Source organism: Sulfitobacter sp. 1A10359, from assembly GCF_043558145.1.
In the GTDB taxonomy this organism is placed as follows: Bacteria; Pseudomonadota; Alphaproteobacteria; order Rhodobacterales; family Rhodobacteraceae; genus Sulfitobacter; species Sulfitobacter faviae.
Map to the genome: position 1 here is coordinate 107,956 of NZ_JBIFGB010000004.1, position 56,005 is coordinate 163,960.

General features: G+C 62.9%; 55 protein-coding genes and 1 pseudogene (2 of these 56 running past the window's edge). 18 read left to right on the top strand and 38 right to left on the bottom strand.

Annotation, left to right across the window (positions count from 1 at the left end; translation table 11 throughout):
* The 5 genes in view from fliF to ACGYK2_RS11800 are tightly spaced (at most 22 nt apart) and all read left to right on the top strand, a layout consistent with a single transcriptional unit that may run on beyond the window.
* On the top strand, positions 1-1,635 hold the 3' portion of the coding sequence (gene fliF / locus ACGYK2_RS11780; RefSeq protein WP_271689289.1) for a flagellar basal-body MS-ring/collar protein FliF. The gene continues 69 nt to the left of window position 1, outside the view; only the last 1,635 of its 1,704 coding nucleotides appear in the window; its start codon lies beyond the left edge, outside the window; its stop codon occupies positions 1,633-1,635.
* Positions 1,632-2,294 (top strand): FliH/SctL family protein, encoded by a 663-nt coding sequence (locus tag ACGYK2_RS11785; RefSeq protein ID WP_271689288.1) that lies wholly within the window; start codon positions 1,632-1,634, stop codon positions 2,292-2,294. The genes fliF and ACGYK2_RS11785 overlap by 4 nt, the downstream gene beginning before the upstream one ends.
* Entirely contained in the window at positions 2,281-2,730 is a 450-nt protein-coding gene (locus ACGYK2_RS11790) for a FliM/FliN family flagellar motor switch protein (protein ID WP_271689287.1), read from the top strand. The genes ACGYK2_RS11785 and ACGYK2_RS11790 overlap by 14 nt, the downstream gene beginning before the upstream one ends.
* On the top strand, positions 2,717-3,553 hold the full coding sequence (gene fliP / locus ACGYK2_RS11795; protein ID WP_271689286.1) for a flagellar type III secretion system pore protein FliP: 837 nt from the start codon (positions 2,717-2,719) through the stop codon (positions 3,551-3,553). The genes ACGYK2_RS11790 and fliP overlap by 14 nt, the downstream gene beginning before the upstream one ends.
* A 22-nt stretch (positions 3,554-3,575) precedes the next feature.
* On the top strand, positions 3,576-4,625 hold the full coding sequence (locus ACGYK2_RS11800) for a flagellar motor switch protein FliG (RefSeq protein ID WP_271689285.1): 1,050 nt from the start codon (positions 3,576-3,578) through the stop codon (positions 4,623-4,625).
* Between the two features lie 6 nt (positions 4,626-4,631).
* On the opposite strand, the gene ACGYK2_RS11805 is transcribed toward ACGYK2_RS11800, so the two are convergent.
* From ACGYK2_RS11805 to ACGYK2_RS11855, 11 genes are all read right to left on the bottom strand, one after another.
* Positions 4,632-5,465, bottom strand: a complete 834-nt coding sequence (locus ACGYK2_RS11805; protein ID WP_271689284.1) for a DUF1217 domain-containing protein — start codon at positions 5,463-5,465, stop codon at positions 4,632-4,634.
* Positions 5,462-5,887, bottom strand: a complete 426-nt coding sequence (locus tag ACGYK2_RS11810; RefSeq protein ID WP_209217505.1) for a flagellar biosynthesis repressor FlbT — start codon at positions 5,885-5,887, stop codon at positions 5,462-5,464. Before ACGYK2_RS11810 ends, ACGYK2_RS11805 begins: the two co-directional genes overlap by 4 nt.
* A gap of 1 nt (position 5,888) precedes the next feature.
* A complete protein-coding gene (gene flaF / locus ACGYK2_RS11815) occupies positions 5,889-6,293 on the bottom strand; it encodes a flagellar biosynthesis regulator FlaF (RefSeq protein WP_271689283.1) in 405 nt (134 codons plus the stop codon).
* Positions 6,294-6,398: 105 nt separating this feature from the next.
* Positions 6,399-7,355 carry a flagellin gene (locus ACGYK2_RS11820; protein ID WP_271689282.1) on the bottom strand — a complete coding sequence of 319 codons (957 nt, stop codon included), beginning with the start codon at positions 7,353-7,355 and terminating at the stop codon, positions 6,399-6,401.
* 107 nt (positions 7,356-7,462) lie between these two features.
* A complete protein-coding gene (locus ACGYK2_RS11825; RefSeq protein ID WP_209217508.1) occupies positions 7,463-7,840 on the bottom strand; it encodes a hypothetical protein in 378 nt (125 codons plus the stop codon).
* The gene (locus ACGYK2_RS11830; protein WP_271689281.1) at positions 7,837-8,139 is read right to left on the bottom strand and encodes a rod-binding protein; all 303 of its coding nucleotides are present in this window, start codon (positions 8,137-8,139) and stop codon (positions 7,837-7,839) included. The genes ACGYK2_RS11825 and ACGYK2_RS11830 overlap by 4 nt, the downstream gene beginning before the upstream one ends.
* A 9-nt stretch (positions 8,140-8,148) precedes the next feature.
* Entirely contained in the window at positions 8,149-9,249 is a 1,101-nt protein-coding gene (locus tag ACGYK2_RS11835) for a flagellar basal body P-ring protein FlgI (RefSeq protein ID WP_168612836.1), read from the bottom strand.
* 13 nt (positions 9,250-9,262) lie between these two features.
* Complete coding sequence (locus ACGYK2_RS11840; RefSeq protein WP_276154923.1) at positions 9,263-10,324, bottom strand: flagellin; 1,062 nt, start codon at positions 10,322-10,324, stop codon at positions 9,263-9,265.
* Between the two features lie 7 nt (positions 10,325-10,331).
* The gene (gene flgK / locus ACGYK2_RS11845; RefSeq protein ID WP_271689279.1) at positions 10,332-11,747 is read right to left on the bottom strand and encodes a flagellar hook-associated protein FlgK; all 1,416 of its coding nucleotides are present in this window, start codon (positions 11,745-11,747) and stop codon (positions 10,332-10,334) included.
* A gap of 12 nt (positions 11,748-11,759) precedes the next feature.
* Positions 11,760-13,028, bottom strand: a complete 1,269-nt coding sequence (locus ACGYK2_RS11850) for a flagellar hook protein FlgE (protein WP_271689278.1) — start codon at positions 13,026-13,028, stop codon at positions 11,760-11,762.
* A gap of 98 nt (positions 13,029-13,126) precedes the next feature.
* Positions 13,127-14,851 (bottom strand): hypothetical protein, encoded by a 1,725-nt coding sequence (locus ACGYK2_RS11855; protein WP_394374299.1) that lies wholly within the window; start codon positions 14,849-14,851, stop codon positions 13,127-13,129.
* 134 nt (positions 14,852-14,985) lie between these two features.
* Between ACGYK2_RS11855 and flgF the strand changes: the two genes are divergently transcribed.
* From flgF to ACGYK2_RS11880, 5 genes are all read left to right on the top strand, one after another.
* The gene (gene flgF, locus ACGYK2_RS11860; RefSeq protein WP_271689276.1) at positions 14,986-15,729 is read left to right on the top strand and encodes a flagellar basal-body rod protein FlgF; all 744 of its coding nucleotides are present in this window, start codon (positions 14,986-14,988) and stop codon (positions 15,727-15,729) included.
* 32 nt (positions 15,730-15,761) lie between these two features.
* Entirely contained in the window at positions 15,762-16,547 is a 786-nt protein-coding gene (gene flgG / locus ACGYK2_RS11865; RefSeq protein WP_271689275.1) for a flagellar basal-body rod protein FlgG, read from the top strand.
* On the top strand, positions 16,547-17,206 hold the full coding sequence (gene flgA / locus ACGYK2_RS11870; protein WP_271689274.1) for a flagellar basal body P-ring formation chaperone FlgA: 660 nt from the start codon (positions 16,547-16,549) through the stop codon (positions 17,204-17,206). The genes flgG and flgA overlap by 1 nt, the downstream gene beginning before the upstream one ends.
* Positions 17,203-17,973 carry a flagellar basal body L-ring protein FlgH gene (locus tag ACGYK2_RS11875; RefSeq protein ID WP_271689273.1) on the top strand — a complete coding sequence of 257 codons (771 nt, stop codon included), beginning with the start codon at positions 17,203-17,205 and terminating at the stop codon, positions 17,971-17,973. Before flgA ends, ACGYK2_RS11875 begins: the two co-directional genes overlap by 4 nt.
* 80 nt (positions 17,974-18,053) lie before the next feature.
* Positions 18,054-18,632, top strand: a complete 579-nt coding sequence (locus ACGYK2_RS11880) for a hypothetical protein (protein WP_271689272.1) — start codon at positions 18,054-18,056, stop codon at positions 18,630-18,632.
* A 19-nt stretch (positions 18,633-18,651) separates the two neighbouring features.
* On the opposite strand, the gene ACGYK2_RS11885 is transcribed toward ACGYK2_RS11880, so the two are convergent.
* The 6 genes from ACGYK2_RS11885 to ACGYK2_RS11910 form a co-directional block, all read right to left on the bottom strand.
* Positions 18,652-19,320 (bottom strand): flagellar hook assembly protein FlgD, encoded by a 669-nt coding sequence (locus ACGYK2_RS11885; protein ID WP_067262400.1) that lies wholly within the window; start codon positions 19,318-19,320, stop codon positions 18,652-18,654.
* Between the two features lie 11 nt (positions 19,321-19,331).
* Positions 19,332-20,678: a flagellar hook-length control protein FliK gene (locus ACGYK2_RS11890; RefSeq protein ID WP_271689271.1), complete on the bottom strand. Its 1,347-nt coding sequence runs from the start codon at positions 20,676-20,678 to the stop codon at positions 19,332-19,334.
* A gap of 53 nt (positions 20,679-20,731) precedes the next feature.
* Positions 20,732-21,361, bottom strand: coding sequence for a hypothetical protein (locus tag ACGYK2_RS11895; protein WP_271689270.1), 630 nt, complete (start codon positions 21,359-21,361; stop codon positions 20,732-20,734).
* Between the two features lie 276 nt (positions 21,362-21,637).
* A complete protein-coding gene (locus tag ACGYK2_RS11900; protein ID WP_271689269.1) occupies positions 21,638-22,567 on the bottom strand; it encodes a flagellar motor protein MotB in 930 nt (309 codons plus the stop codon).
* A gap of 43 nt (positions 22,568-22,610) precedes the next feature.
* The gene (locus ACGYK2_RS11905) at positions 22,611-23,081 is read right to left on the bottom strand and encodes a MucR family transcriptional regulator (protein ID WP_067262409.1); all 471 of its coding nucleotides are present in this window, start codon (positions 23,079-23,081) and stop codon (positions 22,611-22,613) included.
* Positions 23,082-23,267: 186 nt separating this feature from the next.
* Positions 23,268-24,368, bottom strand: coding sequence for a hypothetical protein (locus ACGYK2_RS11910; protein ID WP_271689268.1), 1,101 nt, complete (start codon positions 24,366-24,368; stop codon positions 23,268-23,270).
* A gap of 93 nt (positions 24,369-24,461) precedes the next feature.
* Between ACGYK2_RS11910 and motA the strand changes: the two genes are divergently transcribed.
* From motA to ACGYK2_RS11930, 4 genes are all read left to right on the top strand, one after another.
* Positions 24,462-25,328 (top strand): flagellar motor stator protein MotA, encoded by an 867-nt coding sequence (gene motA, locus ACGYK2_RS11915; protein WP_067262415.1) that lies wholly within the window; start codon positions 24,462-24,464, stop codon positions 25,326-25,328.
* Positions 25,325-25,582 (top strand): hypothetical protein, encoded by a 258-nt coding sequence (locus tag ACGYK2_RS11920; RefSeq protein ID WP_271689267.1) that lies wholly within the window; start codon positions 25,325-25,327, stop codon positions 25,580-25,582. The genes motA and ACGYK2_RS11920 overlap by 4 nt, the downstream gene beginning before the upstream one ends.
* A complete protein-coding gene (locus tag ACGYK2_RS11925) occupies positions 25,579-26,004 on the top strand; it encodes a hypothetical protein (protein ID WP_271689266.1) in 426 nt (141 codons plus the stop codon). The genes ACGYK2_RS11920 and ACGYK2_RS11925 overlap by 4 nt, the downstream gene beginning before the upstream one ends.
* Before the next feature lie 184 nt (positions 26,005-26,188).
* Positions 26,189-26,527 carry a peptidoglycan-binding protein gene (locus ACGYK2_RS11930; RefSeq protein ID WP_271689265.1) on the top strand — a complete coding sequence of 113 codons (339 nt, stop codon included), beginning with the start codon at positions 26,189-26,191 and terminating at the stop codon, positions 26,525-26,527.
* Between the two features lie 30 nt (positions 26,528-26,557).
* On the opposite strand, the gene ACGYK2_RS11935 is transcribed toward ACGYK2_RS11930, so the two are convergent.
* The 3 genes from ACGYK2_RS11935 to ACGYK2_RS11945 all read right to left on the bottom strand — a co-directional run bounded on the left by ACGYK2_RS11935 (position 26,558) and on the right by ACGYK2_RS11945 (position 29,469).
* On the bottom strand, positions 26,558-27,475 hold the full coding sequence (locus tag ACGYK2_RS11935) for an MYG1 family protein (protein ID WP_271689264.1): 918 nt from the start codon (positions 27,473-27,475) through the stop codon (positions 26,558-26,560).
* A gap of 90 nt (positions 27,476-27,565) precedes the next feature.
* A complete protein-coding gene (locus tag ACGYK2_RS11940) occupies positions 27,566-28,648 on the bottom strand; it encodes an alpha/beta hydrolase (protein WP_271689263.1) in 1,083 nt (360 codons plus the stop codon).
* A 104-nt stretch (positions 28,649-28,752) separates the two neighbouring features.
* A complete protein-coding gene (locus tag ACGYK2_RS11945) occupies positions 28,753-29,469 on the bottom strand; it encodes a GntR family transcriptional regulator (RefSeq protein WP_271689262.1) in 717 nt (238 codons plus the stop codon).
* Between the two features lie 124 nt (positions 29,470-29,593).
* Between ACGYK2_RS11945 and ACGYK2_RS11950 the strand changes: the two are divergent.
* The 3 genes and pseudogenes from ACGYK2_RS11950 to ACGYK2_RS11960 all read left to right on the top strand — a co-directional run bounded on the left by ACGYK2_RS11950 (position 29,594) and on the right by ACGYK2_RS11960 (position 32,926).
* A pseudogene (locus tag ACGYK2_RS11950) lies at positions 29,594-30,855 on the top strand (glutamine synthetase family protein).
* Complete coding sequence (locus ACGYK2_RS11955) at positions 30,855-32,159, top strand: FAD-binding oxidoreductase (RefSeq protein WP_271689261.1); 1,305 nt, start codon at positions 30,855-30,857, stop codon at positions 32,157-32,159. The pseudogene ACGYK2_RS11950 and the gene ACGYK2_RS11955 overlap by 1 nt, the downstream one beginning before the upstream one ends.
* Before the next feature lie 71 nt (positions 32,160-32,230).
* Entirely contained in the window at positions 32,231-32,926 is a 696-nt protein-coding gene (locus tag ACGYK2_RS11960) for a haloacid dehalogenase type II (RefSeq protein ID WP_271689260.1), read from the top strand.
* Between the two features lie 3 nt (positions 32,927-32,929).
* Here ACGYK2_RS11960 and ACGYK2_RS11965 read toward each other — a convergent pair whose 3' ends face one another.
* The 11 genes from ACGYK2_RS11965 to ACGYK2_RS12015 all read right to left on the bottom strand — a co-directional run bounded on the left by ACGYK2_RS11965 (position 32,930) and on the right by ACGYK2_RS12015 (position 47,367).
* The gene (locus ACGYK2_RS11965) at positions 32,930-33,664 is read right to left on the bottom strand and encodes an ABC transporter permease (protein ID WP_271689259.1); all 735 of its coding nucleotides are present in this window, start codon (positions 33,662-33,664) and stop codon (positions 32,930-32,932) included.
* Positions 33,661-34,596 (bottom strand): ABC transporter ATP-binding protein, encoded by a 936-nt coding sequence (locus ACGYK2_RS11970; RefSeq protein WP_271689258.1) that lies wholly within the window; start codon positions 34,594-34,596, stop codon positions 33,661-33,663. The genes ACGYK2_RS11965 and ACGYK2_RS11970 overlap by 4 nt, the downstream gene beginning before the upstream one ends.
* Positions 34,593-35,678: an ABC transporter permease gene (locus ACGYK2_RS11975; RefSeq protein ID WP_271689257.1), complete on the bottom strand. Its 1,086-nt coding sequence runs from the start codon at positions 35,676-35,678 to the stop codon at positions 34,593-34,595. Before ACGYK2_RS11975 ends, ACGYK2_RS11970 begins: the two co-directional genes overlap by 4 nt.
* Positions 35,679-35,776: 98 nt before the next feature.
* Positions 35,777-36,691 (bottom strand): ABC transporter substrate-binding protein, encoded by a 915-nt coding sequence (locus tag ACGYK2_RS11980; protein ID WP_271689256.1) that lies wholly within the window; start codon positions 36,689-36,691, stop codon positions 35,777-35,779.
* Positions 36,692-36,878: 187 nt separating this feature from the next.
* The gene (locus ACGYK2_RS11985; protein ID WP_271689255.1) at positions 36,879-39,929 is read right to left on the bottom strand and encodes an efflux RND transporter permease subunit; all 3,051 of its coding nucleotides are present in this window, start codon (positions 39,927-39,929) and stop codon (positions 36,879-36,881) included.
* A 4-nt stretch (positions 39,930-39,933) separates the two neighbouring features.
* Positions 39,934-41,013, bottom strand: a complete 1,080-nt coding sequence (locus ACGYK2_RS11990; protein WP_271689254.1) for an efflux RND transporter periplasmic adaptor subunit — start codon at positions 41,011-41,013, stop codon at positions 39,934-39,936.
* 2 nt (positions 41,014-41,015) lie between these two features.
* Complete coding sequence (locus tag ACGYK2_RS11995; RefSeq protein WP_271689253.1) at positions 41,016-41,606, bottom strand: TetR/AcrR family transcriptional regulator; 591 nt, start codon at positions 41,604-41,606, stop codon at positions 41,016-41,018.
* 120 nt (positions 41,607-41,726) lie between these two features.
* Positions 41,727-42,638, bottom strand: coding sequence for an AEC family transporter (locus ACGYK2_RS12000; RefSeq protein WP_271689252.1), 912 nt, complete (start codon positions 42,636-42,638; stop codon positions 41,727-41,729).
* 120 nt (positions 42,639-42,758) lie between these two features.
* Positions 42,759-45,002, bottom strand: a complete 2,244-nt coding sequence (locus ACGYK2_RS12005; RefSeq protein WP_271689251.1) for a TRAP transporter permease — start codon at positions 45,000-45,002, stop codon at positions 42,759-42,761.
* Positions 45,003-45,113: 111 nt separating this feature from the next.
* Positions 45,114-46,094, bottom strand: coding sequence for a TAXI family TRAP transporter solute-binding subunit (locus tag ACGYK2_RS12010; RefSeq protein WP_271689250.1), 981 nt, complete (start codon positions 46,092-46,094; stop codon positions 45,114-45,116).
* 286 nt (positions 46,095-46,380) lie between these two features.
* The gene (locus ACGYK2_RS12015; RefSeq protein ID WP_271689249.1) at positions 46,381-47,367 is read right to left on the bottom strand and encodes a zinc-dependent alcohol dehydrogenase family protein; all 987 of its coding nucleotides are present in this window, start codon (positions 47,365-47,367) and stop codon (positions 46,381-46,383) included.
* Between the two features lie 157 nt (positions 47,368-47,524).
* Here ACGYK2_RS12015 and ACGYK2_RS12020 point away from each other — a divergent pair, with 157 nt between their 5' ends.
* Entirely contained in the window at positions 47,525-48,430 is a 906-nt protein-coding gene (locus tag ACGYK2_RS12020) for a LysR family transcriptional regulator (protein ID WP_271689248.1), read from the top strand.
* A 16-nt stretch (positions 48,431-48,446) separates the two neighbouring features.
* On the opposite strand, the gene ACGYK2_RS12025 is transcribed toward ACGYK2_RS12020, so the two are convergent.
* From ACGYK2_RS12025 to ACGYK2_RS12055, 7 genes are all read right to left on the bottom strand, one after another.
* Complete coding sequence (locus ACGYK2_RS12025; protein WP_271689247.1) at positions 48,447-49,142, bottom strand: hypothetical protein; 696 nt, start codon at positions 49,140-49,142, stop codon at positions 48,447-48,449.
* 65 nt (positions 49,143-49,207) lie between these two features.
* The gene (locus ACGYK2_RS12030; RefSeq protein ID WP_394374300.1) at positions 49,208-49,567 is read right to left on the bottom strand and encodes a response regulator; all 360 of its coding nucleotides are present in this window, start codon (positions 49,565-49,567) and stop codon (positions 49,208-49,210) included.
* A complete protein-coding gene (locus ACGYK2_RS12035) occupies positions 49,564-51,567 on the bottom strand; it encodes an ATP-binding protein (RefSeq protein WP_394374301.1) in 2,004 nt (667 codons plus the stop codon). Before ACGYK2_RS12035 ends, ACGYK2_RS12030 begins: the two co-directional genes overlap by 4 nt.
* Positions 51,554-52,519 carry a PleD family two-component system response regulator gene (locus ACGYK2_RS12040; protein WP_271689243.1) on the bottom strand — a complete coding sequence of 322 codons (966 nt, stop codon included), beginning with the start codon at positions 52,517-52,519 and terminating at the stop codon, positions 51,554-51,556. The genes ACGYK2_RS12035 and ACGYK2_RS12040 overlap by 14 nt, the downstream gene beginning before the upstream one ends.
* A gap of 4 nt (positions 52,520-52,523) precedes the next feature.
* The gene (locus tag ACGYK2_RS12045; protein ID WP_271689242.1) at positions 52,524-53,939 is read right to left on the bottom strand and encodes a hypothetical protein; all 1,416 of its coding nucleotides are present in this window, start codon (positions 53,937-53,939) and stop codon (positions 52,524-52,526) included.
* Positions 53,936-55,828, bottom strand: a complete 1,893-nt coding sequence (locus tag ACGYK2_RS12050; protein ID WP_271689241.1) for a glycosyltransferase family 2 protein — start codon at positions 55,826-55,828, stop codon at positions 53,936-53,938. Before ACGYK2_RS12050 ends, ACGYK2_RS12045 begins: the two co-directional genes overlap by 4 nt.
* Before the next feature lie 6 nt (positions 55,829-55,834).
* Positions 55,835-56,005, bottom strand: the 3' portion of a protein-coding gene (locus ACGYK2_RS12055; RefSeq protein WP_271689240.1) for a cellulose biosynthesis cyclic di-GMP-binding regulatory protein BcsB. It continues 1,773 nt past the right edge of the window; the window shows 171 of its 1,944 coding nt (coding positions 1,774-1,944); its start codon lies off the right edge, out of view — the gene reads right to left on this strand; the stop codon is at positions 55,835-55,837.

Sequence of the window (56,005 nt, forward strand, 5' to 3'; positions counted from 1 at the left end):
CTGGCGATCACCGCGGCCATCTTCATCGGCGCGCGGACCATCCTCGCCCCCACCTATGTCCCGGTCTACAGCCAGTTGAGCCCCGGCACCGCCTCGCAGATGATGCAGACGCTGGAACAGGCGGGGCTGACGGTCGATCTGTCGCGCAACGGCGATACCATCTCGGTCGCCGAGACCGACATCGCCCGCGCCCGCATGGCGCTGGCCGATGCGGGGCTGCCCGGCGAAGGCGTCCCGGGGTGGGAGATTTTCGACAATATGTCCGGCATGGGGATGAACTCCTTCATGCAAAAGGTGAACCGCCTGCGCGCGCTGGAAGGTGAGCTGGCCCGGTCGATCCAGACGATCAGCGGCATCAAGGCCGCGCGGGTGCATCTGGTGCTGCCCGAACGCGCCGCCTTTTCGCGCAGCCGGGCCGAGGCCAGCGGTTCGGTCATCGTGCGGTCGCAGGCCAATACCAGCATGACCCGCCGTCAGGCGCAGGCGATCCAAGCGCTAGTGGCCTCCGCCGTGGCGGACTTGGAAGCGCAGAACGTGACCGTCCTGTCGGCCTCCGGCGAGACGATCCTGGCCAAGGACGAAGGCGGCAGCTCAGACTTCTCGCTGCAAGGGCAGCGCAGCATGATCGAAGAGCAACTGGCACAAAAGGTTGAATCGATCCTCAACGCCCGGGTTGGGCCGGGCAATGCCCGCGTGCGGGTCAGCGTCGATCTGACGACCGAACGCGAAGTCCGCGTCTCGCGCAGCTTCGATCCCGCCCAGCAGGTCGCCCGGTCGATTGAGACCCGCGTGCGCAACTCCAATGAAACCGATCCGGCGGCGGCCACGGTGGATGTGGCCAACAACATCCCCGATGAGCTGCGCGACGATGCGGGCGGCGGCGCGGGCCAATCCACCCGCTCTGAGAATGACGAGATCATCAACTACGAGATCGGCTCGGTTCAGAGCGAATTGGTGCGCGAGCCGGGCGATATTGAGCGTATCTCGGTCGCGGTGCTGGTCAACGGCAGCTATGGCACCCTGCCCGATGGCTCCGAAGGCTATATCGAGCGCAGCCCCGAGGAGATGGCGCGCCTGACACAGCTGGTCAGCACGGCCATCGGCTTTGATCAGGCCCGGGGCGATCAGGTGCAGGTCGACAGTCTGCAATTCCTCGATTTCGATTCCGAGTTCAGCAACCCCGCCAGCCGTGGCTTGGGTGCGGTGCTCGCGGACAACGCCATGACCATCCTGCGCTCGCTCTTTGCCTTGGCGCTGGTGGCAATCATCATGGTGCTGGGCGCCCGCCCGTTGCGCATGGTGCTGGATGCCACCCTGCCACAGCCCGCACTGGCTGGTGCCGGGGCCGACGCGGCGCTGCTGGACGGCCCCGAGGAAGACAACGCGCCCAAGGCGCTGACCGGCGGCACCCAGAAAGAGACGCCGCAAAACCGCCTGCCCACCCCGGCGGGGGCACAGACCGGTGCGGTGCTTGGCCCGATGGATGAAATGCCCCGCGACATGGTGCATCTCGCCTCGGTCGAGGGGGCGGTTCAGCACAGCCAATTGCGCGCCGTGGCCGAACTGGCTGAGGACAACACCGATGACGCCCTGCGCGTTCTGGGCGAATGGCTGTCGGAAGGGGATGATCTGTGATCACGAGCCTCAAGCTTCAGAACTTCGACGAAGACGGCAAGAGCAAGCCGCAAGACCCGGCGCTGCCCACCCCCGAAGAGATCGAAGCGAAGATCAAGAAGGCCCATAAACAGGGCCATATCGAAGGCTATCTGGCCGGGGCCGATGCGGGCCGCGCCGAGATGCATCAGACCATGCAGGCCGAACATGCCGCTATGGCCGAAAAGCTCGCGCAGGAACTGGCGCGGTTGGCACAGGCGATGCAGGCCCATCAAGAAGCGCTGATGGCGCAGATCGTGGGCTTTACCCTACAAACCTGCGAGATCGTCCTGCCTGAGGTGATCGAACGCCTCTCGACCGCGCGGGTGAAAAAGACCGTGACCCAATCGCTGAAAATGGCCATCGGGTCGAGCCATATCAAAGTGCGCCTGTCGCCCGCCACGCTGGATCAGATCGGCCCCGAGCTGCGGCAACGGGCGGTCTATTACAAATGCGACAGCGTGCTGGACCTGCGGGCCGATCCCGAACTGCCCGATGGCGATGCGCGCATGGAATGGGACCACGGCAACCTTGATTACGGGTTCAAAAAGATTTGCGACCGCCTGCTCGCCGAATTGCGCGACACCCATGCGCGGGCGCTGAAAGCACAAAAGGAGAAGGACGGAAATGGACAAGCCTGACCTGCAATCCCCCCGAGACGACAACAACGCCGCAGACGGCAAAACGCCTGACGCCACGCCAGAGCAACCGCGCGCCGATGCCTTTGGCAACGCCGCCAGCGCGGGCGGCGATGATGCGGGCGTCTTCCCGCAGCTCGACACCGAAGACTCGCGCAACGCGCTGGCCCCCCGCCCCGAGGCGGGCGGCGCGGGCATCAACGCGATGCTGAACGTCGGCCTCGATGTGCAGATCGTGCTGGGCCAGGCCCGTATGCCGATTTCGCGCCTGCTGGAACTCACCCGAGGCTCTATCGTGGAGTTGAACCGCAAGATCGGCGCACCGGTGGACCTTATGGTCTCTGACCGTCTGGTGGCGCGCGGTGATCTCGTGAAGGTCGGTGAAGACCGGCTTGGCGTGTCCCTGACACAGATCGTCAAGGACTATGTCCCTGACTGACCGCCCCTCTCTGCGCAGCCATGCGTCGGGCCGGATGGGCCTTGCCCTGCTGGTGCTTCTCGCCAGCGGCGGCATGGCCGTGGCCCAAGATGGCGGATTTCTCAGCACGCTTTCGGATGTGATTGGCGACACCGCGCCGGGCAGTGATGAGAACGCCAACCTCTCAGGTCGGATCGTCCAGTTCATCGCGCTGGTCACCGTGCTCAGCATCGCGCCGGGGCTTTTGGTGGTGATGACCAGCTTCACCCGCTTTGTCATTGTCCTGTCGATGCTGCGCTCGGCCCTTGGGCTGAACCAGACCCCGCCCAATATCGTGCTGACCTCGCTGGCGCTCTTCATGACCTTCTTCGTCATGCAGCCGGTGTTCGAGGACGCCTATGAGGCCGGGGTCGAGCCGCTGTTGGAAAACGCCATCGCCGAGGAACAGGCGCTGGAGCGGATCGCCGCGCCCTTCAAGACCTTCATGTACGTCAACACGCGGCCCGAAGACTACGCCCTGTTCCTGCGCATCGCGCCCGCGGATGAAGAGGCAGAAGAAAGCCCCCTGCCCGCCTCGGCGGAAGAGGCCACCTTCCGCCATCTCGTTCCGGCCTTCATGATCTCGGAACTGCGCCGCGCCTTTACCATCGGTTTTCTGATCTACCTGCCCTTCGTCGCCATCGACCTTATCGTCGCCTCGGTCTTGATGAGCGCGGGGATGATGATGCTGCCCCCGGTACTCATCTCCTTGCCGTTCAAGGTGATCTTCTTTGTGCTGATCGACGGTTGGTACATGCTGGCGGGATCGCTGATTGAAAGCTATGTGCCGCTTGCCGGTGGCTGACCTGCACTGAAAGGATCTCTTCATGTCGACCAATGCCCTTTCCAAATCCCGCAGAAAGCCCATCACGGTGGAGGATCTGAACGGTCCGACCAAAGCCGCCATCACCTTTCTCTGCCTTGGCGAGCAGACCGGATCGGAACTCATGCAAAAGCTCGGCACCGCCGAGATCGAGCGTATCACCAGCGCCATGAGCCGCCTTGGCCCGATCCCGGCAGAGGTGGTGGAACATGTGCTCAAAGAGTTCACCCAAAAGGTCGTCAGCGGCACCGGTTCGGTCGTGGGGTCGCTGTCGACGGCGGAATCCATGCTGCGCAAATTCATGCCCGATGAGCAGGTGACCAGCATCATGGAGGGGCTCAAGAACAGCGAGCGCGAAAGCGCCATGTGGCGCGGCTTTGGCGCGCTGGATGAGACGGTGATCGCCAATTACCTCAAGGGCGAGCATGACCAGACCGCCGCGGCGATCCTCAACAACGTCGACACCGGCGTGGCCGCCAAGGTGCTGCCGCTGCTGGGCCCTGAACGGATGCAGGACATTGCCGAGCGCATGATCGCGATGGAGGCCGTACCGCTGCATATGATGCAGCAGATCGAAGAGACGCTGAAACAGGATATCCTGTCGAATGCGATGCATACCAATTCGGTCGAGACGCATCAGCGCATGGCGGATCTATTCAACCAGTTGGATGTGCAGGCCTTTGAGGAGCTTTCCGGCGCGCTGGACGCGCGTATTCCGGACGCTTTCCAAGCCATCAAACAGCGCATGTTCGTCTTTGACGACCTGTTCAAACTGCCGATGCAGGACTTGGCGCAGGTGATGCGCGGGCTGGACGGGTCGACCCTGCCGATGGCGATGCGCGGCGCCAAGAAAGAGCAGCGCGATCACCTGATGGAATGCCTGCCGCAACGCTCGCGTCAGATGCTGATGGACGAGATGGCCGCCACCGGCCCAGTCCGGGGCCGGGACGTCCGCGCGGCACAGGCCGCCATGGTGGAATATGCCAAGAGCCTTGCCGATCAAGGCGTGATCGAACTGCCCTCGGCAGCCGATGACGACGAATTCATCGAATAAAGGGGGTCAGCGGTAGACGCTCGACGCGCTATAGCCGCCGGTGATCGTGGGGATGTCGATGGTGGCAGCCGTAAAGCTGCCGCCCTGCCCGATCGAGACAGCCCCCTGCATCAGCGAAAGCACCGTGCTCGACGACGAAGAGACACCTTCGACCGCATCGTAAATCGCCGAGAACCGCGAGACGAGTTTGTCGACCTCCGCCGGGTCTTGCAGCTTTTCGATGTCGAACTTCTGCTCGAAAAGTGCGATCTGACGGTCGAGATCGACTTGGATCGCCTCATCCGGCACACCAAGGGCGCGGCGCATGAATTTGCCGAGGTCTTCGTCCTTCAACACGTCGAGCCATGAGTCGATCTCAGCGGCTTTGGCTTTGAACTCCAAGGCGATCCGCGCGCCTTCGTTGTCCTCTCCGGCCTCGTTCAGCACGAAACGTTCCTTGAAACGGTCGATCATCTCGGCCTGCCAATCGACCTTATCGAGGTTTTCGCTGCTCCCCCCTCCGGGCGTGAAGCCCAAAGTCAGATACATGTCGCGAATTTTGGGGTCGCTGAGGCGGTTCACCAGTGCGGAACTGTCGGTGATATCGCTTTCCAGCGTCTTGCGGATCATCGCCTTGCCAAAGATCTGATCTTCAAGGTCGAAGGCCCGCATGACGAAAGTATAGACTTCCGTATCGGCAATCAGTTCCTGCGGGGAAGAGATGCTGCCGATACGCTCTTCAAAGGCTTCGATCTGCCGGGCGTTCAGGGCGTTGCTGGCGGCAAGGTCGAGTTGTTTGTCGCGCGTTGCGTCAAACAGTTTGACCGCCACCTGCGTGCCCATGCCGCCCAGCGAAATCATGCGTGCGCGGCCTCATGGTTTGCCGCGGGCGGCACCGGGCGCAGCTGCATGAGCTCGGTCTCGTATTTGAGCACCGCGCGCAGCTCGCTCATCGCTTTGTAGAAATCGGCCATGGAGACGAAATTCGCCGCTTCCATGATCCGGGCGCGCATGTCCGCGCCAAAGCAACAGGCCAGATCGGCCAAGCCCTGCTGGATCATCGGCAGGATTTGATCGCGTGTATCGGGACGGATCAGCGCGGTTTGCACAAGGAAATAGACCTTGGAGACCGGCGTGGATTCCGCATCCGGCTTCAACAGATCGGACTCGCGCACGATGTCGGCGCGGTTCTCGACCGTCAGCGCCTGACGGCGGTCGCCGTTGCGGATGACGCAGCCGTTCACGACCACACGTTCGCGGGGGCGAAGAGTGAGTTTCAGCATCTTACACCTCCTGCATCTGCGGCGCGGCCTGCCCGGCCAAACCGGCGGCGATATTGCCGTTGATCTCGACGAGACCCGCCAAGCGGCCTTCGCCGGCCATCAGCGCGGTGCTATGACGGTCCACCCAAAGCGCGATGGAAATGAGCGAGGCTTTCAACCCGTCGGGCATTTTGTTTTCCGGCTCGGACAGGTCAAAGCGCAGGGCCGACCAGAACCGTTGATTTTCGTAGATCGCGTCGCGCAGACCGGAGGCGAGGATGTGCAACCGCTCGCTCTTATCGTCTGTCGCATCAAAGCCCTGACCCTTTTCGGCAAGGTCATGTGTGACGCGGCTGAGGATGCGGCGCTCGATCTGCCGCGGGGTTTCGCTTTCGCGAATTGTTCGTTTGTATGCTGCCAGCCCCATAGGAATTCTTCCTTGTTTTTATCGTTTGCTGCCTGCCAACCGCAAATTCTGAGGCGGTTGGATCGGGGCCAGAGCACTAGGTCCCGGCCCCGAAAACCCTAATCCTTAACGGAACAGGCTCAGGATGTTCTGCGGCGCCTGGTTGGCGATCGACAGGGACTGCGATGCCAGCTGCTGCTGAACCTGAAGCGCCTGAAGACGGGCGGCTTCTTCTTCCATGTTGGCGTCAACCATCGCGCCAACACCGGTGTCGAGGTTGTCGGTCAGCTTGGTCAGGAACTCTTGCTGGTTTTCGATGGATTTCTGACCAACGCCAAGAGTGGTCGAAGCTTCAATAGCTTCCCCCAAAAGGTCTTCGGCCGCGGTCAAAGAGTTCTTGAGATAGTCCTGACCGGCAATTTCGGCTGCTGCAGGAGTGGCGGCACCCGCCACGGCGGCATCATAACCGGTTTTGAAAGCATCCGCGACTGCTTTGAAATCGGTGTAGGTCCGCTTTAGGTCTACACCGCTGACGTCCATTGTTGTTGCTGCTACACCGGTGGCGTTACGGGTAATCCCGGTGACAACACTAAGGGAACGAGCCTGTTCGGTGGTGGTAGCCGCAGCAGAAATCGAGCCGTCACCTGCTACAGTTGTCCCAGTTGCGACGGTATTGCCCGAGCCGATCAGATCATCGCCGTTAAAAGTTGCTTGGCTGATGGAAGCGTCCATCTGCTTAACAATTTCATCAAGCTCATTCTTGACGTCTTCGATGCTGCCGCCGCCTTGAGCGAAGGCAACACGCTCCGAAAACTGGCGCGCGAGGTCCTTAAAGCTATCAGCTCCGACGTTGGCTGTCGCCAAAGAATTTTTGGTCAACGTCAAGCTTTCGTTGATCGATTTGGTCATACCGCTATCGCCCTTCATCGTTTCCGAGATGGCAAAATAAGCGGCGTTGTCGCCAGCGTTCGAAACTTTCAGACCGGTCGAGATACGGTCTTGGGTCTGATTCAGGCTCGAATTGACGCTCCGCAGAGTCGACAGAGCGTTCATTGCGGATGTGTTTGTGTTGATCGAAGACATGTTCTTATTCCAGACTATTCTAGTTCGTTATGTCGTCTTTCTGACAACTGCGGGGCGAACCCGCTTGATTACGTTTTTACGCGAAAAACTGGCAACATTGAGGCAATTCAGAAACTTTTGTCCACGGTTGTCATCAGTGTTGCGCGGTTGTCACGTTTCGCACCGCTTCGGCCGTAAATGCCTGCAATGCTGTGCTTTTCCCGGATTTGGGAAACCTGTGAGATCATCTCAGACGTGGCTTGGCGGGCCAATTGCAGGTGGTGATGATCGCGCGCGATCAGATCTTTCAGATCGCGCAATTTATCTTTGCTGACCGCCTCGGGATCATGGCTGAGTTGCTCTTCCAGCACGGCGGTGAGTCGGGCCTTTTCGCTGGCGAATTCGACCAATTGGTTGAACGCCCCGCCCTCCACCGCGGCGATTTCGCGGCGCAGCAGATTGCCCAAGGCATCCACGGCGGCGAGTGCTTTGCGCGGATCGCTCATCGGTCGGCCCCCGTTTGATAGCGCTGCATGGCGGTTTCAATTGTACGGGCGATTCCGGTGCTGTTCTGCTCGGCGATGCTTTCGCCAATCGCGTTGGACAGAAAGCTGCGCCAAGTCTCTTCGGCATGCCCCCCGCCGAAGCTGCCGACGTCCACGGTCGAGAGCATTTCATCGACCATCTGGCCGAGGAACATCGCCTCGAACTCCTGCGCTTTTTCGGCGGTGACGGCATCGGCCTGCGGTGCTGCCGGTTTGGCCGCCGGGGTCGGCGCGGGGATTGGGAAAGATGCGAATTCCATGGCCTGCCCCTAGATGATCTCAAGGTCGGCATGCAGAGCGCCCGCCGCCTTGATGGCTTGAAGGATTGAAATCGTCTCGGTCGCGCCGACGCCGATGGCGTTCAGCCCGTCGACGAGCCGTTGCAGGCTGACCGACCCGTCGATGACGGCGAATTTCGCGTCTTTCTCTTCGACGCCGACCGAAGAATTCGGCACCACCACGGTGGTCCCGCCGATGGACAAAGATTCGGGCTGGCTCACGTTGAAATCATCGCGGACGGTGACGGTCAGCCCGCCTTGGCTGACCGCGACACGGTCGATGCGAACATTGGCCCCGATGACGATGGTGCCGGAGCGCGCGTCGATCACCACTTTGGCGACTTGATCAGGCTGAACTTGCAGCGGTTCGATCAGGGCCATCGTCTCCATCAACGATCCTTTGCCGTAAGCCGACACGGTGATGGTGCGCGAGTCGATGGCCTTGGCAACCGGGCCCATGGCTTGGTTGATCGCCGCCTCGACCCGCTGTGCGGTGACGAAATCGGCGTTGCGCAGGGCCAGTTTGATGCTGTTCATCTCGCTAAAGTCGAAATCGACCTCACGCTCGACGATGGCGCCATTGTCGATCCGCGCGCCTGTCGGCACCCCTTCGACGATGGAGGCGTTCAGCCCCTGCGCCGCGAAGCCGGCGACGGCGATCGGGCCTTGGGCCACGGCGTAGATCTCGCCATCCGCGGCGGTCAGCGGTGTGACGATCAGCGTGCCGCCGCGCAGCGATGAGGCATCGCCCAGTGAGGACACGACCACGTCGATGGTGCTGCCCGCGCGGGCGAAGGGCGGCAGGGAGGCGGTCACCATGACGGCGGCGGTATTGGCCGTGCGCATCTGATCTTCGGTCAGGTTGCCGATGCCGAGCCGCTCTAGCATGCCTTCGATGGCGCGTTCGGTGAAAGGCGCGTTGCGCAGACTGTCGCCCGTGCCGTTGAGCCCCACGACCAGCCCGTAGCCGACCAATTGGTTCGACCGCACGCCCTCGACGGTGACGATATCCTTGATCCGCACCTGTGCTGCCGCCGGCGCGGCAAGCGCGAAGGTGAGGCCGATCAGCAAGAGTTTAAACAAGGCGTTCATGGGGCGGTTCCGGTTAGAGGTAGTTCAGGAAGGACAGGCGCGAGAGGCGCGCGGTGACGGCAAAGCTGGAGTCGAGTTGGTTCTGCAATTGGGTCAGACGGGTGGCCGCGTCATATTGGTCGACCCCTTCGAGGTTCATCACCTCCCCATCCAGAAACAGCGCCCGGCTTTCTTGCGCCGCGATCGTATCGGCAAGTTGTGCGCGTTTCAGGCCAGTCTGGGTTTCCAGATCGGTCAGCCCTTCCAGCCCCGCCCCGATGGCGCTGCGCGCCTCGGTTAGCCACGCATCGCGGGCGGCCTCATCGGGGATGTCGCTGGGGTTCACCGCGCTCAGCATCGCCAACCCACGGACCAGATCGCGGATTGCCGGATCATTGGCTTGGGCGGTTTGGGTCAGGGTCTGGGTCTCGGAGGTGCGCGAGGTCAGCGGCGGATTGCCCGACGGCGCGCCGTTGTAAAAACTGTTCTCGAAATTGTGGTTGAAGAACACCGAACTGTCGCCGAAGCCTGCCTTGAGATCGTCGATGGCGCGCTGCACATCGGCCACATCGGTCAGAGGACCGCCGATCATGTGATCCACCGCGATGGCCGGGGATTCGCCGGTGCGCGGGTTGATCTCATCCCAAGCTTGCAGCGGGTTGGTGTCGCTGCGGGTGCCCGACATCAGGAAACCGGAACTGTCGCTGACCGCCGCACGCTCCAACACCCGGTCAAGCGCCGTGCGTGCCGCCTGCGACAGGTAGGTCGTCGAAAGCCCGCCCGCGCTGTCGGCGGTGAAGGCTTGCTCAAGCACCTCTTGGCCCACGTCACGCATGGCCCCGAGCGAGGTTTCCACGGCGAGGAAACGGCGGTCCAAAAGCGCATTGGAGGTCAGGAAACCATCGTTGCGGGTGATCTGCATGCGAATGGCGATGGCATCGGCAGAGCGGTGGCCCAGATCGTCATAGGGGTTGGCCTTCAGCCCGGTCGTCACCTCTTTCGACACGTCCGAGATCTCGGCGGCGAGGCGGCTGGTCTGTTCGCGCTGGCGCAGGCTTTGCAAAGCAGTGGAGACGGTGCGGGAAATCTCGGTCATCCTATCCTCACACGCTGGCCAAAAGGGTGTCGAGCATATCGCTCAGGCTGGTGAGCACCTGCGAATTCGCGCCATAGGCCTGTTCGATTTCCAGAAGCTTTTGCAATTCGGTGTCGACGTTCACGCCTTCGATGCTGCTGCGGTTGTCCTCGAAGGTGATGAGCCGCACGCGGGCCGTCTCGGCCTGCCCGTCCGCCCCGACCCGCAGCACATTTTGCTGACTGACCAGATCGGCGGCATAATCCCCCAAACGCGCATTGGTGCTGAGGCCCGTGGCCGCGTCAAAGGCCATGCCCGTCTCAAGCACGTCGACAAAGGCATTCAACTGCGTGGTGTCGCCCGGCTCTCCGGGGAATGTGGCACCGGCACCGTCGCGCAGCCGCCAAAGCGCACCGCCCTTGTCGGGCTGGACGCTGTCATTGAGCGCAAGCCGCCCGGCCAGCCCGTCCAACTGCGCCGGATCGAAAGCGCCGCCTGCATCGGTGAAAAGCCCCGGCTGCCCGGCCCCGAGGGAGGCATCTGCGGCCTCGAAACTCTGCACCAGCCCGCGGGCGAGTTCATCCAATTGCAGCTTCATCTGCGGCAGGTCATTGGCGATCAGCCCGCTCAGCCCCGCAAGGCGGCCACTGTCGGACCCGCGCGCGGTGGGGCTGTTTGGCGTGATGTCGATGTCCCCGGCCATCAGCCGCCCCGTCTCGGGGTTGGCGCTGAGCGGCACGGCGGTTTCGCCATGGACCAATTCCGTGCCGCCGGTGGTGTGCAGCGTCAGCGTTCCATCCGCTTCCCTACGGCTTTGGAAATCCATCTGACTGCCCAAAGCATCAAGGCGGCGGTTCATCTCATCCATCAGCCCGCTGGTGCCGGTGGGATCGGTCCCGGCAAGGGCCAGACGTTCGTTCAACGCAGCGATATCCGAGAGCGCCGCGTTTACCTCGGCCACGCTCGCCACCAGACTATCACCGGCCTGTGCGCGGCTGGCCTCAAGCCCGATGGCGGCCTCGTTGATGCTGTGCACCAAGGTCTCGCTGCGCGACAAAAGGTCGTTCTGCGCGGCGGGGTCGGAGGGGTTGTTGGCCAAAAGGTCGAGCCCCGCCTGAAACTCCGCCAAACGAGCGGCGGGGGAGACTTCATCGCCCGGCTCACCCAGAGTGATCAGATAGCTGCCGAGTATCTCACTGGTGGCAGAGGCCCGGCCCAATTCAGCCGAAGCATTCCGCGACATGCCCGCAAGGCGTTCATCGACCTGCCGCGCGATGCGCAGCTCCACCGTGCCACTTTGACCGTTGGTCGTGACCTGCGCGGCCTCGCGCCGGACGTAGCCTTCGGTTTGCGCATTGGCGATATTGCCCGCAACAAGGTTGGCGCGACCCTCTGTCGTGCTCAGCCCGCTGCGGGCAATGCTAAAGGCAGATGAGATGCTCATTCATGCACCGGGTTAGCGTTTGATGCTTAGCGTTTCACTCAGCATCTCATCGCTGGTGGTGATGATCTTGGCGCTGGAGGAATAGGCCCGCTGTGTCTGGATCAGGTCGGTCAACTCTTCCGCGATATCCACGTTGGAGCCTTCGAGCGCCCCGCTGTTGATGCTGCCGAGACCGTTCAACATCGGGTTGCCGATGCTCACCGCGCCGGAATCCCGGGTCGCCACATAGGCGTTGCCGTCGACCGAGCGCATCTGGTCAGGGTTGGCGACATTGGCAAGCGGCACTTGGAACAGCGCGCGGCGCTGGCCGTTGTCGAAGACGCCGTAAAGGATGCCGCTGTCGCTCATCTCGGCCCGTTCAAGGCTGCCGGTCTCGGTGCCGTCATCCGAAAAGGCCGGGGGTGTGTAATCGCCCGAGAATTGGGTCATCCCCTCAAAGGTGCCGGGCGCGCCGAAGTCGATCTCAAGCGGTTGGGGGGTGCCGCCGTTGTTGATTTGCAGGGTCACCACGCCGGTCGCGGGATCAATCGGCAGGGTGCCGGGCGTGTAGCTCGCCGGGCTACCTGCATTGACGCCGCTGTCGGTGAAATTCACCGTCGCATCGCCGTAGCTGTTGCCTGCCTCATCGCTGATGTTGACAGTCCATTCATTGGCCGTGGCCCCCGGTGTCCAAGACAGGTTCAGCGCATCGCTGCCGCCCAATTGGTTCACATAGCGCAGGGTGGATTCAAAGGCCGTGCCGGTGGTGCCAGCGCCGGTTTCCTGCGCGGGGACATTGCCCGAAACGCCAACGCGGGTGCTGGGCGTGCCTTGGACCTGATAGCTCGCCACATTGACGGTGCTGAGGTCATTGTAGCTGGTGCTGCTGACGCTGCCTGTGGCGCCGCTGGCATCCGTCGGAAAGCCCGAGAGGAAATAGCCCGCCGAGTTGCGCAGGTTGCCGTCCTGATCCGGGGTGAAGGAACCGGCGCGGGTCAGGTAGTAGTTTGATTCGACAGGATCGTTGGGGTTGCGCGAGACGACGAAGAAGCCGTCACCCTGCACCGCAAGATCGGTCGAGCGCCCCGTGCCCATGATATTGCCATTGGCCGAGATATCGGCGCGCACATCCGTCAGCACCCCCGCCTGCGTCGACCCGGTGTTCTGTGTTACGAATTCCGAGAAGGTCCGCCGGTAGCCCACGGTATTGGCGTTGGCGATATTGCTAGAGATATTCTGGACGCGGGAGGAGTTGGCCTGCAACCCGCTGACCCCGATCTGAAGGGCGCTTGTAATGCTCATGACTTGATCCTGCTCGTTCTTGTTATTCTTGACTTATACATGAGAAAGCCGATTCTTCATGACTAAAGCAAGAATAAAATTTGTATTTGATATTTATGTCACTGACTTTCCTTGACGTCCGTGACCTTGGTCACGGCATCTAGGATACGGTCCGCGCTCTCCATGCTCAGCCGCATCACGTCTGACCCCAGCGGCCCTTCTTCGGCAGGGCGCGTGCCCAGCCCCGTGGCGATCTCGGCCCAGCCGGGCAGGTCGGCCAGCGCGGGAAAGGCCGTGGCGGCCCTTGCGACCGTGGCACTGTCGCCCGCCTGATAGGCGGCGAGGGTCAGGCGCGTGGCATCGGCAAAGGCAAATTGCTGGGGGTGCGCCTCCCACATCTCAAGATAGGCGTGCCGCGCAGCGCCCCACTTGCCGGTCTCGTAGAGGGCCACCGCGCGGCTGCGGCGCAGGTCCATGTCTTGGGCGCGCAGGCGCAGGGCGGCGAGCTCATCCGAACGGCCCGCCTGCGCCAAGGCTTCGACCAAAAGCGCTTCGGCCTCGGCGCCCTGATCGTCGGCATAGCCGCTGAGCAGGTCCACTGCCGCATCCGCCTGCCCACCTGCCAAAAGCGCGCGCGCTTCGCCGCGCCGCAAGCGGGCCATAAGACTGGCATCGGGGGCAGTCGCCCCGCCCCGCTCCAAGGTCTGGGCCATTTCGCGCAGGGCGCGATACTCCCGCGCGGCAAGGGCGGTCATCCCGGTATCCAGCAGGCGTTGCGGCACGGCCATAGCATGGCCGACAAAACCCGGATCGAAACGCCAGCGGGCGCTGATACGGGTGTGCCCTTCAAGGAATGGCCCGAGGTCGATCTCCCCCGCCGCCCCCGCGGCATAGAAGGCACCGTAGATCGCCCGCGCCTGTGCGCGTAGCGCGTCGGTCTCTTCTTCAGGGGCGGTGCGCAGCAAATTATGCAGCGCCCACAAGGCGGTATCGGTGTCGCCCTGCTCTGCGGCGGCCTCCGCCAAAAGCTGCGCGCCTTCGCGCCCGAGGGCATCCCCGCTCCACATCCAGCGCGCGGTTTTCAGCAAAGACAGCGCGTCCTGCCCCGGCAGGGTCTCGGTCTCGCGCCCCATCCGGACCAAGGCCAGTCGCGCCCGTTGCGCATAGGCATCGCGGCCCTGTGCGGCTTGGACATAGCCTTCGAAAGCCATCAAAAGATCGCCCGAAACTTCGGAGGCGCGAGCCAGAAGGTAGCGATAGGCGGGGCCATCGCGCAGCTCGGCATGGTCGGGGAATTGCGCGGCCAATGCCTGCGCCACCTCCCAATCCTCGGCCTCCAGCGCCGCTTCGAGCAGGTCGGGCAGGACGGCGGCTTGAATGGCTGGCGACAGGTCGGCGAGGCTTTCCAAGGTGCGCGGCATCAAGCGGGCCGCCTCCTCCACCGCGCCAAGCCGGGCAAAGGCCGCTGCGCGCAGGGCCTGCCCCTGCCCCCAGCCGACGGACCATGACACCGCCTGCCCCAGATCGCCACCCGCGCCCCCGCCGAGCAGAGCGAGCGCGAGGCTCAGGGTCCGGTGCCGCCGCGCCGCGTCGCCGGTGAGGGTTTCGGCGTCGAGCGCTTCCAGAAAGCCAGCCGCCTCGGGGCGCATCATCCAAGCAAGGTGCAATTCCGCCAGCCCCAGCAACACCTCGGTCCGCGCAGGATCCTCCGGCGCAGAGACCTCTGCCAGCTGCGTCATCAATGCTTCGCGCGTGGCGAGAAAGTCCTGCTCCCCCTGCTCGGCCAAGGATAGAGGCGCAAAGACAGCACCCTCCTCCGCCGTCGCGGCCGGGGCCAGGAGCAAAGACAGGCCAAGAACAATGTTGTGCAGATGCTTCATTATATGAATAGATGCACTTTATTCTTGTAAAGATCCATTCTTTATTTCACACTGATCTTCATAATGTCACGCCATCCTTGCCCAAACTGAGGCCCGTTATGACGGAAACCAGCCATATCAGCATGTCGCTGGCGACTTCCCTCCAGCGCCAACTGGACATCACCGCCAACAATATCGCCAACGCCAGCACCGCGGGCTACAAGGGCGAACATGTGGTGTTCGAGGCGCTGTTGCAGGACAACACTGCGCTTGGCGACGATCAGGCGGCTTTTGTCAGCGATACCGGCTCCTACATCGACACCCGCCCCGGCGCGCTGTCGCAGACCGGCAACCCGCTGGACGTGGCGCTGCATGGCGAGGGATGGTTCAGCTATCAAACCGCTGACGGGCAGCAGGCCTTTGGCCGTGATGGCAGCTTTGCGATCGACCCTGAGGGCAATCTGACCCTGCTATCGGGGGCAAAAGTGCTCGACGCGGGCGGTGCGCCGATCCAACTGCCCCCTGCGGGCATGGGCGATATCAACATTTCCGAGGATGGCACCATTTCGGGCAGTGAGACCGGACCGCTGGGGCGGATCGGCGTTTTCAACATCCCTGAAATCCAAAGCTACAAGCGCCTTGGCGGCGGCATGCTCGTCGCCCCCGACGGGGCCGCCAAACCGGGCGTGGCCGAAGCCGTGCAGGTGCGCCAAGGCACGCTGGAGCTTAGCAACGTGAACCCGGTGCGTGAGATGACGCGGCTGATCGACGTGCAGCGCGCCTATGAGCGCACCAACACCATGATGGGCAATGCGGACGACCTGCGCCGCGACTCGCTCAAACGGATCGCGCAGGCGGTCTGACCCGGCATCCGTAGAACGGAAGGAACGAGACAATGAAGGCACTCAGCATCGCCGCGACCGGCATGATGGCGCAGCAGACCAATGTCGATGTGATCTCGAACAACATCGCCAACGCGAACACCACCGGGTTCAAGGCCAGCCGCGCCGCCTTTCAAGACCTGATCTATCAATCCATGCAGCGCGAAGGCGCCGTCACCTCGGAGGCCGGATCGACCCGCCCCGTGGGCATCGACATTGGCATGGGCGTGCAGACAGCCGGCACCGTGCGGCTGAACACCCAAGGCGGCATGGTGGCCACGGAAAACCAGCTTAACGTCGCCATTGACGGGCGCGGCTATTTCTCGGTCACGCTGCCCGATGGCGGCACCGCCTATACCCGCGACGGGTCGTTCCAACTCTCCCCCGAGGGTGAGATCGTCACCATGCAGGGCTACCGCGTCGAGCCGGGCATGGTCGTGCCGGAAAACACCACAGCGGTCGAGATCAACGAACAGGGCGTCGTCATGGCCTATGTTGAGAATGATCCCGTGCCGGTGGAGCTTGGCCAGTTCAACCTGACCACCTTCGTGAACGAGCCGGGGATGCGTCCGGTGGGCAACAACTTCCTGCTGGCGACCGAAGCCTCGGGCGAGGCGCAGGTGGTGAACCCGGGCGACCCGGGCGCGGGGATGATCCGTCAGGGCTATCTTGAGGCGTCCAACGTGAATGCCATCCAGCAGATCACCGATCTGATCTCGGCGCAGCGCGCCTATGAGATGAACTCCAAATCAATCGAGACCGCAGACCAGATGCTCTCGGCTGCGAACCAAATCCGCTAATGCGACGGCTCGCCGCCCTCTTCCTTGGCCTGATGGCGCTGACGGGCCCTGCCCTTTCGGCGCCCATCGGCGTGTTGGTCGAGGAACGCGCGCGGGTGGACTACGCCGACAGCCTGCCGCAAGAGGGCGCCTTCGAGATCACGGTCAAGGACGCCCCCGCCGAAGAGGTACTGACGCTGGCCGAGTTCTGGATGGACCCGCGCAGCGGCAAGTTTCTGGCCAATGCGGTGCTTGAGACGGGCGAGGTGCAGCGCATCGCGGGCTACGCCCTTGTCACCATGCCGGTCCCTGTGCCCATCACCCGCCTGCTGCCCGATGACATCATCATGGAAGACGACCTGACCGTTATGCGCCTGCCCGTGGGCCGGATCGGCGCCTATGTGATGACGGATATGGAAGAGGTCGTCGGCAAACAGGTGCGCCGCGTGCTGACGCCGGGGCGGCCCATTCAGACGCAGTCCATCATTCAGCCGCTGGTCATCAACCGGGGCGAGCGGGTGGAGATCTATTTCAGCGACGGGCTTCTGGCCCTCTCCTCCCCCGGGCGCGCGCTTGATGACGCGCATGAGGGGCAGGAAATCCGTATCGTGAACCTTGTCAGCAACAAAACGGTCACCGGCATCGCCACCGGCGAAGGGACCGTGGAGATCATTCGATGACCACCGCTTTCGCGCGCCCCTCCGCCTTGATGCTCGGCGCCGCCCTTGCCCTGTCCGCCTGCGATACCGCCGATCATTTCGACCGCGATCCGCAGCCCTCCCCGATTGTGGTGGATGGCCAAGCAATCCCCGAGGTCGCCCGCGTGCAGGTGCCGATGCCCGCCGTCGCGATGGAGCCGCCCCGGCGCGGCAGTGCGAAAGCCTCGCTGTTCTCGGCCCGCAGCGAAGCGCTGTTTGCCGACCAGCGCGCCGATGATATTGGTGATATCGTCACCGTCGTGATCTCCATCGACGACCGCGCGCAACTGCGCAACTCGACCGACCGGGAACGTGAGGGTGCAAGCTCCATCGGTTTCCCGACATTCTTTGGCTATGGCGCGAAAATTGCCGCAATTCTGCCCGGAATCAGCGCGGCAGACCTGCCGAGCGGCGATATCGTCGAGGTCGGATCGGCCTCTGAGGCCAGCGGCTCTGGCGCTATTTCCCGCAACGAACAGATCGAACTCAAAGTCGCGGCATTGGTGATCGACAAACTGCCAAACGGCACGCTCGTCGTCGCCGGACGTCAAGAAATACTGGTTAATCAGGAGCTGCGCGAGCTGCGCATGGCCGGGATCGTGCGCCCTGCCGACATCCGCGATGACAACACCATTTCTTACGACAAGATCGCCGAGGCCCGCATCGCCTATGGCGGCAGAGGCACGCTGTCGCGCGCGCAAGAGCGCAGCTACGGCGAAGACGCGATGGATGTGATCCTGCCCTATTAATCCCTGACTTGGTCACAAAGTGAGACCATTGCCGTCGCAATCGACCGTTAAACCTGACGAAAGCTCAGGAAAGGTCGAACATGAAAAAGGCAGCAATCGCATTCGTAGCACTCCCCTTGCTTTGCATGGGTGCAGGCTATGGCGCCGGTCTGGCCCTCGCCCCTGCCCCAGCCGAAGCGGCGGGGACAAAGAGTGATGACAAGACCGCCTATGACGCAAAGGAGACGGCAAAGGACGCCGCCCATGCGCCCGAGAAAGACGCCCATGGCGATAAAGGTGAGAAATCCGCCAAGGGCGATGATCACGCGCCGATGGACAGTTATGAACTGGCCAAGGACCGCACGGTGGTGCGCCTTGGGCAGATGACGATCCCTGTGGAGAAGACCAACAGCGTCTCTTATGTGGTCGCGGATTTCGCGCTCAAGATGGGGTCACTGGAATTGGCCGAACGCTACCGCCGCGTGGAAGACGCGACGCGGATGCGCGATTCGCTCTTGCAGGCGATGAACCTAGCCGCCGAAAGCACCGTGCTGCGCGGCGTGGCGATCGACAGCGAAGCCCTGTCGCGGCTGCTGCGGGATCTGATCAGCAAAGAGCATAAGGGCGTCGATGATGTGATGTTCGTATCGCTCTACAAACAAGATGTGGCGCGGCTCTGACACGCGCCACTGCGCTGGCTTAGAGAACCGAACGCACCACGTTCGACAGCACGGATTCTCCGTTATCCAGTTCCAACTCCGGCCCGTAGGCGGTGAAGTTCACCCGCGTCACCTCGGACCGGGTCAGCGGGGTGACGCCTACATCGTTGCCCTCGGCATCCGTCGCCGTGATCTCAACCCGGAAGGTATCGGGCGGCACCGGCAGGCCCACGGAATCGAGGCGGTTCCACTCCACGTCGATCACCTCCCCTTCGGCGGTGGAGGGGCCGGGCATCTCGCGGATCAGGGTGCCGTCTTCGGAGAAGATCCGAACGGTTACCTCCTCCGCCCCGGCGTTGAGCTGGTAGCTCAGCGGGAATTCATCTTCGGTCATGCGCACTTGGGTCGAGGGCACCAGCACGTCGCGCCCGATCAATTGCAGGTCCGACATTGCACCCACGGTGGAAAGCATGGTCGAGATTTGCTCAAGGCTCGCGTTGGTGGCGATGCTCTGCTCCACTTGGGTCAACTGCGCCAATTGCGAGACAAACTGCGTCGAATCCACCGGGTTCAGCGGGTCTTGATTCGAAATCTGCGCCGTCAGCAGGGTGAGAAAGCTGTTGTAGCTTTCCTGAAGCTCAGCGGATGAGGTCGCCGCCGCCGAAGTGTTGGCGGTGCTCAGGGTGCTGGCTGTGGTCGCGTCGATCATGGTCTCGCCTTTCAGGTGAGGATATCTAGCTGCCCGGCACCAAGGCGCGGGCTGGGGGTCTGGGCCGTGGGCGCGGCGTCACCGCCCTGCGCATCATCGGCCTGTGCTGTGGTCTGGGTGAACGCAGGGCCCTGTTGCTGCCCGCCATTGCGGCCCCGGTCGCCGAAAGTCTGGAAATCGAGGTCCGCATTCTCGGCGCTGATGCCGCGCGATTGCAGCGCGTCCAGCAGTTGCTCACGGTCTTGCCGCAGCATGTTCAGGACCGAGGCGCTTTCGGTGGTCATGGCGATTTGCATGCGCCCCGCCTCACTGCGCACAACCTCGATCTCGATCTCGCCCATACCGTAGGGGGAGAGCGAGAAACGCAGCTTGTTGTCCGCCGTATCAAGGCTGCGGATCTGTTGGCTGACGTGCTGGCGAAGCTGCTCTTCCGGCGCGGCGGCCGGGTTCGGCGCGGGGGCCGGTGTGGGCTGCGGCGGGCTGAGGCGTAACCCCTCGCTTTGCGGTGCCTGCGGCGCGGTCAAAGCGGCGACCTCACGCAGGACGGCCTCCGCGGCAGGTGCATTTGTGCCGGGCTGGGCTACCTTGGCGGCATCGACAGCGGCGCTGAAACGCTCGGCGGCAGCGGTGAGGCGCGGGTCCGCGGCTTCAATGCTCAAGTCCACCTTCGCGGCGGTGGTTGCGCTGGCCTCGGCCTTCGCGGCGAGGGGTGGTTCTGTCGCCCCCACGGTGGCGGCTCTCGGGGCTGGTGCCTCACTAGACATGACCGTTTGAAACCCGCTCTGTTCGGCAGGGCCTTCGGCCTGCAACACCGGCGCGCCCCCTTCGGAGGCCATCACGCGGGCCCCCTGCTGGGCCTGCCCCATGGCCATACGTCCCACAACCGGCAGCGCCGCCGAGGCGATGCTTAATTGGCTCGCAGGGGTGGGCAGGCGCAGGGCACCGGCGATCCTCTCTTCCCAAGCGGCCTCAAGGCTGGGGTCATCCAACTGCGCCACCGCCTCCAGCGCACCGAGGTTTTCGGGCGGCGCTTCGCCCAAGGCTTCGGCAAATGCGGCAAGGGCGGCTTTCGGGGTGATTTGCTGGCTGGTCTCCTCCAACCCGGCGAGGGTGTGATCCATCAGGGCAATCAACCCCTCCGCCGTCTCAAGGTCGATGTCGTCGGGCAGCGGATCGGGGGCGGCTTCCACCTCTGGCGCGGCGGCTTGCAGGTCTTGGCCCTGCGCCTCCGACCCGCCCCCCTGCCCGGCCAACCCCTGCATCAGGGCGGCAAAGCCTTCGGCAGCCCCCTTCTCCGAGGGCTGCCCGAGACCTGCGGCATTCGGCACCGCAGGTGCTGCCTGAAGTTGAGTGATCATCTGACGTCCTCCAACTTGGGATCCACGGCGGGATTCCGAAGGCTCTTGTAGGATCAGGAGATCCGCACGTTCCCGCGCTGATCTTCAAAAGCGCGGCGTGCGCTGCGGGCCTCAACGAGGGCTTTGAGCCGCAGGGTCCAGTGGTTAAGGGTCACGGGCGTCTCTGTCCCGGTCAGCGCACGAAGCGAAATCTGCGCGCCCTCGGCAGGGGCTGCAAAGACCGAATGACTGTCGACCGGACGGCCCCAGTACTGCCCCAAAACCGCGCTCAGCCCCATGCGGAAAGCCGCAGGCTCAAGCCCCAGCTTGAGCAGCTCATCCGCCTCGGCGGCGTGATGGTAGGCCTGCCCCAAAGCGTGCAGAACGCTGTCTTCGTCCATCATCGGGAACAGGCCGCGCCCGATGATCCCGATCAGCACTTCGCCCACCAGCGCACCGGCGGCTTGGGAAATATTGGTGAAATTGTCGCTTTTGCGAATAACTACGAGAGAACCATAAGGCACATCGGCGTCGAGTTCTTCGGCAAGGATATCGCCAAGGCAAATGCCCGGGATCGGTTCGATGCAATCTGGCATTGCCACCGGATGACCGGCCCAATCCTGCATCTCGAAGACCGAAGCTTGAACCGGAATCAGCGCCCGGATCAGCATGTTGAAATGACGGCCATCGGCCGATGAATCCATGTGGCAGGCACCCTTCCAGATGCCACCTATAAGTGAGTTTACCTGCATTTCCGCCTCGTTCAGGACGTTCTGTCCATGGTTTATCCGGGCGATTTTTAAAGGTTTTTTAGGTGCCCGGTGCTCGATTATTACATAAGGTCTAGATCGCAAGACCTTGACCGTCAACAATTTTACAAGACCGTGCCATTTTTTTGGGAATCAGCGGCAGGGATGTCGCACTTTTGCCAAGGCCGGAAATCTCGCACAACCGGGCCGATAGAGCCTTGAAAACAAGGTCTACTCGGCTTGATAGACCAAGCGAATTGAGATGCGACGGTTTTCCGGGGCCAAGGGATCGACCGTGTTGATCGGTTGCGTGTCGGCCACACCCGACACCCGCATAAAGCGCGCCCCGGCAATGCCCGCGGCCATCAGCGTGCGGCGCGTGGCATTGGCGCGGTCTGCCGAAAGCTCCCAATTCGTGTAGCCATTGTTCGCGCCAAAAGCGGCGGCATCGGTATGGCCCACAATCTCGACCGGCTGGTTCTGTTCGGCGATCACATCGCCGATGGCCAGCAGCAGCTCGCGGGTCTTCGGGGTTACCTCGGCGCTGCCCCGCGCAAAGAGCGACCGTTCATCTTGGTCCAAGACCTGAACCGTCAGCGCCCCGTTCGATTTCTCAAGCCGGACATTGCGCGCCAGATCGTTCAAAGCGGTGTCAGAGGTGATCCGCTCGGCGATGTCCTCGGCCATGCGGTCGATCTCGAATTGGCGGCGCTCGGATTCCTCGATCGCGGCCAGCGTGGCGGGATCGGCGGGCGCCACAGGCTCGGGCGCTTCGGCGTATTCCACGACCACTTCCGCCGGTTTGTCGCGCAGGCGGCTGTCGAAGACCATCATCGGATTGTCACGGCCAAAGGTCGGCTTTTGCACATTGCCGGTGTTGTCGACCGCGCCGGTCATCACCCCTGCGGCCATCAGCGGGCGCAGGTCCGCCGCCGCATCCGAGGAAGAACCGCCGTCCGACACTGTGGGGGTAAAGTAATTGGCCAGCCCGCGCAGCTTTTCCTCATCCGAGGCGGCGAGGATCCACAGCAGCAGGAAAAACGCCATCATCGCGGTCATGAAGTCCGCATAGGCCACCTTCCAACCGCCGCCGTGGTGGGCGTGGCCGCCCTCCGCGTCGTAGCGCTTGATGATGATCATCGCGTTCTTCTTGTCAGCCATCACGCGGCCTCCCGATTACGCAAGACCGGGCACGGGGGCCAGATCAGGAAAGCTCTGCGTTGTTGTCCGACTTGTCGCGGCTGTACTTGCCCAGACCTGCGCGTTTGGCGTATTCGGCCTTGCGCTTGGAATAGCTCGGCGCGACCAGCGGCGTGTCGGCAGGCAGGTTGAACATCACGCGGTATTCCGCTTCCGTCAGCCCATGTTCGGCCCCGAGGTGACGTTTCAGCATTTTGAACCCCTTGCCGCAGCACAGGCAAAAAATCGTGTCTTCGGTCATCGGCTGCTCGCCCGGTGCGGCGGTCATGCCCTGCGCCTTGGGCGCGACGGGAGCCACGGCGGCGGCGGGGATATTGGCCAATGCGGTGGCCGGAGCCTCAGCGGGGGTCGCGCGCAGACGCTCGACCAAGGTCAGGATATCGTCGATGGTCACGTCGCTGCGGCTGGCGAACCCCGAAACGATGGTCGCAATCGCGGTATCGCTCAGATTCTGCTTGGGGGGTACATTAGGCATGAAGCAACTTCCTTGTTAAGTTAATCTTGCCTTCTGCAAGGTTCGCGAAGCATTCAAAGAGCGCTTCGCAAGGGACGCAGCAAAGATAAATAATTCTTCGCCGTTTATTCTTATCACGATTCGAATTGTATTTGGAACCCGCGCAAGCATTGGCAAGCACTTTTTCGCCATATCGTGCGGAATGCATCACGGCTCCATCTGCGCGACGGTCTTGAAGATCGCGCTTTTCGGGGCCGGATCGGGAGGCACGTCATTTCCGGTGGTCTGGGCGATGATCGTGCTGAACAGACCGGTCACCCCCAGCCCTGCCACCGCGATCAGCGGCACATGCAGGGACTTCCACAGGCTCTTGCGGGGCGCGGGCGGCTGCGGCGCCAATGCGGCGGGGTCGAGCAACTCAGGCTCGGGCGCCGGGGGCACCTCGATCGGCGCGCCGAACTCGACAAAGATGCCGCGCGGCATGACGGCCACCTTCACTTCGCGCCGCGCGCAGCTGTCGCTAAAGCCTGCGGGGAAAAGCTCAGCCGGAATATCGATCACCATGTCATCCTTGGGCCGCCACTCTGCCGCCAGCGTGTCACGGGGGATATAAACCGATGCGAAATCATCCCGAAAAGCGATGTCACGCACCAAGGTCGGCACCATGGGCAGCGGCTGTTCCGGGTTGGAGGCGATTCGCATCCGCCCCCCGGCGAGCCACATCTCAAGACGGACATAGAAACACTCCCCCGGCTGAACCTCGGCAGAGGGCATATAGCCTTCGGGCGGCCCCGAGCGCAGCTTGCGCCGCTTGCGGTTGCCGATAGGGAAGATCTTGTTGGTGCTGACGCGCTGAAACTGGTCCAATTCGGGCCGCTGGCGCATCAACTCGTCGAAATCCAACCCCTCTTCGCGGGCGAAATTGTAGTTGATCAGATAATCCGCCGCGGTTTCCTCAAGCGTTTTGCTGTCCTGAATGGCCTTCAACAGCGCGTTTTCCTCAGAGAACAGCAGCCTACGGCAGGGATGCCCCTCAATCTCTGGACTGACGGCAAAGCTGCCCACGGGACGGTCGAGGATATCCGCCACCCGGTCGAAAACTGCATGTTCTTCGTCATTGTGAAAGACCACGAACTCGCAAAGACCGGCGGCATCCATGCACAGCAGCAGCCGCATCTCTTCGGGCCAGCCCGGCACGAGCACCGAAAGCTCGGAGGGATCGACGAAATAGGCGAAGGCATCGGGCTCTTGCAGAGCGTCGACATCACCCTTCAACTCTTCTTTGACCGAAAAACCACTATTCATCATAGAAACCCAAGTTCTTTCCCAGATAATACTTGTATAGACCTATTCGCTCAAGGATAAAGTAAGAATAGTTTCTTTTTGGAGGCGTGTGCAGCAATGACACTCTTGCTTGGTCTTGTAATGGTCTTCGGTCTGGTCTTTGGCGGCTTCATGCTGTCGGGGGGCAATATGGACATCGTCCTGCACGCCCTCCCCTACGAGGGCATGATGATCGGCGGCGCCTCTCTGGGGGCCTTCGTGATCGCCAACTCCTTTTCGGTGGTGAAGTCTTCGCTGGCCGGGGTGATGCGGGTGATCAAGGGGCCGCGCTGGAAGGCGGCGGATTACAACGATCTGCTGGCGCTGATGTTCGAACTAGCACGTCTTTATAAGACCAAGGGCATCGTCGCGATGGACGAGCATATCGAAAACCCCGAAGCGAGCCCGATCTTTCAACGCTACCCCAAGCTGATGAAGGACCATTTCCTGACCGACCTCATCGCCGATAGCTTTCGCATGATGTCGATGCAGTTCGACGACCGCTTCCAGATGGAAGACGTGTTGAACCGCAAGATCAAAAAGCACCACCACGAGGCGCTCGTTTCGGCCCGCGCGATCCAGAGCATGGCGGACGGCCTGCCCGCCATCGGCATCGTCGCGGCGGTTCTGGGGGTGATCAAAACCATGTCGTCGATCGACAAGCCGCCAGAGATCCTTGGCGCGATGATCGGCGGCGCATTGGTCGGCACTTTCCTTGGGGTTTTCCTTGCCTATTGTATGGTCCAGCCCATCGCAGGCCGGTTGGAGCAGATCGAGGAAGAAGACGGCGCGATGTATACGGTGATCCGTGATGTCATCGTGGCCATCGTGGCGGGCCATCCGCCCAGCATCTGCATTGAATTGGGCCGCGGCAACATCCCCACGACGAAACAGCCGAACTTCTCCGCCGTGGAGGCCTCGCAGCGCGAACTGCCTGCGGTATGATGCGCCCCCTGCCCCTGATCGCGCTGATCGCGCTCCTTGCCGGGCCGGGGCTGGCGGCAGGACCGGCCAAGGAAAAAGACGCGGAAGAGGTCGACAAGACCGCCGAAGCAGAGGCCCGGCTGCCCAATTCCATGCGCCGCCACGGTGTCATCGGCCATGTCCCCCCAATGGAGGGGCTACCGCTGCTCGACGCCGAGGTGCTGGAACGGATGCGTGAGCGGCTCATCGTTCTGTTACAGGGCGCAGAGCAGTGAAGCCAAAGCGCGGCGACGGGCTGGCCGTGCTCTCGCGGCTGAAACGCTTTGAGATGGAGAATGTCGCGCTGGAGATGGCCGAGGTGAACCGCGCGCTGACCCAGATCGAAAACGAACGCCACAGCCTGATGGAGCAGCTCAACGACCGCGGCGATCCCGATGCGGTGGAATCGACGCGGGTGGTCTCGGCCTTTATTCGCAACGTCTCGGAAACCATCCACCGCAAAGAGGCCGAGGCCGAGCGGCTGCGCGCCGACAGCGCGGGCATCCACGACAGGCTGAACGGGCTTTTCGCCGAGGCCAAGCGCATCGACCTGATCCGCAACCGCCGCGCCGAGGCCCGCAGGCATGCCCTGCAAGAAGCCGAGACCGCCGCCCAAGCTGAAGGGTTTCTGTCGATCTGGCTGGACGATCAACGATAATTACACGGCCATATCCAATTACGGGAACTATTTTCGCAAATTCCCCTAAATAGCGAATACCGGACAAGAAAAAACCGCAATTCGATTCCATCAAAGCCCCATTGAAAATGCCGCCCTGGGGAGGGGGGGCGCCGAGGCCAACGCGTTTGTATTCCGGCTTCGGTATAGTTTGAGAGGATTTACGATGAAGCGAAGAGGATTTTTCACCGCCGCCGCGATCGGTGCCGCGTCTTTGAGCGTCAGCCCGCTCTGCGCGCAATCGGCGGAGGTGACCCTTGCCGAGGTGCGCGCCCTGTTCCAAAGCCGCGACCTTGGTGCGCGCCGGATGGTGCAGGACAGCCTGAAACACGAGGGCTATTACAAGGGGGCCATCGACGGCGCATGGGGGCCGGGGACCGAAGCCGCTTTTCGCGCGCTCATGGCCTCCGACCGCTACCAACGCCACGCGCCGACATGGACATTCGCCCATGAGGTTCAGGTCAGCGAAACGATGTTCTTCCTGACCTCCCACGCCTATATGTGAGTGCTGCCGGGGCCCTTTCGGGCCTCGGCCTTACCCCGCCTCCGCGACCGCCAGCTCGGCCATGCGCAGCGCCGCGTCGCGATTTGCCGCCACGGCGATGAACCGCGCGTTGTGACAGAATTTCGCCCCCGGCACGCCGCTTGCGGCCTCCAATTCGGCATCCGTTAGCCCGGCCCAAGCCTCGGGCAGATCGGCGCGGGCCTCGAAACTATCGCCGCTTTTGCGGATCGTGGTCAGGGCCCAATCCTCTCCGCGCGGATGCACGACGAAGAGCAGGTGATCGGCCCCGGCCTTTTCCACCGCCGACCGGAAGGGCATGCCCGTGGGCAGTTCCAAGACGCGCCCGCTGCCTGCCGCCTCAATCGCCTGCATCACCATCGCCTCGGCCCGGCGTTTGGCGGCCTTGCCCTTGATCGCGGCTTCGACAAAGGCCCGCGCGACAGGTAGGGCGGTCATGAAGGCGCGGTCGTCGGCATCCTCATCACGTTCGTCGAAAACGGGCTTTAGCGTCTCCAAGAGCACCGGCAGGGTCATGCCCGCCAGCGGCCCCGCGACCGAGGGTTCAAGCGCGCCATTGTCGATCAGGTCGACCGGCAGCACAAAGCCCTGATCGAAACTGTGGTGGATATCCTCCACATCCGCCTCGCGCACGTCGAAGCTGAGCAGATAGTCTCGGCCATAGTGCTGCCAGATCAGCCCGAAAGAGCTGAAGGGCTGGCCATCCTCGCGCAGCGGTCCGGGGCGCTGGTGATGGTCAAAGATCAGCGCTTCGGCGTCATAATCGCGGCCCACGTCATAGATGATCCGCCCCGCGCCGGGGGTGATCCACGCGGCATCGCGGCTGCGTACCAACGTCGCCTCCGGGTAGAGCCGCGTCAGGATGACGGAAGATAAAAGCTCATCCGCGTGAAAGCCGCCCGAATGGGTGACGAGATGGGTGATGGTCATGTGGGTGGCTCCGCTGCGGCTGGGGAAATCGGTCAATGGTGGCTTGCGCCCCCATACTGCGCGGCGCAGGCCAAGTGCAAGCCGCCCGCCCTAGCGCGACAGCGCGACCAGCGTCGCCGAGACGGGGTCGAGGATGAAGGCCCCCACCTGCGCCCGGGCCTGCGCCAACCCATCGCGCCGTTCCGGCATCAACTGCACGAGAGAGGCAAAGCGGTTGTGATGCGTGCCGTCCACCGCGCCGATGGCCGAGATATCGACCAGCAAAACGCCATAGCGTTTGGCCAGCGCCTGCACCGCCGGGGAGCTGGCACTTGTGCGCCCGATCCGAGGACGCGCCCCGGCAAGCCCCGCCGAAATGCGCAGCGCCCGGTCGTCCGGCGCCACAAGGATGGCCATGGGCGGATCGAGCGGCCCGATGACCTCGACCTGTTTGCGAAAGACATCCACGTCGATGTCGGGCGCTGCGAGGACCACATCGCTCAGCCGCGCGATCACCGCATCCTGCCCCGACAGGCGCAACTGCCGCAGCGCCTCCACCACCAGCCAACCGCCCATGCTGTGGCCGAAAAGCGTGATCTCGCCCACGTCGGGATCGGCGGCGAGGGTGCCGAGCATGGCGGCGAGTTCATCGCGCGAATAGGCCGCCGCGTCCTTATCCGCGACATAGCCCACCACCGTCCCGGCAGAGGGCCAAGCGAAGAGGATCGGCTGTTCGGGCAAATGCCCATCCGCCGTCACCTGCGCCAAACGAAAGAGGGATTCCGGGAAGGTCTGGTTGTAGCCATGTACGAAGACCATGACATCCTGCCGCGCCCGGCCCGAGCGGCGGATATCGAGCCCCGGCAGCGGATCGCGCGCCGTCACCGCAAAGCTGCGGCGCGGGTCGGGCTTCTCATTGGGCCATTCGATCTTGCTGGCCTCATGGTCTGGCGGGATGGCGATGGTGAACCGCTCGTAATTCAGTGCCCGCGCGCGGGCGTCGGTATAGGAGCCGGTCTGCGGATCGCGCCCGCGGGTCGAGGCCACGGTGATCGCCAAACTCTGCGCAGCTTCGGCCTCGGGCACCACCGTCAAAGTCTCCCCGCCCGGGCGCGGTGCGCAGGCCGACAGCAAGACCACCGCAACCGCGCAGAGCGTCTGTAGCCCCCGGCCCCCAATCCCATGTCCCTGCATATCGCCCCCCCGGCCCTTCGTTCGGCGCAGTTCTAGCCCAATTGGCCCATAAAGTCATAGACGAAAGGCCCCTGCGACTGCGACGAAACAGCCCCGCTTCTAACCTACGGCAGCCCGATCTCTCTGCCCGCCTCTGCCGCCAGCAGCTTGCGGCCCGTGTCGAGCACGCCGTCGACGATGTCATTGGCAATCGCCGCGCTCAGCGCCGCGCCATCGCGGGCAGTGAGGGCGGCCAGCACCTCTTTGTGGCGGTCGATCTGATAGTATTCCGCGACCTCGGTGATGACTTGGCGCTGAAACGGGCCGAGTTGCAGCCAGATGCTTTCGATCATCGGCAAGGACGCCTGCGCGGGGTTCACGGAGTAAAGCATCCGGTGGAAGGCTTGGTTCAGCAGCGTCAGTTGATCCGCGTTCCGCTCGGCCACAAAACGGTCCATGCTGCCGTCGATCTCGGTCAGCCGGTCGATCACGATGTCCGAGATATAGGGCAAGGCGCGCAGGGCGGCGTGGGTCTCAACCGCGATGCGCAGGGCGACCAGTTCCTCAAACCGCTCGGGGGTCATCAGCGGCACGGTCAAGCGGCGGTTGTCCTTGATCTGGATGGCATGTTCCGAACTCAGCCGCCGCACCGCCTCGCGCACCGGGGTCGGGCTGAGGCCGAGCCGCTCCGCAATGCCGCGCATGGTCAGCGAGGTGCCCGGCGTGATCGCGCCCAGCATGATCGCATTGCGCAGCCGCTCGTAAACATATTCCTGCGTCGTCCCGCCCGGAATTTCGGGGATTTCGGGAATGTTGAGCGCATCGTTATCGGTGTCGATCATCTGGCCGCCTTTAATCTTTCGCCGCCGACCATACGCGCGGGGGCAATTGACAGACAAGCGGATAGTGATATGACATTCCAACAAATGGTATCACATTTTCAGGTTCGATATCGAAAGGAACCCCATGTCCGAGAGCAAAGCCGAAGCGTGGCTGGCGCAACATCCCGAGATCGAATCGATCTTTGCCTGCGTTTGTGACCTCAACGGCACCATGCGCGGCAAACGGGGGAGAACAGCGAGTTGGTGTTCGAGACCGGGGATTCCGACGGGCTTTGCGATTTCACCGGGCGCCCCCTGATGCCGATCACATGGACCACGCGCCCCACGGCGCTCGCCATGCTCTGGATGCGTCAGGAAAACGGCAAGCCCTTCCCCGGCGATCCCCGCCGCGCGCTGGCCGAAGTGGCGGCCAAGTTCAAGGCACGCGGCCTGACCCCCGTGGTCGCCACGGAACTGGAGTTCTACCTTTTCGACCCGACCGAGGATCACCCGCAGGCGCCCTGCTCTCCGGTCACCGGCAAGCGGCTGGATTCCGACGGCGCGCTGTCGCTGGACGAGTTACAGCATTTCGATGAGTTCCTGAACGAGGTCTACGACGCCTGCGAGTTGCAGGGCATCCCGGCGGATGCGGCCATCTCGGAAAATGGGGCCGGGCAGTTCGAGATCAACATGCGCCATGTGGACGACCCGCTGCGCGCCGCCGATGACGCGGTGCTGTTCAAACGTCTGGTCCGCGGCATCGCCCGCAAACACGGCTTTGCCGCCACCTTCATGGCCAAACCCTATGGGGATCTGGCGGGCAGCGGCTTTCACGTTCACTTCTCCTTGGTGGATGAAAACGGCGTCAATGTCTTCGACAACGGCGGGGAGGAAGGCACACCCCTGATGCTCAACGCCGTCGCCGGTCTGCTGGCCACGATGCAGCAAAATACGCTGACCTTCGCGCCGCATGAAAACTCCTACCGCCGCCTGCTGCCGGGCGCCCATGCGCCGACCAATGTCGCTTGGGGCTATGAGAACCGCACCGCGGCAATCCGCATCCCGGGCGGCGATCATAGGGCCCGCCGTATCGAGCATCGCGTCGCCGGGGCCGACGCCAACCCCTATCTGGTGCTGACCAGCATCTTGGGCGGCGCGCTGTTGGGGATCGAGCAAGACATGCAGCCCGTCGCCCCGATCACCGGCGACGCCTATACAATGAAGCTCGACAACCTGCCGCTCGACTGGGCCACGGCCATCGACGCCTTCCGCAAGGGGCCGGATGTGCCCGGCCTCTTCTCTGCCCGGTTGCAGACCATGATGGTCGAATGCAAGACGCAGGAGTTGCGCAAATTCGCGCGGCAAGTGACCCATTTCGAATATGACACCTATCTGGAGATCGTCTGATGTCGCGCCATCCCTACGCCGGAGACGGCAGCCATACGTCAAGCTACTACGCCGCCTCGGCCAACCCCGCCCCCGCGCGCCCCAAATTGCAGGGCGATCACGAGATCGACGTCTGCATCGTCGGCGCGGGCTACAGCGGGCTGTCGACCGGCCTGCATCTGGCCGAAAAGGGCTATAAGGTCGCCATCATCGAAGGCGCGCGCGTGGGCTGGGGGGCCTCGGGGCGTAATGGCGGGCAGATCGTCAACGGGCTGAACGCGAGCCTGCAAACGATCAAGCGCCGCTACGGGCAGGACACCGCGACCTTTGTCGCCGGCCTCGTGCAAGAGGGTGGCGAGATCATCCGCGAGCGGGTCCGCACCTATGACATTCAATGCGACCTCAAGGACAAGAACATCTTCACCGGCCTCACCACGGCGCATATGCGCGAGCTGGAGGAGCGGCAGAAGCTCTGGCAAAGCTACGGCATCGACAATCAAGAGATGCTGGACAAGGACCAGCTGCGCGCCCACGTCAATTCCGACCTCTACGAGGGCGGGCTGATCGACCATTCGGGCGGCCATATGCACCCCCTGAACCTCGCCCTCGGCGAAGCGGCTGCCTTTGAGAAGAACGGCGGCACGATCTATGAGATGTCCCCCGTCACCCATGTCGATCACGAGGCTGCCCGCCCTGTGGTCCGCACGGCCAAAGGGACGATGACCTGCAAGACACTGGTGCTCTGCGGCAATGCCTACCTCGGCCATGTGGTACCGACGCTGGCCCCGCGTGTGATGCCCGTCTCGACCCAAGTGATGGCCACCGAACCGCTGAGCGAGACGCAGGCCCATGCGCTGCTGCCCACCGATGCCTGCGTCGAAGACATCCGCTATATCCTCGACTACTACCGCCTGTCAGGTGACAAACGGATGCTCTTTGGCGGCGGCACCGTGTACGGCGGCGCGGACCCGCGCGACATCAAGGCCAAGCTTAAACGCAATATGGACAAGGTCTTCCCCCAGTTGAAAGACGTGAAGATCGACTATGCCTGGAGCGGGAATTTCGCCCTCTCATTCAGCCGCGTGCCGCAGATGGGCCGGATCGGTGACAACACCTATTTCGCCCATGGCTACAGCGGCCACGGCGTGACCGGATCGCATACCTTCGGGCGTATCCTTTCCGAGGCGATCGACGGCGACCTCACCCGCTTTGACGTCTTCGCCAATGTGCCATGGTTCCCCTTCCCCGGCGGGCGGATGTTCCGCGTGCCCTATTCGGTCGTGGGGTCATGGTGGTACGGGCTCCGCGACCGTTTGGGTGTCTGAAACCTTTTGACAGGGCTGGGGGTTTCTTCACAGTGGCGGGCATGGCGCACGTCATGAGTGGAAGGACCCCCATGCCCGATCAAAAGCCCGCCTCCGTGATCGTCTTCGACGTGAACGAGACCCTGCTCGACATCACCACGTTGGAGCCGCTCTTCGCGCGCCTCTTCGGCGACGCCTCGGTGCTGCGCGAATGGTTCGCCGAGCTGATCCTCTATTCCCAGACCATGACCCTCTCGGGCCGCTACGCGCCCTTTGGCGCACTGGCGGGTGGCGTCTTGCGAATGGTCGGCGCGAACAAAGGCGTCGCGGTGACGGATGAGGACGTGGCCGAGTTGAAATCCCGCATCGGCTCCATGCCCGCCCACCCGGATGTCGCCCCTGCCCTGCGCAGGCTGCAAGAGGCGGGGTTTCGACTGGTCACGCTGACCAATTCGCCCCCGTCCCCGGCCCCGACCCCGTTGGAGAAAGCCGGGATCGCCGATTTCTTCGAGCGGAGCTTTAGCATCGACGTGGTCGCAAAATTCAAACCTCATCCCGCGACTTATCAGATGGTGGCCGAGGCGCTTGATCTGGAAACCGATGATCTCTGCATGGTGGCTTGCCATCTGTGGGACACCATCGGCGCGCAGGCGGCGGGCTGTCAGGGGGCCTTCCTCACCCGGCCCAACAACAACCTGATCGAGGTGCAAGAGGTGCCGCAGCCGCACTACCTCTCGGACGATCTGGCGGATTTGGCCGAGCAGATCATCGCCGCGAACGGGCGCTGATCCTCAGCCGCCCATGCGCCGTGCCAGCCGCGTTTCAAGCTGCACCATGGCGTCATAGATCAGCACCGCAAACAGGCCAACCGCCAGCCCGCCCTGCACCACGAAGGCGGTGTTATTGGTCAAAAGCCCCGCGATGATCACCTCGCCCAAGGTCCGTGCTGCCACGGTCGAGCCGATGGTCGCCGTGCCAAGCGCGATGACCACCGACAGCCGAATGCCCGTTAGCGTCACCGGCAAGGCCAGCGGCAGTTCCACCCGCCAGAGCCGCTGCCAACGGCTGAGCCCGATGCCGCGCGCGGCCTCCATCGTGGCGGGCGGCAGGTTGGTGAGGCCGGTGACCGCATTCTCGAAGATCGGCAGCAGGCCATAGAGGAACAGCGCCACCAGCGTCGGCCCCGCCCCGAAACCCAAGGCCGGGACGGCCAGCGCCAGCACCGCCACGGGGGGAAAGGTCTGGCCCATATTGGTGATGGTGCGCGACAGCGGGCGAAAGGCCGCGCCCGCCGGGCGGGTCACGAGGACCGCCAGCGTCACCGCCACCACCGTTGCGGCTGCCGAGGCCATGGCCACCAGCGCCAGATGGCTCAGCGACAGCGACAAGAGCGAGGCGCGCGTGTAGATCACCGGACCATTCGCCGGGGCCAAGGGCGCAAGCAGCGGCGTGAACCACTCAGGCCGCAGGACCAAAGCCACCAGCACCGCCACCAGAAGCGGCCGCAGGATCCAGCCGATCCTCATGCGTGCTGCCCTGCCCTTGCGCGGATTGCATCGAGGGTCACGCGGCCCATCGGCAGGCCGTCTTTCGCCACTGGCACCGCCTCGCGCCCGGACCAAAGGCAGGCCGACAGCGCGTCGCGCAGACTGGCATCGTCGGGCAGCGCTTCGCCTTCGGCGCTGCCCTCTTCCACCAATTCCGCGACGGGGATCAGTGAAAGAAGCCGCAGGGGCCGCTCCACATCGCCGACCATATCCGCCACGAAATCCGTCGCGGGTGCGGCGATGATCTCGGCCGGCGTGCCGTGCTGCACCAGATGCCCCCCGTCCATGACCGCCACCCGGTCGCCCAACCGGATCGCCTCTTCCATGTCGTGGGTCACCAGCATGATGGTCGACCCCAGCCGCTGCTGGATGTGCCGCAGGTCTTCCTGCGCGCGGGTGCGAATGATCGGGTCCAGCGCGCCAAAGGGTTCGTCCATCAGCAACAGATCGGGCCTTGAGGCCAAGGCCCGCGCCACGCCAACCCGCTGCTGCTGCCCGCCCGAAAGCTCCGCCGGATAACGGTCGCGGAATTGCGCGGGGTCCATCGAGAAAAGCGCAAGCAGCTCATCCACCCGCGCCGCGATCTTCTCGCGCGGCCAGCCAAGCAGTTGCGGCACCGCGCCGATGTTGCGCCCCACCTTATGATGCGGGAACAGCCCGTGGCCTTGAATGGCATAGCCGATGCGCCGCCGCAGGATATGCGGCTTGACCGACAGCGTGGAGTCGCCGTTGATCCGCACCTCGCCCGAGGTCGGTTCCTCCAACCGGTTGATCATCCGCAAAAGCGTGGTCTTGCCTGAGCCTGAGGTGCCGACGATCACCGTGATCGTGCCCGTCTCAACCGTCATGGATACGGAATCCACCGCACGAATGTCGCCATAGGTCTTGGTAATGCGGTCGATCTCGATCATGCGCTGTCCTTTGGGGTCTTGCGGGTCAGTTCGACCAATATGTCCATCACGATGGCCGCCGTCAGGGCCAGCACCACGGTCGGCAGGGCACCCAGCAGGATCAAGTCGGTCGCGGTTTGGTTCAGCCCCTGAAAGACGAACGTCCCGAAGCCCCCGCCGCCGATCAGCCCGGCGATGACGGCCAGCCCGATGTTCTGTACCAAGACGATGCGCAGCCCGGTGAGGATGATCGGCAGGCCCAGCGGCAGTTCCACCCGCAACAGCCGTTGCAGCGGCGTCATCCCCATGCCCCGCGCGGCCTCAAGCGCCGCAGGCGGAGCCGAGGCCAGCCCCGCCACGGTATTGCCGACCACAGGCAGCAGCGAATAGAGCACCAGCGCCAGAAAGGCGGGCGCAAAGCCGATGCCCGCGATGCCAAGCGCCCGCGCGCCGGGCAAATTGGCCCCCACCCAACCGAGGATCGGGATCATCAGCCCGAACATGGCGAGCGAGGGAATGGTTTGCAAAAAGCTCAGCACCGGCAAGGTCGCCCCGCGCAGCCCGACAAGACGGTGACAGAGCACGCCAAGCGGGAAGCCAATCACCGCCGCCGCGGCGAGAGAGCCGAAGGCCAGCCCAAGATGGCGCAGGAATTCCCGGCCAAAGGCACCGGCCCGGCTGGCGTATTCCTGCATCACCGAAAGCTCCGACAGCGCCCCCGACCACAGGATCGCGCCAAGCACCGCAAGCACGCCCGCCAGCACGGCCCCGCGCATCAGCGGCCCCGGTGCCATCGCGGCAAGCGCATCTGCCATGAGCAGCATGAAGACGACCAGCAGACACCAGAAGCCCACCGAGGGCGAGACACGGGCATAATCACCCGCTTCGGCCAGCAGGCCGGAGGCGCCTTGGGTCAGCAGCCACAACAGCCCGCCCAAGCCCAAAGCCGCCCCGGCAATACGCAGACCATTGCGGCCCGCAGGCAGCCCCATCAGCAGCCCCGCCCCGATCGCCGCAAGCCCCGGCAGCACCACCGGCAGGCTGGCCACGCCCCATGCCATCACCCCTTCGCCCGCCACGATCCGGTTGGCGGCAAGGGTCATGAAAGGCACGCAAAGCGCTGCCGCGCCCAGCACAGCGAACAAAAGCCCCGGCGCAGAAATCCCTGCGCCGGGGCCAGTTATTGTGCGGGCGGCGGAGATCAGTCCAGCACCCCGGTCTCGGTCAGATAGGAGCGTGCCACGGCTTCCGCCGGCTCCCCGCCGACTTGAATCCGACCGTTCAGCTTTTGCAGCGTCGCCATGTCGAGCCCGGAGAAGATCGGGTTCAGCACTTCGGCGATCTGGGGGTATTCCTCCAACACCTCGGCGCGGACGATGGGGGCGGGTTCATAGACCGGCTGCACGCCCTTGTCGTCTTCCATCACCACCAGCCCCGTGGCCCCCACGCCGCCATCGGTGCCGTAAACCATCGCCGCGTTCACGCCCGATGTGCCACGCGCCGCCGCCTGAATGGTCGCCGCCGTGTCGCCGCCCGACAGGATCACGGTCTGGTCTTGGCTCAGCTCGAAACCATAGGTTTCCTGCATCGCGGGCAAAACAGCCGGAGAGGACACGAATTCGGTCGAGGCGGCGAGCTTCACCTCACCACCCTCGGCCACCCATGCGCCGAAATCTGACATGGTGGTGAGGTCATTTTCCTCGGCCACCGGGCCGGTCACGGCGATGGCCCAAGTGTTGTTGGCCGGTGCGGAGTCGAGCCAAGTGACGTTATTCTCACCGCCGTCCAATTCCTTGGCGCGGGCATGGGCCTTGGCCGCGTCTTTCCAAACATCGCTTTCCGCTTCGTTAAAGAAGAAGGCCGCGTTGCCGGTGTATTCGGGGTAAATGTCGATCTGGTCCGACAGGATCGCTTCGCGCACGACCTGCGTGCCGCCGAGTTGCAGACGGCGTTCAACCGGCAGACCCGCATCTTCGAGCGCCAGTGCGATGACGTTGCCCAACAGGCCGCCTTCGGTGTCGATCTTCGACGATACGGTGATCTCAGCCGAGGCGGCAGAGGCCAAAGCGGCGGCAAGGCCAGCGGCTACGGCAGTGGAAAGAATGCGGGGACCCATGGGCGAGAACTCCTTGAAACAATGGCCTGACACGGCGACATGCCGTTTGAAAACGGTAAGGTAGCTGGCATTTTCGCGAAACCAAGGCGGGATTGCACGGCGGCACGGAATTTTTACCGCCCCGAGTACGACAAAGGGCGCGCCCGGAGTGACCGAACGCGCCCTTTGCCTTGCCGCCACGCGCCGGTCAGGCGGCGCGGGCAGCCTCCGCCTCCCGCGCGGCGCTGCGCTTGAAGAAAAGGAAGTAGAGCACCGGTGCCGCGATCAGCGTCAGGACCGAGGCAAAGGCCAGCCCGCCCATGATCGTCGCCGCCATCGATTGGAAAAAGGCATCTGACAACAGCGGCAGCATCCCCAGAATGGTCGTCGCAGCGGCAAGGAAGACCGGACGCAGACGCGAGGTCGAAGCGGTAACGATGGCCTCTTTCAGATCCATCGTCGGATCGGCGGCGCGGGTGAGGTCGATTTCTTCGACCAGCACGATGCCGTTCTTGATCAACATCCCCGAGAGCGACAAGAGCCCCAGAAGCGCGGTAAAGGTGAAGGGCAGACCCGTCCCCAAAAGCGCCAGACTGACCCCGTTCACCGCCATCGGCACCAAGAGCCAAATGATGATCGGCTGTTTCAGCGCGTTGAACAGCAGGACCGAGATCAGAACCATGATGATGATGCTGAAGGGCAACTGCTTGCCCAAGGCGGCCTGCGCCTCTCCCGCGCTTTCCAACTCGCCCCCCCATTCCATGGCATAGCCTTCGGGAATTTCCATCGCCTCGATGGTTTCCTGCACCTCGGCCTGCACCTGCGCCGCCGTGACGCCGCGCGGGATATCCGCGCCCACGGTGATCACATCGGCCCGATCGCGACGGTAGAGCAGCGTGTCCTGCGGCTCGAACCGGAAACCGTCGATCACCTGCTCCATCGGGACCAGCGCGTTGGTGTTTTGCGCATAGATCACATGGTCCGTCAGCGCCAAATCGGCATCCTGCGGGGCGCGGATCACGATGGGAATCTGACGATCCCGCTCGCGGAAGGTGCCGCCGCTGGTGCCTTCGGTGGCGAATTTGAGGGTCTCGGTGATTTCGGTCCGCGAGATGCCTGCGTCCTGCGCGCGTTCTTCGGCATAGATCGGACGCAGCACCAATTCACGCTCGCGCCAGTCCTGACGCGGGGTGATGATATTGTCCGACGCCGCCTGCATCCGGTCCATCGCCTCATCCGCGAGATCGCGCAGCACATTGGGATCGCGGCCCGAGAAGCGCACCTCGATCGGGGCACCGCCGCCGGGGCCAAAGGCCAAGCGCTTGGCCCGGAACTCCCCTTGCGGAACCGCATCGGCGGCGAAGGCCTCAAGCGCGTTCATCTCGTCTTGGATCACCTCAAGCGAAGACACCCGGACGATCAGATGCCCATAGCTGGGGTTGGGGTCTTCGGCCTGATAGGTCAGCATGAAACGCGCCGCGCCCTGCCCCGCGTAGGAGGTCACGTCTTCGACATTGTCCCGCGCCACCAGCCAGTCTTCGAGCACAGCCAGATCGTTGGAGGTCTGATGGATCGACGACCCTTGGGGCAGCTTGTAATGCACGAAGTAGAGCGGCGTGTTGCTGTCGGGGAAGAACTGCTGCTTGATCTGACCAAAGAGGGCATAACACACCGCCGTCCCGGCAATCAGCGCCACGATCACCAGCCAGCGCAGCTTGAGCGAGGCACGCAGCACGGCGGCATAGCCCTTGAAGATCGCCCCGTCATAGCCGCCAGCCCCACCTTCGACGCCGCGTTTGAAAAAGTAGTGCCCCAAAAGCGGCGTGGCGGTGATGGCCAGCACCCAAGACAGCAGCAGCGAAATCGCGATCACGGCAAAGAGCGAGAAGAGGAATTCACCCGTGGCATCGGGGCTCAGCCCGATCCCGGCGAAAGCCATGATGCCGATGACGGTCGCCCCCAAAAGCGGGATCTGTGTCTTGCTCGCCGCCTCGGTCGCCGCTTCGCGCGAGCTTTTGCCCTGCTGCATGGAGATCTGCATCCCCTCGGCCACAACGATGGCGTTATCGACCAGCATCCCCATCGCGATGATCAACGCCCCGAGTGAGATACGCTCCATCTCAATCGCGCCGAGCGCCATGAAAAAGAGCGTCCCCACCACCGTCAGCAACAGGGTGGAACCCACGACCACCGCCGCGCGCCAGCCCATGAAGACGGCCAGCACGGCCACAACGATGGCGACGGACATGGCGAGGTTCAGCAAAAAGGCGTTCGACGCCTCTTCGACCACCGCGTGCTGGCGGTAGATGGATTCAATCGAGATGCCCAAGGGCAGCGATTCGCGCAGCTGCGCAAGCTTGTCGTCCACCCGCTTGCCGATATCGACGATATTCTCGGTCGCGATCCCGGCCACCCCGAGGGTAAAGGCCTCCTGCCCGTTGTGGCGGATCACCAGATCGGGGTTCGCCTCGCGGGTGCGGTAGATGTTGGTCACATCGGCAAGGTTGATCACCTGACCGCCAACACCCACCGACAGGGCGGCGATCTCGGACACGCTGTCAGAGCCTTCGGGCCGCTGGATCAGGGTGCGCCCGTCTTCGTCCTGAATGGCGCCGCCGTCGACGATCTCATTCGCGCTCGATACCGCGCCGACAATGGCCGAGGGCGGAATGCCGAGCGTGGTGCTCAGCGCAAGTTGCGGTTCGACATAGATGACTTCATTGGGCAGGCCCGAAAGCGCCACATCCGACACGCCATCCACCAGCAGCAATTCCCGCCGCAGATAGCTGGAGAGCTCGTTGACCTCGGCGTCGGAATAGCCCTCAGCCGTCACGGCGTAGTAAAGCCCGTAAACATCGCCGAAACCGTCGTTCACATAGGGCTGTGTCGCCCCGCTCGGCAAGGCTGCCTCATTCACGCGGTTGCGCAGTTTGGTCCAAATTTCCGGCAGTTCGGACCCGTCAAAGGTGTCCTGCATATTGACCGTGATCCACGACAGGCCGGGCTGGTTCATGGATTCGATGTCCTTGATCTCGGACATCTTCTGAATTTGCGATTCCAGCGGTTCGGTCACCTCAAGTGCGACCTCTTCGGCAGAGGCACCGGGGTATTGGGTCACGACCACGGCGGTTTTGATGGTAAATGCCGGATCTTCGAGACGGCCAAGGGTCGCGAAACCCCAGATACCGCCCAAAAGACAGGTCAGCATGATGATCCAAGTATAGATCGGGCGGTTGATCGACAGACGTGCGATATCCATGCGCTCAGTCTCCGAAACCGACGAAGCGGCGCACGGCGGCACCGTCTTCAAGCTGGCTTGCGCCGCTCACCACGATCTCTTGCCCATCGGATAGCCCGGCTTCGACTTTGACATCGCCGCGCGCGGTGGGGGTGATCTCAACCGCGGTGCGGGTCACGGTGCCTTCGCGCGCGCCGGTGGGGTCAAAGACCATGACATAGGTGCCGCGGTCATTGCCGACCACGATGGCGGTGTCGGGCACGATGATGCTCGACCCGCCGATGTTCAGCGTGGCGCGCACCTCGACCGAGGCGCCGGGCAGCGGCATGAAATCTTCGGGCAATTCCGCCCCAAGGGTGATGCTATAGGTCTGGCCGACATCCGCCGTCTCGGCGTTGTATTCGCGGATCTGCATGGGGTAGGTATTGGCGTTGGCCGGGAACTTGGCCATGAACCGCACGCTGGGGTCGCGGCCTGCCCGCAGAAACAGGGTTTCGGGCACGTCGATCTCGACCCGCAACTCAGACATGTCATGCAGGCGCACCACCGGCGTGCCCGCGCTGACGGTCGAGTAATTGGGCACCAACCGCGAGGCGACAATCGCATCGAAGGGCGCATGGAGGGTTGCGTTCTCAAGGTCGCGCTCGGCGTTACGCACGGCGATATCGTTGACCGTCACGGCGGTTTCCGCATCTTGCAAATTGACTTCGGCCACCGAAGACCCGGCGAGCTTTTGATAACGCTCCATCGTCCGGCGCGCCTGCGCGTCATTGGCCTGCGCCTGCTCTAGCGCCAGTTGAAATGGCTCCAGATCCATCCGAGCGACGACCGTATCTTCACTGACCGTGGCCCCCTCTTCGACCGGGAATTCCTCGATCTGACCGCCGACTTGAAAGGCGAGGTCCACGGTTTCACGTGCAACCACCTTGCCAAAGAACACACGCTCAACCTCGGCGTCGCTGACCTTGACCGTTTGCAGCTTTACCACCGGCATTTCGGCGGCAGCCACCATCGGCGCGGCGACGCCGGCGGCCAAGGCCAGCGCAAATCCCAACACCCGCCCCGCGCCGGTCCCGCGCGTCGTCTCAACAAGCCATTTGGCCATGGTCAGTCTTCCTTATGAATAGCATCCGGCACGGGCCCAAGGGCGGCGGTCAGACTAAGTTGTTTGAGGGTGCGCAGCTGCGCGAGAAAATGGTCACGGTCCAGCGCATGCATGCCAGCGGCCTTGGCGGAACGTTGGATGAAATCGGCCAGCGCCTCGACACTCAAGCCATTGCGGGTGATCGCCGCCTCATAGGGCATCAGCACCTTAGCGATCACGTCGCGAAAGCGCCCGGCGGAACATTGCAGCGCCTCTTGGCTGACGGCATTGGCCCCGGCGATGAAATCCTGCGCATTGGGCATCGCCTGCATCGTGTCATAGCCGCGCACCACCATCCGATCGAAAATAAGATCGAGCTGCGCCGCCAGATCGGGCGCATTGGGCATCTCTTCGGCAATCTCTTCCAGCGCCAGTTCGGTATAGCGCGCGATGAGCCCTCGAAGAATGTCGTCCTTGTTGCGAAACCGATTGTAGAGGGTCTGGCGCGAAACACCGGCCTCTTCGCACAGATCGCCCATGCTGGTGCGCTTGACCCCATAGCGGGAAAAGACATGCAGCGCAGCGTCAAGCACGGTCTTTTCAAGTTCGGTCATGCGGGCTCCTTGGCATTGGTCAAGGCGCAATTGGACATTCGAACCAAATATGTCAACCTGTAAATCAGCGACCATGCAGCCCGCGCAGATCACAATCGCGTTTCGCGCATGGAGCGCGCTCTAGGGCGCGGAGATCAGACTGCCGAGATAGAGCGTGAGCGGCAGGGTGAAAAAGCTGAGCAGCGTCTGCGTGGTGATGATTGCGGCCATCAAGGGCGCATCGCCGCGCATCTCACGCGCCAGCGTATAGCTGGCCACCCCCGTCGGCAGGGCCGCGAAGATCAGCGCGATTTGCAGCGTCAGCGGCGCCGGGTTCAGCACCAGCGCGGCCAGCAGCACCGCCAGCGGGTTCACCAGATGTTTGCCGATGATCGACAGGCCGATGACCGAAACCGAGCCCGACAGCCCGCGCAGCCGCAGGTTGGCGCCGACGCAAAGCAGCATGATCGGCAGCGCCGCATCCCCCAAAATGCGCGCGCTTTCATGCAAGACGGGCACATGGTGCAGCCCCGCGAAGTTAAAGAGCACGCCTGCCAGGATGCCGAGGATCAGCGGGTTCTTGACCAAGCCTTTAAGGATAGATTTGCCGCCGCCGCCCAACTGCCGGGTCATCAACGTCACCACCGTCACATTCACCACCGGCACCAGCAGGGCCGAACCCAGAACGGCAATCTGTAGCCCTGCCGTGCCAAAAACGGCTTCGGCAATCGCGAGGCCGATGAATGTGTTGAACCGCGCGCTGCCCTGCATCAGCGAACTGCCCTGTGGCGCGGCATAGGCCCGACCGAAGAGCCAGCCGCAAAAGATCGCTGCAAAGAACCCAGCGTAGAGCAGCAGGGCATAGTCGCCCAAGCCACCACTGAGGTCCGCCGCCGAGATCTTGGCAAAGAACAGCGCGGGCATCAGCACCCAATAGACCAGCCGGTCATTCAGGTTCCAGAACTTGGTCGAAGGGATACCGCCCCGGCGCAGGCCATAGCCCATGAGGATCAGCGCGAAGACCGGCGCGATGGCCAGAAAGATAGCGAACATATTAACCGCCCGGAAGGATCGCGCGGACCCTAGGCGCGGCTTGGCCCAGATGCAACAGGGAGCGTTGACTCAAACGGGCGGCCCCGGCCCCAAAGGGCCGGGACATGGATCAATCACGGATCAGTCGCTGCCATGTACCGCGATCTGCGCGTCGGCGGCGGGGCGGAACTTCCACTGTACGGCAAAGATCACCGCCGCCACTGCGATGCCGATGAGGTCGGTCATCAGACCGCCCGCGATCATGCAAAGCGCCGCGAGGATCAGACCCAGCCGGATGAACCAAGCCGCCCCGCTGCCCGCGAACCAGCCCTGCATGCCCGAAGACAGCAGATAGACCCCGAAGATCGCCGTGACACCGGCGCGGATCACCTCGAACCACGTGCCGTCCATCAGGATCGCGCCATTGTAGAAAAACATGAAGGGCACGATGAAGGCCGAGATGCCGATCTTGAAGGAGGCGACCGAAGTCTCCATCGGGTTGGCGCCCGAAATCCCCGCCGCGGCATAGCTCGCCAGCGCCACGGGGGGCGTGATGGCCGAGACGACGGCGAAGTAGAAGACAAAGAAATGCGCCGTCAGCAGCGGAATGCCCAGTTGCACCAGCCCCGGCGCCACGACCGAAGCCGCCACCGCATAGGCCGCCGTGGTGGGCATGCCCATGCCGAGCAGAATGGCAATACACATTGCAAAGAACAGGGCGAGGAATTGGCTCGCCTCCGCCAGCCCCAGCAGCACGGAAGAGAAACGCGCGCCGACACCGGTCAGGCTGATGACACCCACGATGATGCCCGCACAGGCGCAGACCGCGATGATCTGGATCGACATGATCCCGGCCAGGTCAAAGGCTTTGACGATGCTGCGCGGCCCCATGCGGAAGGGCGTGAACCACGACACCACCGCCGCTGCCGCCGTCGCCAGCGTGCCTGCGCGGATGATCGAATAGCCCATGAAAAGCGCATAGATCAGGATGATGATCGGAATGAACAAAAACACCCGGCGCAGCATGTCCTTGAGCTTGGGCAGTTCCTCGGAACGCATCCCGCGCATGCCCAGCTTGGCCGCTTCGAAATCCACCATGAAGTAGATCGACACGAAATAGAGCACCGCCGGGATGATCGCCGCCACGGCAATATCGGTGTAGGGGATGCCCGTGATCTCGGCCATGATGAAGGCGCCCGCCCCCATGATCGGCGGCATGATTTGCCCCCCGGTCGAGGCGGCGGCTTCGACCGCGCCTGCGGTCCGGGCCGGGTAGCCCACCTTTTTCATCAGCGGAATGGTCAGCGAGCCTGTCGCCACCACATTGCCCGCCGAGGTGCCGTTGATCATCCCCATAAGACCCGAGGCAAAGATCGCGACCTTGGCCGGGCCCCCGCGGGAGCGGCCCGCCGCGGCAAAGGCGAAGTTGACGAAATAGTCCCCCACCTTCGATGCCTGAAGGAAGGCCGCGAAGATGATGAAGAGGATGATATAGGTCGACGACACCGCCGTGGTCGGCCCCAGAATACCCGCATCGGTGTAGACTTGGCTAAAGAAGCGGGTCCACTGGATGTTGGGCGCGTTCAGAAAGCCCGGCAGCATGTCCCCCACGAAGACATAGACCAGAAAGACACCCGAAATCACGATAAGCGCAAGCCCCGCCACGCGGCGCGTCAGCTCCATGATCAGCGCGGTGCCCGCGACTGCGGCAATAGAGATACCGATGGGCGCAAAGGGCGTGCCCGTCGAGTTGCGCATCAAGGTGCCATACATGGTGATCAGGTAAATCGCCACGGCCACACCGCAGATAGACAGCAACAGGTCCGCCGGCGAAACCTGCCCCCGCTCGCGTCCGCGCAGCCAACCCACGACGATGCCGATGGCCGTCGCCGCCACCAGCGGCAGGCCATAGTGATAGATTTCGAGGGTCTTGAACTCGGGGCTCATGCCGTTCCACTGGGTGCCGCCAGCGATCTGGCTGGCAATGCTCCACGCGGTCCAAATCGAATAAAGCGCCGGGATCATCGCGGCCCATGCCACGAAATCCAGCGGATGACGGCCCTGCCCCTTGCCCTCATCCACAAATGCGCGGGCGGAATAGAGGGTAAAGCCAAGGATCAGCGCACCCGCGATGTGCACGATGCGGAAATTCCACGTCTCCATCGGGAAGGTCGGCAAAAGCGGGATGCGGATGCCGGTCAGTTCTCCGATCGACATGCCGTTGAGTGCTGCCATGTGAAAGAAGGCATAGATCGCCGACATGGCCGCAACAACCAGATAGGTGCGACCGGTGAATATGCGACGGTTGCTTTCTACCGGTTCGTCATCGACCCCTTCGGCGACAATCGGGCCCTGCGGATCGGCGGCGCTATGCTGGTCTGTCATGGAGGCTTCCTTTCCCGATATCTGCGCGGGATCTGTCCCGACAATCAGGCGGGATGATGGCAAGATGCCGCCCCGATTAGGGACGGCATGCAAGTTTGTCTAGGCGTTCGCTTAGTTGCTGTAGATCATATCGTCGGAAATATCGGCATCCGCGTTCTCTTTGAACCAAGCTGCCGCACCGGGGTGCCATTTCAGAACGGTGTTCTTCTCCCAGTTCTCAGGCAGGGTCGAAGCCGCCGCCTTGTGAATGCCTTTCATCCGCTCATTGTCGGACATGACGACATCCACAGCCGCTTTGACGAAGGATTCCGGCAGATCGCAGTTGGCAATCGCGAAGTTCCACATGGAGACCGAACGCGCGCCCTCTTCCAGCGTGGTGTAGGTGCTGGCGTCGATGGTGAACTCGGACACCGGGAACTCTTCGAGCAGTTTGGCCTGCTCTTCCTCGGTGAACTCGATGATGTTCACATCCGTCTGCACCTCAAGCTGGCTGACCGCAGGCACCGGCACACCGGCAGCAAAGGCGATCACGTCCAGCAGACCGTCCTGCAACTGCCCGCCCAGATCGGTCCAACCGCCGTTGCGGCGCTCATACTCGACGCCGAGCGTGTCCATCATGCGCGGGAAATAGGTGTCCGAGGTGGAGCCCGCCGGACCAAAGCCGATCTTGGCACCTGCCGGAATGTCGGCGACCGAGGAGATGCCCGAGGACGACAGCGCGGTCACGGAGAAGGGTGTCTGATACATCGGGAACATCGCGCAGGCTTGGGTCATTTCCAAACCGGGGGCGATGGGGTTGGTGCCGGCCAGCGATTCCGCCGCCGGGCCCATTGTGGTCATGCCGAAGGCCGCCTCGCCGGTGTGGACCAGCGCCATGTTCTGCATCGGGCCGCCGGTGACTTCGCCGCCGCCGGTCAGGCCCAGTTCCTTGGCCACAAGGTTCGCCCAGCCCGAACCATAGGCGAAGTAGGTGCCGCCTTGGCTGGCCGTGCCCACGGTGAAGCTGCTCGGCCAGTCGGATTTATCCATGTCCTGAGCGGCGGCAGCGCCTGCCAGAATGGTGCTTGCGGCGAGGATTGCGGTGAATTTCATGTCTCTCTCCCTTGGTTGCTCTTAACGGGCGTCGGCACAGGGTGCCCGCGCCGCCGCTGTATTCAGCTTGTCCGGCCAATTAACTGTACACTGACAGGCAGAGGCAAGTCCGAATTTGCCGTGAAACCGGGGATGAGAGAGAAAGAGGCGGCCTACCGTTGGGTCAATGGCGCATTCTTTGGCAGTTGTGCGCCAGCGGCAGTGATTGAGGGAAGGGGCAGGCCGTCAAAGCCCCGCCGCGCGGGCGGCGCAGCGGGGCGTGATATTAATCAGTGTTCGGCCTGACTTAGACGTCGACCACAACCTTGCCGATCGCCTGTCCGCTTTGCAGCCGCGCATAGGCATCGCCAACCGCGCTCAGATCAAAGGTCTTTTCGTCGAGCAGCGGCTTCACCGCCCCCTCATCGACCAGTGTGGCGAGATTGCTAAGGATTTCCCCATGAACCGCGCGGTTCACGTCATGCAGCATCGGCAAAAGCATGAAGACCACATGCAAGGACAGGCCGCTGAAATGCGCCGGGGTCAGGTCGATCTCCGACAGGGCCACGGTCGTCACCACATGACCGTTCAGCGCGGCGGCGGCGAAAGAGTTCGGCAGATTGGCCCCGCCCACAGTGTCGAAGACCGTATCAAAGCCGCAGCCCGCAGTATGGGCTGCCACATAGTCTTCGATCTTCTCGGCTTTGAAGTCGATGGCCCGCGCGCCATAGCCCTCGATCACCGCCATCTGGTCATCCCCGGTGCCGGTCGAGGAAACCTCGGCCCCCATATGCTTTGCCAGTTGCACCGCCAGATGGCCCACGCCGCCCGCGCCGCCTTGGACCAGCACCTTCTGCCCGGCTGCGACGCCTGCGCGGTGCAGCCCTTCCCAAGCGGTGATGCCGACCAGCGGAAGGGCCGCCGCCTCGCGCATCGACAGCGACTTGGGTTTATGGGCAATGAGCCGCGCGTCGGCGCGCATGAATTCAGCCAAAGCCCCTTGCAAATCGGCCAGACCACCGGCGCAGCCGTAGACTTCGTCGCCCACGGCGAACCCGGTGACACCTTCGCCAATCTCTTCGATCACCCCGGCGAAATCCATGCCCAGAACGGCAGGCAGGTCAGGCGACAGAGGCAGGTCTTTGCCCGCGTTCTTGATCATCGTGTCGATGGTGTTCACGCTGGTCGCCTTGACGCGCAGCACCACATGGCCGGGGGTGGCCAAGGGGCGTGGCAAATCGGCTTCGACAAAAGGCGCCTCTGCGCCATAGCTGGTGAGGGTCATGGATTTCATCGGTCTATCTCCCGTTAACATTGCGTTGAGACAGAGATAGGCCAACATGGCGCGACAGATAATCGGATGAAACTTGAGTTCAGTTTCCCGTTATTGAATATAATACCGAACCCTATATGCTGACCCGGCGGATGATCCGCAGCAAGGACCGCGGCCCATGGATATCGACAACCTTCGCCTTTTCGTCATGGCTGCCGAACGGCTGAACATCTCAGCCGCCGGGCGCGCTTTGGGGATGGCCCCGGCAGTCGCCAGTGCGCGTTTGGCCAAGCTGGAACAAGAACTCGGGGTTGAGCTTTTGCGGCGCACGACGCGGAAGGTCTCGCTATCGCTCGATGGGTCGGACTTTCTGCCCTATGCGCGCGAGATATTGGCGCAAGCCGATGCCGCGCGGGCCATTCTGGGCGGGACCAAGGCGGGGCCCAAGGGCATCCTGCGTTTCGCCGCCCCCAGCAGCTTTGCCCAGCGTCACATCATGCCGCTGTTGCCGGAATTCCACGAAACCTACCCCGAGCTCACCCTCGATCTGCGCCTCTCCGACACCCGGTTCGACGCGATCGAAGGCAGTTTTGACCTTGCCCTGCGCAGCGCGCCCTTGACCGACAGCAGCCTGCGGGGGCGCAAGCTGGCCGATGACACCCGCGTTCTTTGCGCCGCGCCGTCTTATGTGGCGGCCCACGGTTTGCCCCAGACCCCCGCCGCGCTGCGGGATCATCACCTGATCGCTTGGGGTGATCTTGAGCCCCGCGCGCTGATCGGGCCGGAGGGCGAAGCCGCCACGCTCGACCCGCATGAGATGACCTGCCGCGTGATCATGGACGATGGCGATGCGCAACGCGAAGCGACCCTCGCGGGGGCTGGCATCTCGATCAACTCGCTTTGGAGCGTGTCGGACGAGCTTGCTTCGGGCCGATTGCTGCGGCTATTGCCGGGCTGGCGGATGAACGACCGGTCGGTGCTTTGGCTGGTCTATCCGCGCTCAAACGTGCTAACGCCCAAGACGCGGTATTTCATCGACTTTCTGATTGCCCACCTCGGCAACCGCCCCGATTGGCGGGATTGAGCAGACCCGAAGCGCGTCAGAAGCTGTGCCAAACCCCGACTTTGACCTTGGCCACAGCGTCGGTGAATTCATGCGACAGGCCCAGTTCCAGGAAGCTGTTTTCCGAGACCTTGATCACATGCGACGGCGCAAAGGCCAGTGTCTCATCCCCGTCTGACGGGGCCGCGAACTCCAGCTTGAAAATCGACAGGTTGCCACTCTCGTGGTTGATGCCGAAGCTGCTGTCGATCTTGCCCAGTGTTTCGCCGTCTTCGTAGATCGCAAAGGTGCTTTCCACCCCCAGCCAGCCGCTGCCCCAAGCCCCCGATACCGGACGCCCCCAAGACAGGCCGGGCCGCAGAGCCGCCACCGCGCTGCCATCCCGTTCGGCCCAGCCAAGACCGACTTCGGCGGCGAAAACATTGTCCCCGCCCGAGAGCTCAAGCGGATAGCGCAGAAAGGCAATGGCGCTGACCTGCCCCGCACTCTGGGTCTTGCCGATGTCGAGGCCGAAAGTCAGTTTCTCGGTCACCCCGTATTCGTAGTAAAACGCGCCGAAATCGCCAAAGTCGGGGCCGTCTGCAGTGGTCTCATAGGACAGGGTGACAAAGCTTTTGTCTTCGCCCCGCGGCCACGCCGCCGATGCCACCTCACTTGCCGGGAGGGCGATGGTACCGATGGCCGAGAAGACAACAAGCCGGGGCAAGAACCGCCGCGTGAGATCAGAAGACATTTTCGCTGTTTTGCGCATGGTAAGTTCCGCGTGTTTAAAGCCGCAAAAGGCTGAGCGATGAGGTATTAAACGATCGACCGAATGAAATCCGCGAGCTTCAGCGGTTTGAACGGTTTGTGCAGAATGTGATCTGCCCCGAGGTCGCGAAACTTCCTCTCCGACTCGGGCGAGGTTTTGGCGGTGCACATGACGATTTTCGTGTCGTCCAAATCCGCATTGGCCCGCGCACAGCGCAGCACCTCCATACCATCGGGGGGCGGCATCATCACATCCAGCATGATCACGTCGAACGCCTGCGTTTCCATCGTAGCAATCGCGTCGAGCCCAGTCGCCGCGAAGCTCGGTTCGATGTCATCTTCGGTCATGATCGCAAACTCGATCAACTCGCGGATGTCATCCTCGTCATCGACGAACAACACTCTCATGCCGATGCCCCCTGCTTGGGCGCCGCGTCTGTATCCCGGGCGAAACGCACATAGAACGTGGTGCCGGGGTTCTCATCGCCGTCTTCTTCCGAGCGTGTCTCAAAGCTCACATCGCCGTCTTGTCGCAACACCAGCTCCCGCGTGATGGCCAGCCCCAGCCCCGTCCCATTCGCTTGGTTTTCGCGAGAGTGCACAGGGTCAGCGAACCTTTTGAACATACGATCATGGGCGGCTCTTGGGATGCCCGGCCCCGCATCGCAGACATAGAACGTGACCCACTGGTCGTCCACCTCGGCACCGATTTTTACCGTGCCGCCGCGCGGGGTATATTTCACCGCGTTGGAAATGAGGTTGGAGAAGATTTGCTGCATGCGCACGGTATCGACCCGCACATAGGCTTCCTGCGCCGCGTCGGGGCCTGTGTGGATGTTGAGTTGCACGTCGCGGTTTACCCCATAGCCGGTGTTGGCCGCGATGGCTTCCGACAGCACCTCCGACACCGCGACCCGCTCAGTCTGGATGCTGAGTTGGCGTTGGTCGATCGCCTGAAGGGTCAAGATATCATTGACCAGTACCAACAGCCGGTCGGCATTGCGGGTGGCCATCGACAACAGCTTGCCCGCGTTCTTTGGCATGCTGTCGCCAAAGCGGTCATGCAGGATTTCGAGCGACCCGGCGAGGGACGTGAGCGGCGTGCGCAGCTCGTGATTGACCGAGGTGACAAAGGCCGTGCGCGCCGCCACCAGCCGCTCTTCGGCAGAAATGTCCTGAAGCACGTTATAGGCGATGTAATCCCCATGCAGATGCAGCTTCATCACCCGGCATTGCACCGCAACGCTCTCGTTCTCGGCGGTGGTGATCTGAATGCGATGAACGGCGACGTCTTCGTCCATCTGCGAAAAGGGCGGGACCATGCCGCGCAGCTTTTGCACGGCTTCGATATCTGAGGACACGCCCATCAACTCACGCGCCTTGCGGTTGGAGCGGTGCAGCTTGTTGTTGTCGTTATAGACGATCAGCCCGTCGCCGACATTCTCAAAGATCGCGTCAAATTCGCTCTGCGCCACGCGGATCCGTTCGCGGTGCCGTTCGGAAGTGCGCAGGGCCTGCGCCAATTGGGTCGACTGCCGCCGCGCGCGGATCGCCGCGTTGATCACCGTCAGGAACAGGATCGTGGCAAGCCCCACGAAAACCAAGGTGCGCTGCCAGTAATTTTGCAGCACCGCCGGCTTGCTGCGCGTCACGTCGATATAGAGGTCCAGCGCCGGGATCTCCTTGCGGGCGCGGAACACGGGCGTATCGGGGTCGCGTGGAGGCCGCCCCGAAACAAAGGCCCGCTCTCCGTTGGAGGTCACCACCTCGACATACATGTCCTGTTGCAACCCATCTATTGCCAGCAATTGCGAGTAGTAATCCTCGCCCAGCGAAGACGCCAAGACCCCGCGCGACCGGCCATCCATGCCGATCAAGGGCCATGCAATCGGGGTCAGCCGCCGCCCTGTGGCCCGCGACACGATGGGCACCCCGACCGTGTATTCATCCACATCAAGACCAATCGCCGCCTGAAAATAGGCCCGGTCCCCAAGGTACTGCCCCATGAGCGGTTTCACGGTGGCCCAAAGCACGACCCCATCGGCGCCGATCAGCACAAGCGCACCGACCTGCTCGGTCTCCTGCACGGCGACATTCATCAGATCACCGTATTGCGCCTCGAACTGCTCGGGGTCGCTCAGGCGCGCGGTCGACAGCTCATCAATCAGCCCCCACATCCGCACATTCGCAACCGAGAGAGAGGCATCGACCGCCTGCTCGTAAAGCTCCGCGAAATGCTCAAGCTCCACCTCTGCCCGGGTCGTGGCGCGTTTGTAGTCCGACCAGGTCAGGACCGCGAGCCCCACGAAATAGATCAGAACGGCAGCCGAAATCAGCGCCCAGAACAGGGTCTGCGCGCGCGAAGACGGTTTCGCATCAGCTTTGTTGGTGGGCTCAGTGCTGACCATTCTCGGCTTGGTGTCCTATGTCCTTGGTGGCAAGGCAGATGCTGCCCGGCGCGCTTGTTATTCCAGCACTTTCGACGCCTTGAATGCCCCGCGCGAGCGAGGTGGCGACAGCCGCGTCCGAGGGCGGCACGACGCAAGCGCTGACGCTCAAAGGCCGCGAGGTCCAGCCTTCTTTCACGGTGGCCGAGGCCTCAGCCACGGCTGAGATAAACTGCTGCGCCCGCGCTTCAAGCTGGGCGCGATCCGCGTGGAGCGCGCCATAGACGAAAAGATCATCCTCCCAATGGGCGAACCCGTCCTGCGCGGGGATTTCGACCTTGCCGAAAAGCCCGGCCACGCGGCGCTGAAGCTCTTGCCGCTGCGCGCGCGCCGCATCGGATTGGTCACGGTCGCCATCAATGCGAAAGACGATCAGGCCGAGGTTTTTTTGCATCGCGGGCGACAGCGACATGAGATGCCCCTGAAACCCGGATTTGCTGCCCAAAAGGCTGGGCACCGTGGCCTCGGACACGCCCGGCGCGGCACGGCGGCGCGCGCTGCGGTTTTCGCCCAAACGGCGGCGATCCAACTCGGATTTCAGACGCAAGCAACTGCGCATGCGGGCCTGAAGCTCGATCCGGTTGAAGGGTTTCGTGACATAGTCGTTGGCCCCCGCCATGAAGGCTTCGGAGAGAGACCCCATGTCTGTTCGGCTGGTCAGCATAATGATCGGCACATCGCTCCATCTGTCCAAGGCACGGATACGGGCGCAAAGCTCGATACCATCGATATCGGGCATCATTATGTCCATCAGGATCAGGTCCGCCGTGGCCTCATCGCTTTCGATCGCGTCGAGTGCACTGCGCGGATCGATGAAACTGACGACATCGTCAAAGCCAAGCTCCGAAAGCGTCGCGCTGATAAAATCCTGCGCGATATCCGAATCGTCGACTGCGATAATTCGTGGGCTCATGATTTTAATTCCACTCGTTAACTCTTTCAAAAACACGCCAACGGCTGTTTTGAAAAACCTCCTCATACCCCGGCATCTGCGATTGCTTCAGCTGCGGGAACCTGCGCAGAATTCTGTCTGCTGTGGCCTGCCCTTCCGCCTGTTGCGGGACCACGATGTACCTTGTGCGCGGCACGCCCCCCTCAAGCGCCCAGTCGTAGGCAGGCTCTCCGGCGATCACCAGCCGGTCGATATTCCCCAGACCGACGACGATCTCGGGGTTTCTCTCAACATCTACCATAATATCAGACTTGTCGCGCAAGAATGAAACGACCTCTCGCGCGGGGCGGGACGCTGCGTTTTCCGCGCCGAGCATCGCGTTGGTCCAAGCGCGGGTTTCGTCATGGGCGACATGGCGCATCACAACCGCCGAGGTCAGCAGCGACAGCGCCAACAGCGCGATGGCAATCGGCTCACGCAAGGACAGGTTCGGCCAAAAGCGGATCGCGGCGACCAAGACCCCCAGCATGGGCGCCAGCGCCATGGCCGGGTCGCCTTCGACATGGAAAAAGACGTTAAGCGTATAGCCGCCCAGCACCGCCCCGACCGCTGCCAAGAGCGGCATGAACAGACGCGGGACCATGATATTGCGCAGGATCGCGATAAGGGCCGCCGGGCCCAGCCCGGCCAGAATGACCAGATGCTCCCCCAAGGTCAGCGGCGTGGCACTTTCCGACAAAAGCGGGATCAGGCGGCTGTCGAAGATCATGCTGACGAACATCAGCGCCCCCACGGCGGCGGCCACGGGATAGAACATCGCCACCAGATAGCCGGTCGAGGAGACCGCGATCATGCTGGGCCGTGCCGCGACGATCATGAAGGGCATCGCCCCGAGGCAGAGCATCAGGCCATAGCTGTCCGATAGGGCCACCACCAAAAGCCCCACGGCCACTTTCATCATATCCGGCGCGTTGCCCGTGAGGCGCAGATTGACGATCCCGCGCGCGAAAAGCCATGTGCCCAAGATGCAAAACATCGTCTCTGGCCCATCGGCCAAGGCGCGCAGGAAAAACGGGTTCAGCGCCAAAAGCAGCACCACCAGCGCCGAGGTCATGCCCGAAAAGCCGCCCGTATCGCGCAGGTTGAGGAACCACAGGACCAACAGCCCTGCCCCCACCAGCGCGGAAAGCACGAAGGGCACCGGCACCTGCGTGTCGGGCAAGACCGCCTGCCCCAAAAGCGACAGCGCATAGGGCACGGGCGGGTAGAAAGCATCGCTTGCCTTGAACTGCGCCGGCCCCTCGATCTGTACGATTGATTTGGCCCAGAGGTCGGTCACGTCCATCGACAGGAAGCCATGCGCCTCAGTCCAGCCGAGGGTGAGCAAAAGCAGCAGCGCCAGCGCGACAAAGCCGAAAGACCATGAGGCGGCGCGGATCATTGCGCGGCCTCCGTCGCTTCGGCACTGGCTTCGGCGACCTCATTAGCGGTGTGTTTGGACAGGCCGTGCTGGGTCTTTTCCCAATAGAACGGGTTAAAGATTAACTGCGACAGCGCCTTGTAAGAGGCCACGGTCATCAGCACCCAATAGCCCACCACGGTGATCCCCCAAGGCGCCAGATCGGTCCATCTGCGCCTAAAGGGCGCGACCATCGTAAGGTAGATCAGCAACCCGTTGCCCGCCAGTAGGTTGACCAGCGACAGGTACAGCACCGGGAGCGGGAAATAGGGGGTAATCACCTCGGTGCCGAAGATCAGCCAGATGGCGAAGATCGACCAGAAGACCGGGTTCAACAGACCCGAGAGCACCGTGCCCCCGATGAAGAAGACAAAGCCAAAGACGCCCGCCGCCCCGACCGATTGCCACAGGTGAATGGGTCTGCGGCTGTGGACGAGAAAGGTCTGCATATAGCCCTTGATCCAGCGCGAGCGCTGGCGCACCCAGTTCGGGATCGAGACATTGGCCTCTTCAAAGGTCGTGGAATCGATGACGCCCACGCGGTAGCCCTTCTGCGTCAGACGAATGCCCAGATCGGCGTCCTCGGTCACGTTGAAGGGATCCCATGCATTCAATTCGCGCAGCACGTCCATGCGGAAGTGGTTCGAAGTGCCGCCCAGCGGGATCGGCACGCCCAAACGCTCCAACCCCGGCAGCATCAGGTCGAACCACAGCGAATAGTCCAGCGTGAACATCCGCGTCAGCCAGTTCTCCCGCGCGTTGTAATAGTTCAAACGGCACTGGATACAGGCGGTATTGGGCGCGGATTGGTTGAAGGCGGCGATTACCTTTTTCAACTGATCCGGTTCGGGCTTATCCTCGGCGTCGAAGATTACGAGGAAATCACCCTGCGCATAGCGCAGCGCAAAGTTGCAGGCTTTGGGTTTGGTCTGCGGATGGGAGGCCGGGACGCGGATGATCTCGAACACGCCTTCGAGGTCGAGCTTGCGCGCAGCGTCGATGGTCTCGTGGTCGCCCTCTTCCAGCACGATCTTGATGTCGAGCTTGGCCAGCGGATAGTCGAGGTTGCGCAGCGCTTGGGCAAGGATCGGCAGCACCTCGGGCTCGCGGAACATCGGCACCAGCACGGTATAGATCGGCAGGTCTTCGTCGCGCAGCAGCGATGCCTCGGCCGCGATGGCCCGCGATGAAGTCTCTTGTGCAGCGCCGCCGAGCCAGACCAGCAGCGCTTTGAACAGGAAGTTGCCGGTGTAGAACACCGTCAGCAGGACGTTCAGCACGATCAGCGTGACCACGGGGGCAAAGGCCAGCCCCAGCAGCAGCGCCGAGATCATGAGGTAGATCACCAAAATCTGCGGCGGGGTCACGACGTTCTGCGCCGACATATCGGGGTCAAGCTCGGCCAGCGCAAAGACCGCCTCATGCGAATGTTTCTCGCGGAAGGCGCGTTGCAACTGCCATGACACATCGAAATGCGAGGCCACGACGATGGTCACGCCAGAGCCATAGACCTCGCGGATATGCAGCAGCGTGCGCGGGCCGGGGCGCGAGGTGGCGACCGTCAGCGTGCCATCCTCTGCCCGGCCAATCGGCACCGTCATAAATTGGTTCATCACCACCGGATCATACTGGCGGATCAGATCGTCATCGGCGCGGTCTTCGATCAGATCGACCAGCGCCAGCCCGTGGTAAAAGGCGATCTCGCGGTAGAGTGTCTGCGTGGTCAGCCAGCGCCGCGACAGAAGAACCTTGACCAGAGAGACATTCCACTCCTCGGCCAGATCCTCTGCCGCGTCGAGCTGTTCCGCCGTCAGCGCGCCACGGTCAAGCAGCAACGAACCAATGGCTTCGCTTTCGGCATCCAACGGCACGGTGGCTTACGTCTCGTCTTTGCCGCGACGCGCACGGTAGACGCGCTGGAACACGATCAGCACAAGCAGTGTCACCAGCACCCAGATGGCCCCCACGATCCAGGGGCGGTATTTGGCCAGCATCTGTGCAAGGCTGGTGCGGTCGGGGTAGACGACATCAACGAGCGGGCTGCGGTC

Excerpts from the sequence above, each read along its gene's own strand:
- flgF (WP_271689276.1), top strand. The coding sequence starts at position 14,986 with ATGACGGAAACCAGCCATATCAGCATGTCGCTGGCGACTTCCCTCCAG.
- ACGYK2_RS12005 (WP_271689251.1), bottom strand. The coding sequence starts at position 45,002 with ATGACAGACCAGCATAGCGCCGCCGATCCGCAGGGCCCGATTGTCGCC.
- ACGYK2_RS11935 (WP_271689264.1), bottom strand. The coding sequence starts at position 27,475 with ATGACCATCACCCATCTCGTCACCCATTCGGGCGGCTTTCACGCGGAT.
- ACGYK2_RS11990 (WP_271689254.1), bottom strand. The coding sequence starts at position 41,013 with ATGGCCAAATGGCTTGTTGAGACGACGCGCGGGACCGGCGCGGGGCGG.
- ACGYK2_RS11895 (WP_271689270.1), bottom strand. The coding sequence starts at position 21,361 with ATGGATTCATCGGCCGATGGCCGTCATTTCAACATGCTGATCCGGGCG.
- ACGYK2_RS12020 (WP_271689248.1), top strand. The coding sequence starts at position 47,525 with ATGGATATCGACAACCTTCGCCTTTTCGTCATGGCTGCCGAACGGCTG.
- flaF (WP_271689283.1), bottom strand. The coding sequence starts at position 6,293 with ATGGGGCTGGCAGCATACAAACGAACAATTCGCGAAAGCGAAACCCCG.
- ACGYK2_RS11905 (WP_067262409.1), bottom strand. The coding sequence starts at position 23,081 with ATGCCTAATGTACCCCCCAAGCAGAATCTGAGCGATACCGCGATTGCG.
- ACGYK2_RS12030 (WP_394374300.1), bottom strand. The coding sequence starts at position 49,567 with ATGAGAGTGTTGTTCGTCGATGACGAGGATGACATCCGCGAGTTGATC.
- ACGYK2_RS11875 (WP_271689273.1), top strand. The coding sequence starts at position 17,203 with ATGACCACCGCTTTCGCGCGCCCCTCCGCCTTGATGCTCGGCGCCGCC.
- ACGYK2_RS12035 (WP_394374301.1), bottom strand. The coding sequence starts at position 51,567 with ATGGTCAGCACTGAGCCCACCAACAAAGCTGATGCGAAACCGTCTTCG.
- flgA (WP_271689274.1), top strand. The coding sequence starts at position 16,547 with ATGCGACGGCTCGCCGCCCTCTTCCTTGGCCTGATGGCGCTGACGGGC.
- ACGYK2_RS11840 (WP_276154923.1), bottom strand. The coding sequence starts at position 10,324 with ATGACCGAGATTTCCCGCACCGTCTCCACTGCTTTGCAAAGCCTGCGC.
- ACGYK2_RS11825 (WP_209217508.1), bottom strand. The coding sequence starts at position 7,840 with ATGAGCGATCCGCGCAAAGCACTCGCCGCCGTGGATGCCTTGGGCAAT.
- ACGYK2_RS12045 (WP_271689242.1), bottom strand. The coding sequence starts at position 53,939 with ATGATCCGCGCCGCCTCATGGTCTTTCGGCTTTGTCGCGCTGGCGCTG.
- ACGYK2_RS12015 (WP_271689249.1), bottom strand. The coding sequence starts at position 47,367 with ATGAAATCCATGACCCTCACCAGCTATGGCGCAGAGGCGCCTTTTGTC.
- ACGYK2_RS12025 (WP_271689247.1), bottom strand. The coding sequence starts at position 49,142 with ATGTCTTCTGATCTCACGCGGCGGTTCTTGCCCCGGCTTGTTGTCTTC.
- ACGYK2_RS11805 (WP_271689284.1), bottom strand. The coding sequence starts at position 5,465 with ATGATTTCGCTGGGCGGCATGGGCACGCAGGTGGCGGTCAAACTGTTT.
- ACGYK2_RS11930 (WP_271689265.1), top strand. The coding sequence starts at position 26,189 with ATGAAGCGAAGAGGATTTTTCACCGCCGCCGCGATCGGTGCCGCGTCT.
- ACGYK2_RS11970 (WP_271689258.1), bottom strand. The coding sequence starts at position 34,596 with ATGATCGAGATCGACCGCATTACCAAGACCTATGGCGACATTCGTGCG.
- ACGYK2_RS11790 (WP_271689287.1), top strand. The coding sequence starts at position 2,281 with ATGGACAAGCCTGACCTGCAATCCCCCCGAGACGACAACAACGCCGCA.
- ACGYK2_RS12000 (WP_271689252.1), bottom strand. The coding sequence starts at position 42,638 with ATGTTCGCTATCTTTCTGGCCATCGCGCCGGTCTTCGCGCTGATCCTC.
- ACGYK2_RS11820 (WP_271689282.1), bottom strand. The coding sequence starts at position 7,355 with ATGTCTTCGATCAACACAAACACATCCGCAATGAACGCTCTGTCGACT.
- ACGYK2_RS11920 (WP_271689267.1), top strand. The coding sequence starts at position 25,325 with ATGATGCGCCCCCTGCCCCTGATCGCGCTGATCGCGCTCCTTGCCGGG.
- ACGYK2_RS12040 (WP_271689243.1), bottom strand. The coding sequence starts at position 52,519 with ATGAGCCCACGAATTATCGCAGTCGACGATTCGGATATCGCGCAGGAT.
- ACGYK2_RS11900 (WP_271689269.1), bottom strand. The coding sequence starts at position 22,567 with ATGGCTGACAAGAAGAACGCGATGATCATCATCAAGCGCTACGACGCG.
- ACGYK2_RS11995 (WP_271689253.1), bottom strand. The coding sequence starts at position 41,606 with ATGACCGAACTTGAAAAGACCGTGCTTGACGCTGCGCTGCATGTCTTT.
- fliP (WP_271689286.1), top strand. The coding sequence starts at position 2,717 with ATGTCCCTGACTGACCGCCCCTCTCTGCGCAGCCATGCGTCGGGCCGG.
- ACGYK2_RS11965 (WP_271689259.1), bottom strand. The coding sequence starts at position 33,664 with ATGAGGATCGGCTGGATCCTGCGGCCGCTTCTGGTGGCGGTGCTGGTG.
- ACGYK2_RS11955 (WP_271689261.1), top strand. The coding sequence starts at position 30,855 with ATGTCGCGCCATCCCTACGCCGGAGACGGCAGCCATACGTCAAGCTAC.
- ACGYK2_RS11890 (WP_271689271.1), bottom strand. The coding sequence starts at position 20,678 with ATGATCACTCAACTTCAGGCAGCACCTGCGGTGCCGAATGCCGCAGGT.
- ACGYK2_RS11960 (WP_271689260.1), top strand. The coding sequence starts at position 32,231 with ATGCCCGATCAAAAGCCCGCCTCCGTGATCGTCTTCGACGTGAACGAG.
- ACGYK2_RS11940 (WP_271689263.1), bottom strand. The coding sequence starts at position 28,648 with ATGCAGGGACATGGGATTGGGGGCCGGGGGCTACAGACGCTCTGCGCG.
- ACGYK2_RS11910 (WP_271689268.1), bottom strand. The coding sequence starts at position 24,368 with ATGATGAATAGTGGTTTTTCGGTCAAAGAAGAGTTGAAGGGTGATGTC.
- ACGYK2_RS11945 (WP_271689262.1), bottom strand. The coding sequence starts at position 29,469 with ATGATCGACACCGATAACGATGCGCTCAACATTCCCGAAATCCCCGAA.
- motA (WP_067262415.1), top strand. The coding sequence starts at position 24,462 with ATGACACTCTTGCTTGGTCTTGTAATGGTCTTCGGTCTGGTCTTTGGC.
- ACGYK2_RS11800 (WP_271689285.1), top strand. The coding sequence starts at position 3,576 with ATGTCGACCAATGCCCTTTCCAAATCCCGCAGAAAGCCCATCACGGTG.
- flgK (WP_271689279.1), bottom strand. The coding sequence starts at position 11,747 with ATGAGCATCTCATCTGCCTTTAGCATTGCCCGCAGCGGGCTGAGCACG.
- ACGYK2_RS11850 (WP_271689278.1), bottom strand. The coding sequence starts at position 13,028 with ATGAGCATTACAAGCGCCCTTCAGATCGGGGTCAGCGGGTTGCAGGCC.
- ACGYK2_RS12010 (WP_271689250.1), bottom strand. The coding sequence starts at position 46,094 with ATGAAATTCACCGCAATCCTCGCCGCAAGCACCATTCTGGCAGGCGCT.
- ACGYK2_RS11810 (WP_209217505.1), bottom strand. The coding sequence starts at position 5,887 with ATGCTGAAACTCACTCTTCGCCCCCGCGAACGTGTGGTCGTGAACGGC.
- ACGYK2_RS11835 (WP_168612836.1), bottom strand. The coding sequence starts at position 9,249 with ATGAACGCCTTGTTTAAACTCTTGCTGATCGGCCTCACCTTCGCGCTT.
- ACGYK2_RS11975 (WP_271689257.1), bottom strand. The coding sequence starts at position 35,678 with ATGACCCTTGCCGCCAACCGGATCGTGGCGGGCGAAGGGGTGATGGCA.
- ACGYK2_RS11885 (WP_067262400.1), bottom strand. The coding sequence starts at position 19,320 with ATGATCGACGCGACCACAGCCAGCACCCTGAGCACCGCCAACACTTCG.
- ACGYK2_RS11980 (WP_271689256.1), bottom strand. The coding sequence starts at position 36,691 with ATGGGTCCCCGCATTCTTTCCACTGCCGTAGCCGCTGGCCTTGCCGCC.
- ACGYK2_RS11985 (WP_271689255.1), bottom strand. The coding sequence starts at position 39,929 with ATGGATATCGCACGTCTGTCGATCAACCGCCCGATCTATACTTGGATC.
- ACGYK2_RS11880 (WP_271689272.1), top strand. The coding sequence starts at position 18,054 with ATGAAAAAGGCAGCAATCGCATTCGTAGCACTCCCCTTGCTTTGCATG.
- flgG (WP_271689275.1), top strand. The coding sequence starts at position 15,762 with ATGAAGGCACTCAGCATCGCCGCGACCGGCATGATGGCGCAGCAGACC.
- ACGYK2_RS11830 (WP_271689281.1), bottom strand. The coding sequence starts at position 8,139 with ATGGAATTCGCATCTTTCCCAATCCCCGCGCCGACCCCGGCGGCCAAA.